Annotated in this window: 72 protein-coding genes, 1 tRNA gene and 2 pseudogenes (1 of these 75 running past the window's edge); 6 read left to right on the forward strand and 69 right to left on the reverse strand. The window is 48.1% G+C overall.

What is annotated here, in order from left to right:
* Positions 1–465: 465 nt before the first annotated feature.
* The 8 genes from MHZ92_RS21450 to MHZ92_RS14325 all read right to left on the reverse strand — a co-directional run bounded on the left by MHZ92_RS21450 (position 466) and on the right by MHZ92_RS14325 (position 6,077).
* Entirely contained in the window at positions 466–594 is a 129-nt protein-coding gene (locus MHZ92_RS21450; RefSeq protein WP_255723565.1) for a hypothetical protein, read from the reverse strand.
* A gap of 387 nt (positions 595–981) precedes the next feature.
* On the reverse strand, positions 982–1,551 hold the full coding sequence (locus MHZ92_RS14295; protein ID WP_239432390.1) for a hypothetical protein: 570 nt from the start codon (positions 1,549–1,551) through the stop codon (positions 982–984).
* 174 nt (positions 1,552–1,725) lie between these two features.
* Positions 1,726–2,085 (reverse strand): GNAT family N-acetyltransferase, encoded by a 360-nt coding sequence (locus tag MHZ92_RS14300; RefSeq protein WP_239432391.1) that lies wholly within the window; start codon positions 2,083–2,085, stop codon positions 1,726–1,728.
* 350 nt (positions 2,086–2,435) lie between these two features.
* Positions 2,436–3,494: a DUF4179 domain-containing protein gene (locus tag MHZ92_RS14305; protein ID WP_239432392.1), complete on the reverse strand. Its 1,059-nt coding sequence runs from the start codon at positions 3,492–3,494 to the stop codon at positions 2,436–2,438.
* A complete protein-coding gene (locus MHZ92_RS14310) occupies positions 3,469–4,011 on the reverse strand; it encodes a sigma-70 family RNA polymerase sigma factor (protein WP_239432393.1) in 543 nt (180 codons plus the stop codon). The genes MHZ92_RS14305 and MHZ92_RS14310 overlap by 26 nt, the downstream gene beginning before the upstream one ends.
* Before the next feature lie 713 nt (positions 4,012–4,724).
* A tRNA-Arg gene (locus MHZ92_RS14315) sits at positions 4,725–4,800 on the reverse strand.
* Positions 4,801–4,956: 156 nt separating this feature from the next.
* On the reverse strand, positions 4,957–5,220 hold the full coding sequence (locus tag MHZ92_RS14320; RefSeq protein WP_239432394.1) for a hypothetical protein: 264 nt from the start codon (positions 5,218–5,220) through the stop codon (positions 4,957–4,959).
* Positions 5,217–6,077 (reverse strand): ParM/StbA family protein, encoded by an 861-nt coding sequence (locus tag MHZ92_RS14325; protein ID WP_239432395.1) that lies wholly within the window; start codon positions 6,075–6,077, stop codon positions 5,217–5,219. The genes MHZ92_RS14320 and MHZ92_RS14325 overlap by 4 nt, the downstream gene beginning before the upstream one ends.
* 198 nt (positions 6,078–6,275) lie before the next feature.
* Between MHZ92_RS14325 and MHZ92_RS14330 the strand changes: the two genes are divergently transcribed.
* Complete coding sequence (locus MHZ92_RS14330; RefSeq protein WP_239432396.1) at positions 6,276–6,950, forward strand: hypothetical protein; 675 nt, start codon at positions 6,276–6,278, stop codon at positions 6,948–6,950.
* On the opposite strand, the gene MHZ92_RS14335 is transcribed toward MHZ92_RS14330, so the two are convergent.
* From MHZ92_RS14335 to terL, 28 genes are all read right to left on the reverse strand, one after another.
* Positions 6,942–7,301 (reverse strand): hypothetical protein, encoded by a 360-nt coding sequence (locus MHZ92_RS14335; RefSeq protein WP_239432397.1) that lies wholly within the window; start codon positions 7,299–7,301, stop codon positions 6,942–6,944. The two genes, MHZ92_RS14330 and MHZ92_RS14335, sit on opposite strands and share 9 nt — an antisense overlap.
* Before the next feature lie 71 nt (positions 7,302–7,372).
* Complete coding sequence (locus MHZ92_RS14340) at positions 7,373–8,650, reverse strand: N-acetylmuramoyl-L-alanine amidase (RefSeq protein WP_239432398.1); 1,278 nt, start codon at positions 8,648–8,650, stop codon at positions 7,373–7,375.
* On the reverse strand, positions 8,647–8,928 hold the full coding sequence (locus tag MHZ92_RS14345) for a phage holin (protein ID WP_239432399.1): 282 nt from the start codon (positions 8,926–8,928) through the stop codon (positions 8,647–8,649). Before MHZ92_RS14345 ends, MHZ92_RS14340 begins: the two co-directional genes overlap by 4 nt.
* A gap of 20 nt (positions 8,929–8,948) precedes the next feature.
* Positions 8,949–9,257 (reverse strand): hemolysin XhlA family protein, encoded by a 309-nt coding sequence (locus MHZ92_RS14350; protein WP_239432400.1) that lies wholly within the window; start codon positions 9,255–9,257, stop codon positions 8,949–8,951.
* Between the two features lie 147 nt (positions 9,258–9,404).
* Positions 9,405–9,620: a hypothetical protein gene (locus tag MHZ92_RS14355; protein ID WP_239432401.1), complete on the reverse strand. Its 216-nt coding sequence runs from the start codon at positions 9,618–9,620 to the stop codon at positions 9,405–9,407.
* Complete coding sequence (locus MHZ92_RS14360) at positions 9,610–11,640, reverse strand: phage tail protein (protein ID WP_370644749.1); 2,031 nt, start codon at positions 11,638–11,640, stop codon at positions 9,610–9,612. The genes MHZ92_RS14355 and MHZ92_RS14360 overlap by 11 nt, the downstream gene beginning before the upstream one ends.
* An 18-nt stretch (positions 11,641–11,658) precedes the next feature.
* Positions 11,659–11,817, reverse strand: coding sequence for a hypothetical protein (locus MHZ92_RS14365; RefSeq protein WP_239432402.1), 159 nt, complete (start codon positions 11,815–11,817; stop codon positions 11,659–11,661).
* Entirely contained in the window at positions 11,810–11,953 is a 144-nt protein-coding gene (locus MHZ92_RS14370; RefSeq protein WP_239432403.1) for a hypothetical protein, read from the reverse strand. Before MHZ92_RS14370 ends, MHZ92_RS14365 begins: the two co-directional genes overlap by 8 nt.
* Complete coding sequence (locus MHZ92_RS14375; protein ID WP_239432404.1) at positions 11,953–12,258, reverse strand: hypothetical protein; 306 nt, start codon at positions 12,256–12,258, stop codon at positions 11,953–11,955. Before MHZ92_RS14375 ends, MHZ92_RS14370 begins: the two co-directional genes overlap by 1 nt.
* A complete protein-coding gene (locus MHZ92_RS14380) occupies positions 12,255–13,967 on the reverse strand; it encodes a tail fiber protein (RefSeq protein WP_239432405.1) in 1,713 nt (570 codons plus the stop codon). Before MHZ92_RS14380 ends, MHZ92_RS14375 begins: the two co-directional genes overlap by 4 nt.
* 139 nt (positions 13,968–14,106) lie before the next feature.
* Positions 14,107–14,922, reverse strand: a complete 816-nt coding sequence (locus MHZ92_RS14385; protein ID WP_239432406.1) for a phage tail family protein — start codon at positions 14,920–14,922, stop codon at positions 14,107–14,109.
* Positions 14,919–18,596 (reverse strand): phage tail tape measure protein, encoded by a 3,678-nt coding sequence (locus MHZ92_RS14390; RefSeq protein ID WP_239432407.1) that lies wholly within the window; start codon positions 18,594–18,596, stop codon positions 14,919–14,921. Before MHZ92_RS14390 ends, MHZ92_RS14385 begins: the two co-directional genes overlap by 4 nt.
* Positions 18,597–18,600: 4 nt before the next feature.
* Positions 18,601–18,882 carry a hypothetical protein gene (locus MHZ92_RS14395; protein ID WP_239432408.1) on the reverse strand — a complete coding sequence of 94 codons (282 nt, stop codon included), beginning with the start codon at positions 18,880–18,882 and terminating at the stop codon, positions 18,601–18,603.
* 50 nt (positions 18,883–18,932) lie between these two features.
* Positions 18,933–19,298 carry a tail assembly chaperone gene (locus MHZ92_RS14400; protein WP_239432409.1) on the reverse strand — a complete coding sequence of 122 codons (366 nt, stop codon included), beginning with the start codon at positions 19,296–19,298 and terminating at the stop codon, positions 18,933–18,935.
* A gap of 126 nt (positions 19,299–19,424) precedes the next feature.
* Positions 19,425–19,862: a phage major tail protein, TP901-1 family gene (locus MHZ92_RS14405; RefSeq protein WP_239432410.1), complete on the reverse strand. Its 438-nt coding sequence runs from the start codon at positions 19,860–19,862 to the stop codon at positions 19,425–19,427.
* 19 nt (positions 19,863–19,881) lie between these two features.
* Positions 19,882–20,316 carry a hypothetical protein gene (locus tag MHZ92_RS14410; RefSeq protein WP_239432411.1) on the reverse strand — a complete coding sequence of 145 codons (435 nt, stop codon included), beginning with the start codon at positions 20,314–20,316 and terminating at the stop codon, positions 19,882–19,884.
* A 4-nt stretch (positions 20,317–20,320) separates the two neighbouring features.
* Positions 20,321–20,674 (reverse strand): HK97 gp10 family phage protein, encoded by a 354-nt coding sequence (locus tag MHZ92_RS14415; RefSeq protein ID WP_239432412.1) that lies wholly within the window; start codon positions 20,672–20,674, stop codon positions 20,321–20,323.
* Entirely contained in the window at positions 20,671–21,069 is a 399-nt protein-coding gene (locus MHZ92_RS14420; RefSeq protein ID WP_239432413.1) for a hypothetical protein, read from the reverse strand. The genes MHZ92_RS14415 and MHZ92_RS14420 overlap by 4 nt, the downstream gene beginning before the upstream one ends.
* 12 nt (positions 21,070–21,081) lie before the next feature.
* Positions 21,082–21,897, reverse strand: coding sequence for a hypothetical protein (locus MHZ92_RS14425; protein ID WP_239432414.1), 816 nt, complete (start codon positions 21,895–21,897; stop codon positions 21,082–21,084).
* Positions 21,894–22,289: a hypothetical protein gene (locus MHZ92_RS14430; protein ID WP_239432415.1), complete on the reverse strand. Its 396-nt coding sequence runs from the start codon at positions 22,287–22,289 to the stop codon at positions 21,894–21,896. Before MHZ92_RS14430 ends, MHZ92_RS14425 begins: the two co-directional genes overlap by 4 nt.
* 16 nt (positions 22,290–22,305) lie before the next feature.
* Complete coding sequence (locus tag MHZ92_RS14435) at positions 22,306–22,530, reverse strand: hypothetical protein (RefSeq protein WP_239432416.1); 225 nt, start codon at positions 22,528–22,530, stop codon at positions 22,306–22,308.
* On the reverse strand, positions 22,530–23,549 hold the full coding sequence (locus MHZ92_RS14440; RefSeq protein WP_239432417.1) for a major capsid protein: 1,020 nt from the start codon (positions 23,547–23,549) through the stop codon (positions 22,530–22,532). The genes MHZ92_RS14435 and MHZ92_RS14440 overlap by 1 nt, the downstream gene beginning before the upstream one ends.
* Positions 23,550–23,598: 49 nt before the next feature.
* Positions 23,599–23,967, reverse strand: a complete 369-nt coding sequence (locus MHZ92_RS14445) for a hypothetical protein (protein ID WP_239432418.1) — start codon at positions 23,965–23,967, stop codon at positions 23,599–23,601.
* Between the two features lie 26 nt (positions 23,968–23,993).
* Positions 23,994–24,521 carry a capsid assembly scaffolding protein Gp46 family protein gene (locus tag MHZ92_RS14450; RefSeq protein ID WP_239432419.1) on the reverse strand — a complete coding sequence of 176 codons (528 nt, stop codon included), beginning with the start codon at positions 24,519–24,521 and terminating at the stop codon, positions 23,994–23,996.
* A gap of 250 nt (positions 24,522–24,771) precedes the next feature.
* Positions 24,772–26,301, reverse strand: coding sequence for a phage portal protein (locus MHZ92_RS14455; protein ID WP_239432420.1), 1,530 nt, complete (start codon positions 26,299–26,301; stop codon positions 24,772–24,774).
* Between the two features lie 15 nt (positions 26,302–26,316).
* Complete coding sequence (locus tag MHZ92_RS14460) at positions 26,317–27,108, reverse strand: DNA-methyltransferase (protein ID WP_239432421.1); 792 nt, start codon at positions 27,106–27,108, stop codon at positions 26,317–26,319.
* On the reverse strand, positions 27,105–27,983 hold the full coding sequence (locus MHZ92_RS14465) for a DUF559 domain-containing protein (protein ID WP_239432422.1): 879 nt from the start codon (positions 27,981–27,983) through the stop codon (positions 27,105–27,107). Before MHZ92_RS14465 ends, MHZ92_RS14460 begins: the two co-directional genes overlap by 4 nt.
* 98 nt (positions 27,984–28,081) lie before the next feature.
* A complete protein-coding gene (gene terL, locus MHZ92_RS14470) occupies positions 28,082–29,998 on the reverse strand; it encodes a phage terminase large subunit (protein WP_239432423.1) in 1,917 nt (638 codons plus the stop codon).
* Between terL and MHZ92_RS14475 the strand changes: the two genes are divergently transcribed.
* Entirely contained in the window at positions 29,999–30,562 is a 564-nt protein-coding gene (locus tag MHZ92_RS14475; RefSeq protein ID WP_239432424.1) for a tyrosine-type recombinase/integrase, read from the forward strand.
* A gap of 691 nt (positions 30,563–31,253) precedes the next feature.
* Here MHZ92_RS14475 and MHZ92_RS14480 read toward each other — a convergent pair.
* The 6 genes from MHZ92_RS14480 to MHZ92_RS14505 all read right to left on the reverse strand — a co-directional run bounded on the left by MHZ92_RS14480 (position 31,254) and on the right by MHZ92_RS14505 (position 34,336).
* The gene (locus tag MHZ92_RS14480) at positions 31,254–31,640 is read right to left on the reverse strand and encodes a phBC6A51 family helix-turn-helix protein (RefSeq protein WP_239432425.1); all 387 of its coding nucleotides are present in this window, start codon (positions 31,638–31,640) and stop codon (positions 31,254–31,256) included.
* A 391-nt stretch (positions 31,641–32,031) separates the two neighbouring features.
* Positions 32,032–32,880 carry a hypothetical protein gene (locus MHZ92_RS14485; protein ID WP_239432426.1) on the reverse strand — a complete coding sequence of 283 codons (849 nt, stop codon included), beginning with the start codon at positions 32,878–32,880 and terminating at the stop codon, positions 32,032–32,034.
* Positions 32,873–33,205, reverse strand: a complete 333-nt coding sequence (locus tag MHZ92_RS14490; protein WP_239432427.1) for a hypothetical protein — start codon at positions 33,203–33,205, stop codon at positions 32,873–32,875. The genes MHZ92_RS14485 and MHZ92_RS14490 overlap by 8 nt, the downstream gene beginning before the upstream one ends.
* Positions 33,206–33,327: 122 nt before the next feature.
* Positions 33,328–33,570 (reverse strand): hypothetical protein, encoded by a 243-nt coding sequence (locus MHZ92_RS14495; protein ID WP_239432428.1) that lies wholly within the window; start codon positions 33,568–33,570, stop codon positions 33,328–33,330.
* A gap of 146 nt (positions 33,571–33,716) precedes the next feature.
* Positions 33,717–34,151 (reverse strand): hypothetical protein, encoded by a 435-nt coding sequence (locus MHZ92_RS14500; RefSeq protein ID WP_239432429.1) that lies wholly within the window; start codon positions 34,149–34,151, stop codon positions 33,717–33,719.
* Positions 34,148–34,336 carry a hypothetical protein gene (locus tag MHZ92_RS14505; RefSeq protein WP_239432430.1) on the reverse strand — a complete coding sequence of 63 codons (189 nt, stop codon included), beginning with the start codon at positions 34,334–34,336 and terminating at the stop codon, positions 34,148–34,150. The genes MHZ92_RS14500 and MHZ92_RS14505 overlap by 4 nt, the downstream gene beginning before the upstream one ends.
* Before the next feature lie 241 nt (positions 34,337–34,577).
* Between MHZ92_RS14505 and MHZ92_RS14510 the strand changes: the two genes are divergently transcribed.
* Positions 34,578–34,781: a hypothetical protein gene (locus MHZ92_RS14510; protein ID WP_239432431.1), complete on the forward strand. Its 204-nt coding sequence runs from the start codon at positions 34,578–34,580 to the stop codon at positions 34,779–34,781.
* Positions 34,782–34,805: 24 nt separating this feature from the next.
* Here the strand turns inward: MHZ92_RS14510 and MHZ92_RS14515 are convergent, their stop codons facing one another.
* Positions 34,806–35,567 carry an N-6 DNA methylase gene (locus tag MHZ92_RS14515; protein WP_239432432.1) on the reverse strand — a complete coding sequence of 254 codons (762 nt, stop codon included), beginning with the start codon at positions 35,565–35,567 and terminating at the stop codon, positions 34,806–34,808.
* A 174-nt stretch (positions 35,568–35,741) separates the two neighbouring features.
* Here MHZ92_RS14515 and MHZ92_RS14520 point away from each other — a divergent pair, with 174 nt between their 5' ends.
* On the forward strand, positions 35,742–36,179 hold the full coding sequence (locus tag MHZ92_RS14520) for a hypothetical protein (protein ID WP_239432433.1): 438 nt from the start codon (positions 35,742–35,744) through the stop codon (positions 36,177–36,179).
* Here MHZ92_RS14520 and MHZ92_RS14525 read toward each other — a convergent pair.
* The 25 genes and pseudogenes from MHZ92_RS14525 to MHZ92_RS14645 form a co-directional block, all read right to left on the reverse strand.
* Complete coding sequence (locus MHZ92_RS14525) at positions 36,166–36,450, reverse strand: hypothetical protein (RefSeq protein ID WP_239432434.1); 285 nt, start codon at positions 36,448–36,450, stop codon at positions 36,166–36,168. The genes MHZ92_RS14520 and MHZ92_RS14525 overlap by 14 nt on opposite strands.
* Entirely contained in the window at positions 36,434–37,009 is a 576-nt protein-coding gene (locus tag MHZ92_RS14530) for a DUF3310 domain-containing protein (RefSeq protein WP_239432435.1), read from the reverse strand. The genes MHZ92_RS14525 and MHZ92_RS14530 overlap by 17 nt, the downstream gene beginning before the upstream one ends.
* Positions 37,010–37,016: 7 nt before the next feature.
* Positions 37,017–37,505 carry an HNH endonuclease gene (locus MHZ92_RS14535; protein ID WP_239432436.1) on the reverse strand — a complete coding sequence of 163 codons (489 nt, stop codon included), beginning with the start codon at positions 37,503–37,505 and terminating at the stop codon, positions 37,017–37,019.
* The gene (locus tag MHZ92_RS14540) at positions 37,506–38,087 is read right to left on the reverse strand and encodes a 3D domain-containing protein (protein WP_239432437.1); all 582 of its coding nucleotides are present in this window, start codon (positions 38,085–38,087) and stop codon (positions 37,506–37,508) included.
* 45 nt (positions 38,088–38,132) lie between these two features.
* Positions 38,133–38,975 carry a thymidylate synthase gene (locus tag MHZ92_RS14545; RefSeq protein ID WP_239432438.1) on the reverse strand — a complete coding sequence of 281 codons (843 nt, stop codon included), beginning with the start codon at positions 38,973–38,975 and terminating at the stop codon, positions 38,133–38,135.
* Positions 38,972–39,133, reverse strand: a complete 162-nt coding sequence (locus MHZ92_RS14550; protein ID WP_239432439.1) for a hypothetical protein — start codon at positions 39,131–39,133, stop codon at positions 38,972–38,974. The genes MHZ92_RS14545 and MHZ92_RS14550 overlap by 4 nt, the downstream gene beginning before the upstream one ends.
* Positions 39,134–39,284: 151 nt before the next feature.
* A complete protein-coding gene (locus tag MHZ92_RS14555) occupies positions 39,285–39,803 on the reverse strand; it encodes a dUTP diphosphatase (RefSeq protein ID WP_239432440.1) in 519 nt (172 codons plus the stop codon).
* Positions 39,804–39,884: 81 nt separating this feature from the next.
* Entirely contained in the window at positions 39,885–40,106 is a 222-nt protein-coding gene (locus tag MHZ92_RS14560) for a hypothetical protein (RefSeq protein WP_239432441.1), read from the reverse strand.
* A gap of 2 nt (positions 40,107–40,108) precedes the next feature.
* Positions 40,109–40,438 (reverse strand): hypothetical protein, encoded by a 330-nt coding sequence (locus MHZ92_RS14565; protein WP_239432442.1) that lies wholly within the window; start codon positions 40,436–40,438, stop codon positions 40,109–40,111.
* 39 nt (positions 40,439–40,477) lie between these two features.
* The gene (locus MHZ92_RS14570) at positions 40,478–40,645 is read right to left on the reverse strand and encodes a hypothetical protein (protein WP_239432443.1); all 168 of its coding nucleotides are present in this window, start codon (positions 40,643–40,645) and stop codon (positions 40,478–40,480) included.
* 16 nt (positions 40,646–40,661) lie between these two features.
* Complete coding sequence (locus MHZ92_RS14575) at positions 40,662–41,312, reverse strand: PhoH family protein (protein WP_239432444.1); 651 nt, start codon at positions 41,310–41,312, stop codon at positions 40,662–40,664.
* A 117-nt stretch (positions 41,313–41,429) separates the two neighbouring features.
* A pseudogene (locus MHZ92_RS14580) lies at positions 41,430–42,758 on the reverse strand (ribonucleoside-triphosphate reductase, adenosylcobalamin-dependent); the annotation flags it as partial.
* 157 nt (positions 42,759–42,915) lie between these two features.
* Positions 42,916–43,605, reverse strand: a complete 690-nt coding sequence (locus MHZ92_RS14585; protein ID WP_239432445.1) for an NUMOD3 domain-containing DNA-binding protein — start codon at positions 43,603–43,605, stop codon at positions 42,916–42,918.
* Positions 43,606–43,736: 131 nt separating this feature from the next.
* Positions 43,737–44,600 (reverse strand): annotated as a pseudogene (locus MHZ92_RS14590) (ribonucleoside-triphosphate reductase, adenosylcobalamin-dependent); the annotation flags it as partial.
* Between the two features lie 53 nt (positions 44,601–44,653).
* Entirely contained in the window at positions 44,654–44,851 is a 198-nt protein-coding gene (locus MHZ92_RS14595; RefSeq protein WP_239432447.1) for a hypothetical protein, read from the reverse strand.
* A gap of 121 nt (positions 44,852–44,972) precedes the next feature.
* Positions 44,973–45,497 carry a crossover junction endodeoxyribonuclease RuvC gene (locus MHZ92_RS14600; protein WP_239432448.1) on the reverse strand — a complete coding sequence of 175 codons (525 nt, stop codon included), beginning with the start codon at positions 45,495–45,497 and terminating at the stop codon, positions 44,973–44,975.
* On the reverse strand, positions 45,494–46,408 hold the full coding sequence (locus tag MHZ92_RS14605) for a hypothetical protein (protein ID WP_239432449.1): 915 nt from the start codon (positions 46,406–46,408) through the stop codon (positions 45,494–45,496). The genes MHZ92_RS14600 and MHZ92_RS14605 overlap by 4 nt, the downstream gene beginning before the upstream one ends.
* Positions 46,408–47,430 (reverse strand): hypothetical protein, encoded by a 1,023-nt coding sequence (locus tag MHZ92_RS14610; protein WP_239432450.1) that lies wholly within the window; start codon positions 47,428–47,430, stop codon positions 46,408–46,410. The genes MHZ92_RS14605 and MHZ92_RS14610 overlap by 1 nt, the downstream gene beginning before the upstream one ends.
* A gap of 1 nt (position 47,431) precedes the next feature.
* Entirely contained in the window at positions 47,432–50,266 is a 2,835-nt protein-coding gene (locus MHZ92_RS14615; RefSeq protein WP_239432451.1) for a DNA polymerase, read from the reverse strand.
* Positions 50,267–50,450: 184 nt separating this feature from the next.
* Positions 50,451–52,001, reverse strand: coding sequence for a hypothetical protein (locus MHZ92_RS14620; RefSeq protein ID WP_239432452.1), 1,551 nt, complete (start codon positions 51,999–52,001; stop codon positions 50,451–50,453).
* Entirely contained in the window at positions 52,001–52,447 is a 447-nt protein-coding gene (locus MHZ92_RS14625; protein ID WP_441347713.1) for a group I intron-associated PD-(D/E)XK endonuclease, read from the reverse strand. Before MHZ92_RS14625 ends, MHZ92_RS14620 begins: the two co-directional genes overlap by 1 nt.
* Before the next feature lie 42 nt (positions 52,448–52,489).
* Positions 52,490–53,314, reverse strand: a complete 825-nt coding sequence (locus MHZ92_RS14630; protein ID WP_239432454.1) for a hypothetical protein — start codon at positions 53,312–53,314, stop codon at positions 52,490–52,492.
* Positions 53,315–53,493: 179 nt separating this feature from the next.
* Positions 53,494–54,090 carry a hypothetical protein gene (locus MHZ92_RS14635; protein WP_239432455.1) on the reverse strand — a complete coding sequence of 199 codons (597 nt, stop codon included), beginning with the start codon at positions 54,088–54,090 and terminating at the stop codon, positions 53,494–53,496.
* A complete protein-coding gene (locus tag MHZ92_RS14640) occupies positions 54,087–54,248 on the reverse strand; it encodes a hypothetical protein (RefSeq protein ID WP_239432456.1) in 162 nt (53 codons plus the stop codon). Before MHZ92_RS14640 ends, MHZ92_RS14635 begins: the two co-directional genes overlap by 4 nt.
* A gap of 72 nt (positions 54,249–54,320) precedes the next feature.
* Complete coding sequence (locus MHZ92_RS14645) at positions 54,321–54,947, reverse strand: hypothetical protein (RefSeq protein WP_239432457.1); 627 nt, start codon at positions 54,945–54,947, stop codon at positions 54,321–54,323.
* Between the two features lie 180 nt (positions 54,948–55,127).
* On the opposite strand from MHZ92_RS14645, the gene MHZ92_RS14650 reads away from it, so the two are divergent.
* Together MHZ92_RS14650 and MHZ92_RS21635 are read left to right on the forward strand one after the other, a co-directional pair.
* Complete coding sequence (locus MHZ92_RS14650; protein ID WP_239432458.1) at positions 55,128–55,337, forward strand: helix-turn-helix domain-containing protein; 210 nt, start codon at positions 55,128–55,130, stop codon at positions 55,335–55,337.
* 84 nt (positions 55,338–55,421) lie between these two features.
* Positions 55,422–55,619 carry a helix-turn-helix transcriptional regulator gene (locus tag MHZ92_RS21635; RefSeq protein ID WP_370644752.1) on the forward strand — a complete coding sequence of 66 codons (198 nt, stop codon included), beginning with the start codon at positions 55,422–55,424 and terminating at the stop codon, positions 55,617–55,619.
* 71 nt (positions 55,620–55,690) lie between these two features.
* Here the strand turns inward: MHZ92_RS21635 and MHZ92_RS14655 are convergent, their stop codons facing one another.
* Positions 55,691–56,329, reverse strand: the 3' portion of a protein-coding gene (locus MHZ92_RS14655) for a toprim domain-containing protein (protein WP_239432459.1). Its footprint extends 81 nt past the window's final position; only the last 639 of its 720 coding nucleotides appear in the window; its start codon lies beyond the right edge, outside the window; the stop codon is at positions 55,691–55,693.

Here is a 56,329-nt window from a genome sequence, read left to right on the forward strand (position 1 = left end):
ACATTATATCCCAAGTTATTCCCCCTAAAACAACTAAACAACGGAATTCTCAAAAAATTAACAAGATAGTGTAGCATCTGTTTCGGAACGGCAAATTTGGAGTAGGGATTCTTTTGAAGAATCACCCTAATTCTCTTACGGTATCCTTTGGAATTTCTTTATCTAAATGAATTTGAAAGTATTGATCATTTTAAACATAACCTAGAAGACTTAATGAATTACTTTTACAACAAACGGATAAAAGCAAATTTAAAAAGGCAAGAGTCCGGTACAATACAGAACTCTTGCCCAACAGTCTTCTTAATATTCATCTGTCCAACTTAAAGTCTGAGCGTTTATAATTAGCTATTTATGCTCCCTGTTCCTATTGAAGTATTACATAATTAGGGCTGTTCTTGCATTGTATTTAGAGTTATTCTCCCCGCCAACTAAATCCGTTAGAATGAACGTTCCCCTCTCATTATATCAGTATGCTAATTCCACTTTTAGATCCATCTCAATCTCACTCATAGCAAAGAAGTTGTTCAGTCTTCTTGTAATGGATTCAACCAATGCCTCCGCCAATTCATCAGGAATCGCCTTTTGGTAAATCATTGTAAATCCGATAAAGCAACAGGAGAGAAGCTTTCAAAAGCAGAATTTTATTATTTTTGTAAACATTTAATTATAATTACACTTCGGTAATTTGTAACATTCCAACTTGTATACTCAATGAATCGATATCCTTTTTTTGAGTAAAAGTTTCTAAGATGCGTAGCCCCCTCAGCTGTATCAAGGGCTAACTCCTTTACTTTTTCCTACTATTTCCCCTTTGTATGACTGCTTTTTGACAATATCAATTTTCTTAAAAGGAAGTTAAGCAAACGGGTTTAGTGTTAGGCATAAACCATCGATCTAAATGTTTTACTGGCCAATTGTTCACTTCTACTTTTCCATATTGGACTAGCTGCTCCATGCTAATACAACCCATCCACCAAGAAATTATATCTGAAATCGAAATCTCAAATCAACTTCATCCCTAGAAATGGGCGATTTTTCGATGCTCCAAGAATCTTCGCTAAATGTTAAATGGTAACTACCGTTTTGCTCCTGAATAAACGAATCCTGGACAAATATAGTAATCGTTACAGAGCTTTCTGGTCGATCTAAGGAATGAAAATTAGTTTGTTGCACAAATGACCTGATAGAGCTTATTCTGTACATGATCCCGGTACCAACAGTTCCTATTTTATGATAAACACTTAGAATCAATCGATTGCTATCGTTTCTAGGATCTTCAAATTGATGAATAAGTGATTCATCATGCGTTCGAACGTATACACGATCTACTTGAAACTGCTGTGAATGAATCCACGTACACATATCGATGAAAGTGCTTGGCTTCGTCCATACCCATTCAAGAATATTCATTTCATGATGAAGAAAATGACTATCTTTTACTGGTTGTAGTGTATAAGCAAGTGTACCAACTAACTCATTTCCCTCATAAACTCCGGCATAATACGAAACTTTTTTCTTAATAAAGTTTCGTTCTATCATGCCATGTTGCATAGATACTTATTTATTGTAGGTGGCAACAATCTCTTCCTCATTGGCCTCAGACAACATGACTACTTTTTTTCTATCACCACTGCTTGGAAAACTTGCAGGCTTCAGTTTATATTGATATCGTGTTGGTCCATAACCATATCCCATCTTTTGATAGAAAGATGTATTAAAAGCGTATTACGATACAACCCCAACATTTTCTTGTCTAGCAAGCTCGTGAAAATGTTGTAGTAACTGTTTCGCTACACCTTCTTTTTTATGAAAAAAGTGAACTACTACTGTACCAATTCCCCAAATACGAACAATCTTTCCGTTTACATTCCCTTTAAGGTCATGGAGTTTATATAAACCTAACAACTCATTTTGTTCGGTAAACAGCCCGTAAAGCGTTAAATTATTTTCAGATTCAATTTCAAAACTGAGTCGCTCATTAAATGCATTTTGAGCTTCCTCTGTCGATATTTGCATCCCTGGATAAGCCATTGCTACTAGAGAAGCAGCTTGTTTTAAATCGTTTTTAGTTAATAAACGAATCACGTAAATCCTCCTTCTGTAATTACATTGGAATAACAAGTTTGTGAAAGTTACTCCATTGATCTCTCAGTTGAAATTGGTTGATTAAAACCTAAGATAAATGAAAGGGTAAAACCATTACATGCTTGATTGTTTAACAGCACATTTTGTACATCTTGCTCTAACGAGTTAAATTTATTTGTAACTTACATACATATTTTCCCTCTTTATACATATTTCGACAAAAGGAGAAGGAAACCCTTCTATTGCCTTACGGTTTCCTTTTTTTGCATTGAACTATATATATCCGACAATCTGCTACCCTTCCTATTCAATCATCGCGCCCGTTTGCTTAAATTTATGAAACCCTTTTCTTAATCCGAGAGTTTCACTCTAATAATTTTGAAAGGATACATTTTCTCCCTATAAGCCGAGTAATTAATCGGAAATTCTTCACCGCCGATCACTTCAATAGCGGTTCCATCCTCAGGAATATAAACGATCGGATTAATGGTCAATTGAGTGGCATCGTCCTTTATTGGATCAAATAAAAAATTCCCTTTTAAGTATCGACTGCCAGTTGCACTGCCATTATTCTGTTTGTATTCATTTCCGTTCTCGTCAAAAACTTCAAAACGAATGAAGCTCGCTATGTGCTGATCATACGGACTTTCGATTTTGTAATTAAGAAGCATCCCACCCGGCCCGGACTCAATTGACGTCACAATCAATTTAAGATTAAGATCTTCAAGCTGCTGTACTTCATTGATTGTAATCAACCTTTGATCTGCCTGTTTGACCACCGGGATCTGGAAGTCCCATTTTTCACCGTCTTCTCCTTCAAACCAGAGTCCTAATTCAAATTTTCCCTTTAGCGGTACCGTCTCTTCTTGATAGTAAGTCAATTCGTAAATTCCAGTCCTTTCCGACGGACTGATGACTACCTCATCATATCTTCCCATGCCGGAAGCATACTGTTGCCCGTCGATCGTCCAAGAAGGCGTTAAGTAATTATCAGTAATCGGGACATCCGAAGCCAATGAATAACTAAAAGTGAACCGAGTTCCGTCATAGAACAGCTCATCAATCGTCAATGATTTTCCGTTGACCGTTTTCGTCTCTCCGATTATTTGAGCTAAGCCCGTTTCGCTTACTTGTACCAACCCTTTGTCTTTGGACTGGCTGAAAATGGAACCGATAATCGGAATTTGTGTTACGAATTTCGCCATAGCAGGCGAAACAGCTGCTGAACCGAGCAAAATGCCCAAAGACAAGACAGCGCCACTTGTTCCGATCGCCATTCTCTGCCAAACCATCCTTTTCCGTTTCGGCATCTCCCCATCCAAAACGTTATCTATAATAGTATCCAACTTTTCAACCGGCACTTGGATTTTATCGATTTCCCTTTTAAATGATGGAATTTTGTCGTTCAATGACATACACTCCCTTCAATTTTGACTTCAACTGTCCAAGACCCCTGCGGATATTCGTCTTAACTGTTCCTTCAGGGCATTCCAAAAATACCGAAATCTGCTTCACCGAATAATCCTCGTAGTAACGCAATAACAGAACCGTTTTATACTTTTCCTCTATTTCATTGAGCGCATTCATTAAGTCTATCTGTACTTCGACACCGCCATGTTCCTCTTGGCCGCCCTCTTCAATCATTCCTTGATCGATCGGCACTATATTCTTCTTATTCTTCAGTATCCGAAGCGCTGTGTTAATTAGAATCCGTGTAATCCAAGTGGAAAAATAGCGGTCTTCCTTCAATAAATGAATGGAAGTGAACGCATTCAGAACCGTCTCCTGAAACACTTCCAATGCATCATTCTCGTTTTTCATATATATGAAAGCCATCTTATACAACTTCTCTTTCTCGTCATGCATTAATGCCTCAAACGCCTGCTTGTCTCCTTTCTTCGCACGTGCAACTAATTTTCTTTTCAAGACCAATCGGCACCCCCCTTTCCTTGCTCTATCTATTAGAGCATCATATCACTGAAAACGATTCAACTTTTCAAGAATTGAAAAGATTTAATCCGAACACGAAAAACCAACTTGCTATTCCATGCAAGTTGGTTCTTTTTAAATGCACGTCTTCACACTCCGTGTTGCCTGGCCCGATAAGTTAAAAAACAAACTTCTAAATTAACAAAGTTAACCATTACGTGTTTCTCCTGTTATCAGAGACCATTGAGTTTTTCTTCATCTGATTACGAAAAATTAGATAATTTGGGTTGTCAGAGCAATGCAAATCAAAGTAATTAGTAGTCGAAAAATACGATCATCCACAGACACGTTAGTCGGAAAACTCATTAATAGCCAGAATACAGAAGATAAGGTGTTTACCCCGAATAACGTATCCCCAACGATATCTTTCCAAACACGTTATTGAAATACGTTTTTTGATTACCTTCTGTTCATCTGATCTTTAAAAGTCCATAGGCTCCAGGATGCTTTCCAATACCTCTTGCTGCATGGATTTTACTTTATTCAGCGTTCTTTTAGTCAACAAAAAAACCTCCTAATATAATTATTAGAAGGTTTTCTCCATTCTAAGTTTGTAGAAAAATGAAGGGATATTCACCAAAGTTCGTATCCTGTTCATTTACCTTACCCACTTAAAACATTGATATGACGCGGTTTACACCGCATTTATTTACGTCCCAGGCAGGAATCGAACCTGCGACCCACAGCTTAGGAGGCTGTTCGTTTTACACCTCGGAACACTGACGCTAAGTCAAACGTTGACGTGACGCTGTTTAATGCGCCTTCATGCGTTCTTTTGTGACACGTTTCGACCCGCAAGTCATACGGCTTCGGTTGCGGAATCTGTGTTATTAACGATTATAGCGATATAACTTTCGCGCGTCAAAGGAACGAATTACCTCGTCACAGAAACGCCTTCGCTACCGTCTTGCCTACGTTACTTTTAGCGGGCGCTTGCGCAACCATTGCGTCAGGCACTACAGGCATCGGCATCACTTGCGCAGGTGTAGCGGACAAGCTCGCACGGTCGCGATCAATAAGACGCTTAATATACGGACCGAACTTACCGCGCGCAGGGTCAGTCGCAAACGCGTAAAGCTCGCTTTCGTATTCGTCGTCGTGCGAAAATGACACCGCCTTGATTGTGCGATTCTCTTTCGCGTTCATGCATACGTCAGCCTTGCGATTTCGTAGAAGCCGACTGCGTTAGCAAACGTAGGTAAGTGTATTTGTAGACCGTTGTGCGCGTTCAATTGCGGAATTAACGGCTTAATTTGCGTATAATGCTCCGCAAGTAATGGCATGATGTCACTAGCGATTCCACCGCATACGAGGACGTTATCGGTCTTGCGCCATTTAAGTTGCGTTGTTGAACGTATGACAGCGCGCGCAATAGCATCCGCGTTCTCGCGACCACCCGACGTTTCTACACCGTAGTTAAACGTAGCCGACGCCGTATTGATATGCCGGTAATCGCTGATTGATGCGCAATTAACCGTCCCACTACCGACGTCGATAATGCGGTAAACACCTTCGCGCGGTGACGCCATAGATGCGCCCGAGCCTTCGGCAGCTACGCCGACGCGATCAATCGTAAATGTGAACGGCTTTCCATTAACCGTTATATTGTGAGTACCGCGCAATAAGAGTTCGAGCTTTTGCTTCTCCGACTTCTTATGCGAAATAATCGGCTGACCAACTACGAGGTCGAAGCGTTCAAAGCCCGGACAGTATTTCGTAGTATAGCGATAGATTGCGAGCAACACGCGAATCAACGTATCATCGTGCGCCTTACTGTCGCCATACATCGCACCGCCACCGAATTGATCCTCGTAGGATGCGAGAGTCCCTGCGTAACCTTTGCGTCCTTCATACGCGAACTCCATATCATCTTCGCCGAAATCTTCCTCGATGTTTCGCTCGAACCAATCGCAAATCGCCGTCCGGTAACTGTCAACTCCGTAAGGGCCTGCGGTCTTACCTCGATAATTCCCCGGATCGACACCGAGTATCAACTTTGACATATAAACTCCCCCTTTTCGTTATACGAGCGTATAACAAACGGCTACTTTTACGCTTCGTCTGTTTTACGTCAGTATATCGCTCGTAAAACATACTACGCTGAACTTGCGTCGAATATTCGTCAGACTTTCGCATAGACTAAAAATAAGTCCGCCACATGCCACAAATAGCGGGCTAATACAGCGAAATGAGGGCGATAATTGTTTTTTAAAAAGAAAAATAAAAACGGAGAGGAACGCAAGGAGAGGTCGGATAAAAAAGTACACGTCGGCCCGACTATTTCTAGTAGACTAATATACGAGGTCGAGAGGTTCGCTTATATCACGGATCAACCAATCGGAAGAATCGGAGTATTACTATGTTACGAAGGAGTCCGCCATCGAGAAGTTATTGAGCGATTTGCGCCGTACTTCCAGCGGGGCATCTTACGCGTAGAGAATACGCTATTTTACGGCTATCCCGATAATCCTACTATTAACGAACCGATAGAGTCCGAGGCTGCTGACCGCATTAGCATCCGTTTTACACAGCGAGATTACGAGGATATTAGTCTGCTTGCGAACTTACTTGACATATCCCCTACGCGCGCAACAGCTATATTAATAGACGCAGCAATACGCCACCCCGAAATCATCGAATACATACTCCAACATCACAATAACCGCATGGCCGCCTTCGACGACGTTACTACCGCAGAATTAAAGAAGTTCATGCGCTATGTCAATCGCGATAATCCGTATAAGGCTACGTGGAATGAAACGCTTGTCTTTCTCGTAGAAGGCGCAAAGCAGAAGTTCCGAGGCATCACCCGCAAGATTACGCCGAAAGCCGTTGACCGCGAAACCTACCGGTGGAACTTCGACGACTCAGATTGAACCGCGCATTAAGTAGATTTCGAGAAGTTCCTCCGTCCGATTGCGCAATCTAACGTTTAAATAACGCCGTTCCTCCGTATAGCCGCCGTAGTAAAATATGTATGTCGTAAATGTATCGCCTACTGCCCCGCGTTCTAGGCGCAGTTTATTCGCGCGCAAGTAATCCGCAGTCTCTTTTATATCGCGCTGTACTGCCTCGATTGCGGCGTCAATCAGACGTAAATAAGGCGCCTTTAGTTTGAATGAACCGCGCTCAATGGTCGCACGATCCCGCGATAGTATCGTAAGAACTAGCGGTAAATACAGTTGATTCTCGAAATACGGCAAAGATTCCTCGGGAATTAACGCCATGACATACGCCTCCTTTACGCCATTATAACAAAAAAAAAGACGCCCCATCCACGACGGATAGGGCGTTACTCTTATTTATTTGCGCGAATCAACGCGCCGACTGCAAGCGCTGCTACATCGCCATCCGCGATGTTTCCATCCGCTAGTTTCTTAATCCAAGATTCGGAGTAGCCCGCATCTACCGCAGCCCTAACCGCAATCTCGCGTTGCGCCTTGCTTCCGAGAAACGTTTCCCATTCCTTCCGCAATGTACCGCTTGTAAACTGCATATCGTCCGCCTCCTTTGCAGGCGTGTGCGAAGACGCTACCGGTTTCTTCCGCAATTTAAAGTAAGTCGCCAAGCCGTCCGCGATTGCGTAGCCTTGCGCCTTTAGCTTCGCAGGATTGCGCATAGCCTTGATATCAACCGTCGAATCCATAAAGCCGCCTTCGGTTAATATCGCAGGCATCCGGCTTTCACGCGTCATGTGTAAGTTCTTCGTCTTTACGCCACGGTTACGTAAGCCCATCGCCGCTACAATCCGCGGGTGTACGATAGCAGCGATATCCCTTGACGCCTTGCTTGCGTTAGGCGCTACGTAAGTCTCTACGCCGCCATGCGTCGCCCACACGCCTTTATCCGCGTTGTGATGAATCGATACGAGGACGTCTGCGCCCCACGCGTTAGCCTTGTCGGTACGTTTGCGCAAAGGAACATCAGTCCGTCCGGTCGGATCGTCAAGTCGCAATATAGATACGTCTTGATACGTATTCAAACGCTCAACGCACGCAAGCAAGACCGCATTATTGAACGTCCATTCGAATTCACCATCGGGCGTGCGCTTGCCGGGCGTGTTGATTCCGTGACCTGCGTCCAACGCAATTTTAACCACCTTATCGCCATCCTTATCGTATTTAGTTAATTCGTATCGTCCGATACAATCGTTTAGCTTCGCTGGATACCTTACATCTGTCGCATAGCCCGCCGCAAACACTGCAGCCGTAACCTCGCGGTAATCCGTCTGATTGAGGACTGCGGCGTACCGATTGTGCGACTCCCATCCGGTACCGTGCGTATACTTGCGGACTAGATCGATAACGCAACCTTCATATGACGGATACTTGCGAAAGTCTGCGTCTATATGATAAACGGTGCCGTCCGGCTTTTGCTCCGCCGTGCGCTTCGTGTAAACTTCGCCTTTCCAGCCGGCTCCGGCTTTAATTCCGAATAGGTTGCGCGCATTGACGGCGAGTTCCGATGCGCCGGACGCCGATTCTACGATTCCCTGCGCAATAATTAACGAAGGCAAGACGCCGTTCGTGCGTCCGTGTTTAATCGCAAACGGCGCCAGTTGCTCTACGAAACTCAATTTGAATTATCTTTCGGCCGCTCGTAACGGAGAGCATCCGTACTGTCCGATATGCCACGCACGACCGGGTCATTTACCGCGTTAAATACGCTGACTCCGATCATGAACAAGACATACGGATTAGATAGCGCGTCCGTAATAATATCGAATAGAACGCCCCATGTCGTAATGTCGCTGCCTGTGATTCCGAAGTATGCGCCAATCGGAACTGCGACGGCTAATACTATTTGCGTCCAAAACATCGGGTTTCTAAATCGTACCTTCCAGTTAATGCGCATGTAATTCGTCCTCCATTCGTTTATTGTCCGAAGATTGATACGATAGCTATTCCGAGCAGCCCTCCGCAGATTGCCGTGATTACTGCGGTGATGATTGCGCCCGTAATCTTTCTGCGGATGAAATTCGTATCCTCTTTAATTTCGCTGAGTGTCGCCTTTAACGTCGAAATCTCCTGATCCTGCAATTTATCCGACATTTGTAAGTCGCGTATATCGTCCTTGATTCCGATTTGATTCGCGTTCAAGCGATTAATATCGTTCTTTATGTCCGTGATGTCTTGGTTAACGCGTTCCCGCCATAAGTCCATATCGACAGACCCTCCATTCATAACGTGCCCCCTTAAGTTGCGATATATCTGCGTATCGCCTATAATGTAAATACACCGTCTTCGTTACCCTTCGATTGACGGCGAGGCATGGGCGCAATCCATGCCGTTTTTTATTTTGCGAAGAAAAAAGAACGCCCGTGGGGACGTTCAAAGTTTCTTTAATTCTTCATGAATCACCCGCAATTCCCTTGCCAACTTTTGACGTTGCTGTAACGCCTGTTTCCGATTGTTTTCGGGAATCTCGTATTCAAGTTGCCTATACTTTTTCCGCTGTGTATCGTAGAGTTGCTTTTCTTCCCAACTCGACACGTAGAATTCTTCAACCTCACCCGCATCATTTTTACGGAGCATCTTAATACGCAACGGACTCGCCCTCGCTTTCGTAAGTCACTTCCAGACGGACATCTTCATAACCTTTACGCTTGGCTTTGATTTCGTAGGCGAATGGAATGTCATCACCTTTTACTGTAAAGCTGTCAGGTGTCATGCCGTCAGGATCTACATAAATCTGGCCTTTGCCGTAAGGAGTTAAGAAGACTTCGTATTGAATGTCAGTGTTGACGGTTTCAGCGAACAATGAATCTATGTGGATGACGCATTCACCGTCCGTTACTTCCCCTCGTCCGATATCTCCGAAGTAGTATTCAGCAGTCTCATAAGCTGACACGTTGACCATTCCTTGAGAGGTCGATACTGATGCGTTTTTCGAACCTTGCACATTAAAGTCACCCACGACACCCACACCGCCGTTAATCGCCCAGATTTCGAGCTGGCCAACATTGTTAGAAATGACAGACCTGCTATCATACAGTTGAATAGATAAGGAGTTGTTATTAGTGACGATGCCGAATTTGGCATGGTCTGTCCACTCTGCAGGATTCATTGTTATTCTGTTACTTCCGTTTGCAGCTTGGAAGCTCGACTTGTTTAATACGATGCGGGGATTCTGTGGCAAATAATCGGTCTGAATTGTAAAACCCGTCAGATGTCCTGCAATTAATTTTTCAACGTCTATACTATTTGTGGTAATTTTCCCACCGTCAATTGTCGTACTTCCTTCATTGTTAATGGCGTGAATCATGCCTGTCACATTGATGTTATTTGCTGATAGCTGACCGATAGCCCCAGCCGACAAAACGAACCCGTCAGCAGTTATTGCTTCAGTAAATGATGCTCCGCCATTTTTGCTGATGCCGATACCTTTGCTATTAATAAGCACCATCCGGTTTGGGTTTGTCGGATCAATGGCGAGAAATCCATTTTCGAACTTGATTTGAGTTTGTGCGGATTGCAATGCTTGCGTCGCCCGTTGCACCGCATCATCAAGGACGTTAAACGGTAGCTTCTCTTTACCTTCAAATATGCCGTCAATCCGGTCTTTCGTCCGTTGAAAGTCCGCAATGCTATCGACTACACTCCCTCGGACATTTGCAATGGTGAATCGATTGGGAGTTGGCTCTTCGGGAAACCTAATTCTCTCGACAATACGAGCATTAATATCGATATTCAATGGTTCATAAATGGTGAAAATGTCATCGCCTAACTCGATTTTCTCGGTATCGATACCTGCCTTTTCGAGTTCAACCGCTTCAAGGGTTATGCTTACTTCGGGTATGTCTTGTAAATCATTCTGTAAACGTTGCAACAAACCGGCATACGTCGTGTAACGTTCATCCCTTACAGGTTTGGCATGACGAATACCATAAATAGATGCGAGTGGTGAAGTGTACTCGGCAGAAGCAGCATAAGAACCATCCTCATTCTGCTTCCCGTACCCTCTGATATAGGTTGAAAGATTACTACTGTCCACATTCAAATCAAGTGTTTTGATATTGTACCCGTACCTGAATTGAATATCTGTTTTCCTTCCGATTTGACGACGGAAACGGAGGTGTTTCTTATTGATTTCGATCTCGGCACCGAATCGATTCAAGGCAGTCTGAATTAAAGCGAGCGCATTATCATCACCGTAGTTTTCAAAAGTAACGGATGAAAACGAATCGATGACTTCAAACGTGTACCCTGTTCCAGTTAATGCATGAGCGAGACACACAGATAATTGTTTTGCGCCTGAAATCGTGTCGTATTGGTACACGTCCACAAGATCAAAGAAAGTGTGGTCAGCCTGAATTTGTTTTACAGGCGTTTTACCTATTACTTTCTCAGCCAGTTTTTTGATTCGATACTGTTGCCCGTCGTATTCGATTATGCTTTCTTCCACAGCTAGTGAAAATGAATGCTCGTTTCGCTCAGTTTTAAACAACAAAAAAGAGAGAGAATACTCGCCATTCACTCTCTCCTTTATTTGCAATGATTTGTAGTCGGTTAAAAATTCGCTACGACCGTCTATGTGCGTGACAATCAAGGTATCACCTGCTTTCAACCATAAAAAATACGCCTATCAGGCGTTCGGCGCTTCGATATCATAACCGGATTGAATTAATTTTTTTCCAACCTCATCCCTAAGATTCGAAACATCAGGAACCATGGAATAAGGATAAACTCCTGACATAACTGCGCTATACCATGTGCGTACAACGATACTGTTTTCATTAAACATTTGCTTCATCTCCTTCCACAATTTGAGTAACGATATCAATAAGATTAGAGAGATTAGGTACTTCTTCAAGTTTCTTCTCCCCTTTTTTGACTGCGTCCGCCCATGTCTTTGCAACAACACTATCAACTGTAAACATTACTTACTACCTCCTAAAGCTACCATCATGGATAGTTCCATAATTGCCTGGTTCAAATCATTTCGCATGTTTTCAATTTCTTTTTGAGTTACAGTTGATTCACTGATGTTTGCTGAAATATAAGCTATAACCTCGTCTTCTGAAGCAGAGATGGGCAGCGTTGATTTGTCGATATCAATTCGTCGTTCTTCTCCATCCACTTCAAAGAGGACAGAGCGCTTTACAAAGTGTTCGGGTATACGTCGGGTAACGCCACCGTCATTCGCTTTATACTGAAGCTTACTGCTAGTTATTACAATGTTCATGTGACTTCCTCCTCTAAATATTCATCATCTGCGATAATCTCATCATCCTCAAAAACATAGGTTTCTCCTGTCCAAGATTCACCTACTTCCCTCTCGACACCTTTAATGTTCCATGACTGAACCGAATCATGACCGTCATTACGTGTGCCGATGACAAGGGTTTTGTATCTTCCAGCAAGTTCACAAGTGACGTACAGGGTGCCACCTTCAACCTTACCGAATGCCCTTCCGAAATGTCCTTCACCGTTTACCCATACGTCCACGTCTTTGTTAAGGTATTGGAAGTAATCAGGTAGTTGTAGCGTGACTGTTTCACCGTCTGTTTGGGCTTCGACTGTATACCTATATAAATTATCCCCTGCTGTTGGTGATTCCACAGCGCTATGACGCAATACATGAGTGTCTTTTTTGTCAGGGTGAGGATGTGGCATTTCAAACTGCTTTGTTCCACCGACTGAGAAAGAGCCCGGAACACGCCATTTATTTGTTCTATCGGCAGTACCCAAGATACCATCGCCAATATTTATTGCCTTTGCAAGTCTTCCTAGAGCGACAGCATTTTCCGCAGTAGCTTCAGCAACATATCCAAAAGCTAGTCCTGCGAATCCAGAAGCGATAGCATTAGATGAAATAGCTACACTTGTTTGATTAGTTGCCGATGCAGATAATCCGATGGCTACGCTACTTCCTCCTGATGCGGTTGAGGCTTGCCCTATTGCGATATCGGCGGCGAAGCTTCCAGTAGTTTTTGCAAACGCTCCTATTGCGATTGAGTTAGAGCTTGATACATTCGAAGAATTACCTATAGCGATTGTGTTAGTTCCCGACGTTGCCGAATTGGAACCTATAGCAACTATATTATTAACCAACTTATCGTTCACTTGTTTAACCGCATTAGCTGTAGCCGCTTGAGTTGTGCTCGTGCTTGTTATCGTATCGTTCAGCGTTACAGGTGCAGGAATTGTCGGCTTATTGGTTAAATCATTATAACTGCCAGTAGTAGCGACAGTTTTTAATGCCGGTTTATTGGATAGGTCGTTATAATTTCCACTAAAGGTAGGTACTGCAATATTCCCATTTACATCAGGCGCAACATTATTTACTGTTCTAACTTTCCCCTCAACCTCATTACCGGAAGCATCAATGACCTTTCCAGAAGCGTTCAATCTCGCCACTCCACCAGCTACACCTTTTTCCGATGTAGGTACAGCCCCAACATCACTCGCCGTTAGTGTTACGGCGCCAGACTTCCCGTTAACGCTCGTAACTCCGGCTTGATTGGCTATGTCATCCGCCATTCGTTTGGCATAGTCACCTTGCTCTTTCGCATAGGTACCCTGCGTCTGTGCATTCCCCGCCGCAGTATTTGCAGACTGTGTGGCATCCACAACAGCGACTTTCAGTGATTCGAGTCCTGTGGCTTCCTGGTTTGCACGTCCTGCGGCCGCATCGGCTTCAATAGCCTTTTCGTTGGCGTAATCGCCTTTTAAAGTTGCATAGTCGCCCTGTCCTTTTGCGTAGTCACCCTGCGCCTTAGCATAGTCACCTTGCGTTTTGGCATGTCCGGCTTGCGTGGTAGCGCTTGCCGCCGCTGTATTGGCGTTCGCCTTGGCATCTTCAATACTTTGGAGCAAGGTTTCCAAGTTCTGTTTGACAAGAACGTTATCCCGTTCTTTCGATTCACGCTCTACACGTTCTAACTCTGCCATGAGTTGATCTTGTAAATCGCTGTCCTCTATTGCTTTAATGTCCTGCTCAATTTGAGCAAAGTTCGCATTCAAATCATTGCGATATTGCCGATTCAAGTCCACATTTATCGTTCTATACCGTGCCATTTTCTCACCGCCTTTATATCGTGTGGAATCGGAAGTCGAACGAAATCAAAAAGGAACCACTCGCACCGATTAAAGTGAAGTCGTTCCAACCTCTAGCAAGAGTGATTAATTTTCGATTTGTCTGCCCGAATATCGTCAATCCGTTTTTCAATGAGCGGACGCCGTCCAGCAGAATCGTATCGTTTATTCCGCTAGCTCCCGTATACGCCCATTCGTCGCCAGTTGTATTGTTTCGAATCCGGAGGTTTGTGGATGCCCCTTGATACTTAATCAGCAACGGAATTTCCCTCGGATTTATCGGTATGTCCGAACCGTTGTATATACGGAAGTTTTGCGTATTATGTGCGTATATTAAGTCTTCCGCGATAACGCCCTGCCCGACTTGCCATTTTTCAGCCGTAAACGTAAACGGATCGAGTGTCGTTCCGTATGATTCAGCGTATGGAGAAGGGGAAACGAAGGATATTTCCATCGTCCCCGCTTCCGCCCTATGATTAATAGGCGTATACATATCCGCAGTCTTCACCTTCCATCGCTTGCGAGGCTCGTCAATGTCAATGAGATAGAAAAACGTCCTCGCGTCGAATAGGCGAAATACTTCGTCCCTCAATAGTAGGTAATCGTATTTATCCGTTCCTTTAATGTAAAACGTCGAACGCATCGTACGTCCTTCGAAGGTCGTTCCGAGGTCTATATGCCCGTCCCTCCCCTCCACGATCTCCGCAGTGTGCCGAGGTGTCGGAGAGTCTAGCGTAAATATCAGCGGTACTAAACCGAATTCCTTTAAATCGTAAACAGTTCCGTCTAACTTTTCAATAATAAGACTCAACCCTTCACCCCGTTCCACCGTAGCCGCGAATTTACTCGACTACCTAATTCGCGTTCAATAATATCGACCATTTCCATCGCGTCATCGTTACTTCCGGAACCTGAGTAATTCAACGTTACGCTAATTCCCGGACCCGTCGCGACAGAAGAATTAACCGACGACCCTACCGAACGACTAACGCCCGCACCGCTTCTCGGAGTCTGATAGCCGGCGATTTGCGGTACTTCCGGAACCGCCATTTTGCCCATACGTCCAGCAACTCGCTTGATATCGTTAAGCATGTTTTCCATTCCGACCATTAAGCCCTCGCCGACAAACCCGCCAATTCGCATCATAACGCGTGATGGCGACTTGACTTGTAACGCTTTCGATATTTCGCTCGAAATTGAATTCGCAATAGAACGCGCTGTACGGACTAGCGCCGGCTCCATCGATTCGAGTCCGACCTTTAAGCCTTCCGCCGCTTGACGTCCGATTTTCTTTAACGTCATAAGTTCGTCGTCGGACGCTTTCGTTATGCCTTGAACCTTCGCGACCCAATCCTTACGTAACGCTTCGAGTTCCGTATTAGCAGTTGCACGCAATTCGTCGATACGCTTCTTCGTGTCCGCCTTCATGCCGACGAGTTCTTTTTCCGCCTGCTGACGCGCTAGTTCGGATTTCTTTTTATACAGCGCCGAGTATTCGGATAGCTGCGAATCAGTCATCGAATTTAGCGCGATCAATTCCGGTAATGCTTTCGGACCCATTGCGCGTAATTCGTCGAGTAGACCGCCGTCAATCGCCTTATTCGCTAATAACGTGATTTCCTGCTGCCAACGGACGAATCCGTTAACCTGCGATTTCAAGTTATCGAGCAAATCTCCGCCCGTCTTCTCGATTTTAACTTCGAAGAAATCGAATACTCCGATGAAGTTTTGCAACGACTTCGCACGGTCGTCGAGAGACTTCTCGTATTCATCCGTTAGTTTCTTCTCTTCCTCGCGCAACTTATCGTTAATGACCGTCATCTTGCCCGCATATTCTTCGTTAGTCTTCGTGACTTCATCGTTGATCGCTTTAAGCGCCGCTTGATAACCTCGCTGTATTTCGACGCGTTCCTTCGTGCCTTCCGCAAATAGAGCGAGTGACTTACGCCATACTTCCGATTCAGCTACGAGGGATAACTCGTCTAGCGACTTCTTATCGGCTACGTACGTCTTGACAGCTTCGAGGCGTTCCTTCGCGATTGCCGCTTCTTTCTTCTGCATAGCCGCCCATGCTTTATCGTTAGCTGCGATAAGTTTCTTCTGTTCATCGTCGTTTAGCTTGGCGAGTTTAGCCGCAGCGTCCGCTTGAATCTTGTGGACTTTCTGCGTGCCTGTCGTAACAATTTCGCCTTTTTTATTCTTGTGCGTTTTTAGCGCGGACTGAATCGATTGAGCGGTTTTTCGTTCGAGTTCCTCACGCTTCTTCGCGAAGTCCTCTTTAATAGCGACGCGATTCTTTTCGTTTTCTTCGTCTATCTTCTCGATTTCTTGCGCGCTATTTCGAGCAACTGCCGATAGTACTTTCGCAACTCCGGTGATGGCGCGTTCGTTGGCCGCTTTGGTGGCGTCGACTCCAATCGCGAGACCTTCGCCGATATCCTCACCTATTCCCTTCATAACACGCGAAGGTGAATGAATGTCAAAGAAGTCGGTAATTGCGTTCTTAATTTTAGACGCAATATTCTTAACCGTATTTGTCACCGAGTCAACCATCGACGTAAATCCGTTAACGAGCCCTTGAAGAATGTCTTTACCGACTTGTAATAGGTCGACGTCTTTAAAGAATTTAACGATACCAGTTACTATTTTTACTGCGGTTGTTTTAATCGTATCCCAAGCGCCTTCCCAATCTCCCTGCAACAGCTTCATAACGGTTTGTATAATGCCGAGTACGAGATCGATTGAGGTACTAACGATAGTCTTTATTAAGTTCCACGCAATCTTTACGACACCGGAAATAATTGGCCATACGGTTTCGAAAATACCTTTAATGATGCCCATTACGCCTTTAATGAGTTCCCATATAGTCGTAAAATAGATTTTAACCAACGTCATAATTGCCTTGCCGTTTTCGTCCCAAAACGCTTTGAATTTATCTAATTGCGCTTTCCCGAAAGAAACGATGTCCTTAAATACGTCGATAAGGAACTGTTTCACTACTTCGAATGCTTGGCGCGTAAATTCGGATATCTTCTTCCAAGCCCCGTCAACCATATCGCGGAACCAATCGACCTTGTTGTACGCAAGTACTAGTGCCGCTCCAATCCCGACAATCGCCGCAACTGCAATCGCTATCGGTCCCGCTAATGCCGCTATAGCACCGCTAAGTCCTGTTGCTGCTCCCGCAGTTGCCGTCGCTCCCGCTGCTGCTGGCGCGAAGACTGTCGCAATTGCGCCAAAGCCCGCAATAATATTCGGTATAAACCCGATTAATAAGAGAATTGGACCGGTGATTAACATTAACGCCGCCGCGACTGCCGTTCCAATTACGGCGAACTGCTGAACTACCGGATTTGCCGAGTTAAATTTGTCGACTAATTCTCCAACGAATTCTGCGAATTGCTGGACGTATGGTACTAACTGATCGCCGATTAAGATAGCCGCCGATTCAAACGCGCCCATCATTTCTTCCCATGCACCGCCGATTCCCGCCATCATCTTGTCCGCCGCTTCTTGCGATGCTCCGGCGCTATTTTCGAGTGCTGCTGTGTTCGCGTTGATTGCGTCCGGTCCCGCTTTCATGAGCGCAAGGAATCCGGAAACCGCTTCGGTTCCGACGAGTTTACCTATCGTTGCTACCTTCTCGGCTTCCGTCATTCCTTCGGTCGCTGACGTCATATCGCGGATCATGTCTGAAAGAGATTTCGCATTCCCTTCGGTATCCTGCATCGAGAATCCGATTTGCTTCATTATCTTCGCTTGCGCCTTCGCCGGATTATTGAGCGCTAATAACGATGCCCTTAGCGATGTTCCAGCGTTACTTCCATCAAGGCCTGCATCGGTCATAAGTCCAGCCGCAGCTGCTAGTTCCTCTAACGATATTCCTAACGCCGCTGCCGGCGCTCCTGCGTATTTTAAGACGTAGCCTAAATCGTCAATGCCCGCCGCTGATACGTTCGCAGACATCGCAAGTACGTCGGCCACTCGACTAGCTTCGCTCGCTTCTAAGCCCCACACGTTTAGTGCGGAAGCCACGGTATCAGCCGTTAGTGCAAGCGATTCTCCCGACGCTTCCGATGCGGCGATAACTCCGGGCATTGCGTCGATTACCTGCATAGCGCTAAAACCTTTCGCAGCCATTTCCGTCATCGATTCCGCAACTTCACCGGCTGACTTGGAAGTATCCGCCCCTAACTGGATCGCCGCCGATTTCATAGCGTCGAATTCCTCGGTCGTGGCTCCGGCAATAGCGCCAGCTTTACGCATAATAGTATCGAAACCTGCCGCCGACTTTACCGCTGCGCCGAGGCCGGTAGCAATTGCGACACCACCCGCTGTGATTCCCGCGCCTACTTGCTTAAACGAATCAAACGTTTCTTTATTCGCTTGTTGGAACTTATCGAGGTCGCCAGTCGCCGCTTTCATCTTGCGACTAAAATCGGTGATGTCCGCGCCAACCTTAACTAGAATGTTATTCGAATCCACCGCGTCACTCCTTCCTGCGCTCGCTCGTCAAGCCCGCAAGCCATTCGTTAGCTTCGCGCGTTTTTTCTTTCAACGTTTTTAACTTCGTTTTATCCGCAACCTTATCGGACGGACGCTTAAACAAGTCGCTAAATTTCAGCTTCTTCGCGTGATAAGCCTGACGGTTCATCATTGCTGCGTGCGCCATACGCTCATATTCGTCCTCATTACGTCCGGCTTGCGCGCGTATCATTATCGTAAACTCGCGCGGTGTGTACGATAATACCGCCGTCGCATCCTTCCGCAAGTATCGCCATCCGTCGTAGATAGCTCGCTCGACTTCGCAAAGATCGGCGTTTATTTCAGAAGTTCGTCCAGCGCCGCTTTCGCTTTCTTGTCCTTGCTCATTAACTTCGTCACCGTCGCCTTGTAGAAAAAACTTTGCGTGATTACCTCGTTAGACAGACGTAGGATATCGTTCATATCCAAGCGCTCACCTTCGATTGCTTCGTCGATAGCTCGCTCAATTTGCGCAAACGTGTAGTTCTCGCCCGTGTGTAATAGAGCCGCTTGTATGATGTGCGGGAACGTATCAAGGTCGCCCATCATCGCTTTACCGATAAGCTCGAATGATCCGCCTTCGTGAATTGCGTTCAGTTTCTTAACGCCTGCATACGTAAGTTTCAGTTCGTGTTCTTTTTCTCCGATTGTAAAAGTCGCCATAATTAGTAGCCTCCCGTTTTTAACGCCGTCGCGTATTTGTCCGTGGATTATCCGCCACGTTCGGTAATTGTGCTATCGCAATCTTGCGCAATTAAAAAGACGGAGCGATTAAGCCCCGTCGTTAAATCAGTCGATAGTCGTTGCGCCTTCCGGTACGTCGGTTAACGTTTCTGTTCTCGTATTACCGATCAATTTCGCTTCGAACGAATACGTCGCGGATTCGTCATCCGGATAATCCACGTCGAAAGACGACATCATGTACGTACCGACTTTCGCTTCTAGTGTGTTGATGTTGATTTCGAGGATTTCCGCGAATGTAGCGTCGTCGATATGCTTTTCCAATTGCGCTAGAGCTGGATCGTCCGTAGACATAAGTCCTTCGAACGTAATAGTTTCCGTCTTTTTACCGTAGTCAGTCCCGTCGATATCCTTCGTTGCGATGTCGATTTCATCGCGTGATTTCGAACGTCCACCACTCGTCTGATAAAGTACGCGCAATGTCTGTTCCGTGCCTTCCGTAAATCGGACTGCGAATACGACTTCTTGTCCTTTTAAAATTGCCATCCGTTATAGCCCCCTTGTTTTATGCGTAATAAATTACGTCAATCTCCACGTCAAAATAGACGCGATGATACGTATTCCTCGCGTCCGTACTATCGGCACCAATCGGCACCTCGCCGGTTAATTCCGTATGAAAAAAGCCGCTGACAACTGCCGGCGACTGTCCTAAATCTATTAGCGGTATCTTATCGAAAAGTAAGTGCCGTTTGACTTTCGCCTGTAGCGTCGCACGCTCGGAAGCTGATTTCGCAAATAAGCCGATTTGGAATCGGTGTATAGTTTCGACAGCTTCGCGTCCTTTCGAAAGTACCGCATTGTTATTCTGCATCTGTTCAATCGTCATGAACGGTTTAGCCGTTTCGTCCGGTAACTTAACGCCGTCGAATATCCATACGACTTGAACGCCCATGACCGACGCTAAATACGTACGCAACGAATGCTGTAGATTCAGTTGCACCGCGTCACTTCCCTTCGATTATCCGACGCTTTAATGCCGCCCGATACGCTTCCCGATTCGTCCAAATAGATCGGCGCACGAAACCTTTATGCGACCGATGTTCGTATTCTTGGCGTAAGGCATACGGTAAGTCCGAGCCGAACGTCCACGTCATCTTCGCTTCCTGTTGCGGAGAACTGGCGAGCGAGTTCTTTAGAAATCCGTCCTTAACCGGCGCATTCGTCGCAGCGTCGTTCGCCATCTTGCGCGCATACGTTTCAACCGTCTTGCCTACCGCTTCTTCCGTCGATGCGTTGTAGAAGTTTTTAAAGCGTTTCATTACTTCGTCGATGCCGACCGCTTTTAATTCGAAATTCACGTAATCACCCGCCCTATCACTTCGACGCGATTAATTTCGCCGATGCCTTTTTTATCGGACGCCATGACTGCGTACCATACTCCGTCGTACCGTATCTTATCGATTTTATCCGCGATATCCGCAATCAAATCGAAGTCGATCGATAGCCATACGTCACCCGTTTCGACTGCAATTCCGTTAATTAGAATCCGTTCGTGATTTGCGCCCGCAGCCGACGATATCTCGGTGACTACGGACATAACGTCGCGTGTGACCGTTTCGCCTCCGGTTACTTCGCCTGTGATTTCGTCAACCGTTCCTGCGCCCTCATATGCGATTGTTATTAGCGTCTGCCGGTTCTTGACGATTTCCTTGCGCGTTGCCTTCATGAATTTGATATCTGCTTCGTTTAACATCGTAGTCACCTCCTATAAATATCGCTTGTCTAAGACGGCTGTAATAAAGCTCGAACAGTTCGGATGTGGCATATAGATTTCGCTATCCGTCGGCTTGAATACGCCAGCACCTTCGCCGTATCGATCCTCGCGCGCCAATACGTAACAACGGTGGCTTTCGTGGTTCTTATGTCGCGAGCCGTTATCGTTCAGCTTCACCCACGAAACAACCTCGCTACGTTGCGCTGATAATGCGCTCGCCGTCCGATACGCCGTATTGCCTTCCGTCACAACTAGCCGCTTGATTTTCCACGTTTCGTTATCGTAGGCTTTCCGCACATTTGCGACCATCTTTCCGACTGATTCTCCGCGTATAATGTCGGAGCGTAAGGATGCGCCGATTGCGTCGCGTATGTCGCCGGACGTTCCCCATATACGGTCGGACAGCACGAGGCCATCTTCGCCGAATCGTCGCGTAACGTAGTTAACAACTTCGCGATTCAAACGCTCGAAACTGCCGGTAATCAACGGCACGCCCGCAACTGTCGCAAAGCCTGCGCTAACTGCCGACGTTGTAAATGACGCCGACTTTTCGATTATCTCGTCTATTGCTGCCGTTCCGTATTTCCGGAGGTCACGCTCAACGCCGTCAAGTTCGCGCAATAGCCGTGAAAGTCGTTGCCGTTTGATCGTACCGTCGTCCGCCGCAAACTCCGTTAGTAATTCGGCTACTTCGGCGCGAACACGTCCGACCTCTCGGATTGCATACGCGACTTGTTTGGCGTTTAGCGCGTGATATTCGTCTGCTATGCGCTTATAAATGCGGTCGAGTTCCGCTTGTTTACTCACGGCTTACCGCCACGCAAACGGTCACGCCTCGGCATAACTGCGAATGCTGAACGTGTGCCTACCGCTTGTACGTCTAGCTCCGCTTGATATTCCGCACGGAAGACAGCCGCAATCTCGCGATACTCCTTCGCAATCATCGACTTGTCGACCGATTCTTCACCGTCCGTATATTTAAAGTAGGATGCCGCGTTAATCGCTACAAGCGTCGCCAAGTCTGCGGAAGCGTACGCGAGTAGCTTATTAACGTCAGCCGGTGGTACGTCGGCGTCCGCTACGTAACCGAACGTATCAAACGTATCCGTCATCGTAAGTAGCGCTGCGTCCGCCGGCAACGCGCTTACCGCTTCAAATCGTCTTGCCAGTCGTTGAGTTAACGTCTGTAACGTCGCCATTCTGCGTACCTCCCGTTTATTTATCGTCCTTCGTTTTCTTACGCGCTGCCGTCGTCTTTGGCGCAGGCTTATCGGCTTTCGGCGCTGACTCCGTTGTTTTAGCCGCTTTCGCTTGCGCTAAGATTTCGACATAGCCGAGGGCTGCGTAATGCTCCGCTTCGGCTTGCGTTAGTTCAATCGTTGAGCCGATAGGCTGACCGTTAAAGATCGCGCCTACCGTCTTAACTTTTACGTTTGTCATTACGCAGGCACTACGTCAGCGTGTAATAGTAGCGATGGGTTATCGACTACTGCGAATCCAGTTTGAGCCACTTCGAAGATAGAACGCTTAGGTGTACGCAAATCAAACGCTTCTAAAGTACGAACAGGCGCGAAGTTTGCATCGTCAGGGTTCGGGCCAGTTAAGAACTCGCCTACACCTTCGGAAATAAATACTACGCGGTTTTTCGGGAAGAATTCGATTGTCTCTTCGTTACCTGTTTCGATGTCTTTCACCGTTGCTTCTGTATCTTCGATAATTACGATCTCCGGCAATCCGAATCCAGCCAATACCGTACGCACTTCCGCTTCACTTGCGCGAGTAGAGCCGGCTGGACGTCCTGCTTCTGCGATGATTAAAACGTTTTTCGTCAACTTCGAAAGCATTTCGCGAGTCATCCAAATGGCGTCCGCTTTCTTTTTATTAGTATCGCGATAAGTCTTATCCCACGTTAATAGGTCGCCGATTACATCGCGATTAACATCGTTCCAGTCATTTCCGCTAGTAAGGACAATTTTATGGTTTGCCGGAATTTGATAGTCAAGTTCGACTTTTACGCCGTTTTTGTTATAGACGTTTTTACCAAGTCCGACCGCTTTCATTTTCTCTACTTGAATACGCAAGTCTAGCGCGTCCAATAGATCAGCAGCACGGTTTAACAATTTATCGACCATTGCAGCTTGTTCACCGCTATTACGCGCTTGATTGATTGCGTAAAGTTCTTCGATAGTAATTACGTCTTGCAAACCGAAGTGAGCTAGTTCGCCCATAACTTTGGCCGTAGCATGACGGTCAACTACTGGCTTTTCTGCGCCTAAACCAATCATGGCCGCAATGTGGTTAGAACGTTTAATAATGTCGTACGCAAAGTTAGTGTCATAAGTAACATCGTTCTTCATGTAACGGTCAACTACCGTAGGTACGCGTGCCTCCAATGACTCGTCAACAAACCCTCTTAGTGTTTCTTTAGAAAATTCCTGTAAGTGTGTAATTCCTGCCATTTTTTATATTCCTCCTGTAATTTCAAATAGTTTTGTGTGATTTGTATATTTAAATATGTTGAACAAAATGGATGTTCGGGTTAGCTGCTTTGAATTCTGCCGTAGGTGCTTCCGGTAATTTTGCAGTGTATACAGAGCCTTCGATAAGCACAGCTCCCACGATTACATCGTTCACACCATCGTTAATATAATCTTCATTCAACACGTAAAAATTATCGTATCCCGCAACAGCGCTGAAAGGTTCGTATTTTCCGCTAGTTGTATTTCTAGCGATCAATGTCCCGACTTCAACCAACCCTACTGGAAATTTAGTCGCGTCTAGTGTTGCGCCACCATGTACGTATTGTAAAATTTGAGATGCTAAAATATTTTTACCGCCTACGAATTCAGTTCGTGAAAATTTAGGTGTGTATGCCATTTTTTATATTCCTCCTGTTTTTGTTATTACTTTTTCCGATTTTTGAATAATTCTCTGCCGAGGTCTTTCGGGTCCTTCTGTTCCGGCTGCTGTCGTCCGCCTCCGCCTGTTGCCGGATCAACATACGCCGGTGTCGGTGGCGCTACGGCTTTAAACCGCTCAACTGACGCCTTTACTTCGTCCTCGTCCGCGCCCATAATAAACGGCAGTACGTCCGCTAACTTGTCCGCAGAATAGCCGGCTTCGAGTAATAGCGATTGTTTTTTCGCAGCAAGTTCCGCCGCTTTCGCTTGCGCCTCAATTTCCGCAATCCGTGCCTGCGATTGTTCATAGAGCGTTTTAAACTCCGATTCTTCTTCGAGTCGCTTGCGTTCTGCTTCCGCCTTCGCTTCTTCGACGGCTTTATCCGCCTTCGCTTTCTCGCGCGCTAGTCGTTCGCCTACAATGCGGTCAATGTCCGCCTGTGTGTACGTTGGTGCCGGTGGTTCAGCCGGTGGTTCCTCCGCGAAGAATTGCAAGTTAAGGCGTAGTAAATCCGTTTCTTTCGTTTTCATATCGTTGTCCTCCCGTTTAAGCGCCGTCGCGCGTATATTCCGCATAGTTTAGCGACTTCGCGTGCGGTCATGTTAGGTTTTATTTTTCAGTCGGTTTAGTTATTTGATTAGGGGGTTGTCTACTGACATACTTCCTCCGAATAACATCATTGCTAATACCAATACAAGAAAGATGTATCCTAGAAAATAAATAAAGCTGTCCCAAGCATCTTTCATTTATTTATTCCCCCCTCTCCTCGGCAGTTTTTGTCTACTCTTGTCCGCTATACGGATCGCTCTGAACCTGCGCCCGCTTGCGTTCATTCTCGATTTCCTGTCGCTTGACTGCCGTATTCTCTACGCCTGCCCGCGCCAATGCGCCTGACTGCGATTCGAGTCCCGCGTCCATTTCGAGCGTCAGTAACTCTACGAGGTCTTTGCGATTGTCCGGTAAAGGTAGCGCAAACTTGATTTCGTGTTCGTAGTTATCGCCGATAAGAGATAGCGCCTGCTTGTCGTATGCGAATACCTTCGAGCTTGCGCGCGCCTGTAAATAACGGACGGACTTTTCGTGGAGTTCGTGCAAGCGCGGTTCCCATGCGAGCCAGTGTTCCTCGGTTTCGCTGATAATATCGTGAAAGACGATATGTAGAGCGTCCGTGTTCATTCCGCCGAAGTTGAGGTCGTTAATCGCCATCTGCGGTATTGCCGTGATTTCGTGGAGTGCGCCTTTTACGCGCTCGTATTGCGCCTTAAACGCTTCGTTCCAACGGAATCCGCCTTCGACCTTCTTTATATCCGGCATTAGTTCGGGCGTGCCGGTAATGCCGACGACTGCGCCCGGTGATATTTCCATCTTCTCCGCTGTTCCGGATGGCGCGTTAATAACAGCCGTGATACCGAACATTTCGAATTTGAGCGAATCGATTGCGTCCTCGTTCATCTGATTGAGTACGTCCGTTTGCGAGCGCATATCGTCGATTTCCGTGTTGATTGCCGGCTCGCCTGCGAGGTCTTCAATCGGTATGAGTACGACGGGTATAAAGTCGAGTCCCATCGGCGCTTTCGGCGTTATCGTGCGGACGATTTTAAGTTCCGCGTTATAGACGCCTTCCGATAGCCAGCAGATACCGTCGATCATTTCGAACGTCTGCTTCTGATACAGCGTTTCGCCCGTTTCTTCGTCGCGCAGTTCCTTAACGAAATGACACGCGATTAAATCCTCGAAATCATCTTCGGAGTAAATCGGGAATGTCTCGGTATCCGGATGCCACGCCCATTTGAGCTTGCCCGTCCGCTGATTGAACAGTATTTTCACCGCTACACGTCCGGCAATCAGACGATCTCTAGCGCCTTGTAGTAAACGTTCGCGCATACGATTCTCGCGCCATAGTTGGTAAATCAGCGTTTCTAGCGCTTCGGCTCGGTCGTATTCCGCTTGTTGCGCAGGCGACGGCGTGTAGTCCGGCTTGGTAGAGAGTTCCGGCGGGTCGATTTGACGCGCGTTTACGTCAATGCCGTGCTTACCGCCCATTTGCCAGCGTGCTTTGCGCTTGATGAACGCCTTGAAATAGTTCGTCGCATAGCGCGTCGGGTCGTAGTCGAGTCCGGGTGGGCGTTGTAAGTCGTCCGCCTTTACGAGTTCGTCCGCAGGGCCTCGATGCTGATAGCCGGCGTAGTATAAGTAGTTCGCGTGTTGCTTCTGTAGTCGCCTATGTTCCGCCTCGCCGATTGACTGCTGAAACGGCGTATAGATAAGATCGTTAAGATTCTCCGGCGTTAGTAAGTTAAAATCCGCCAAGTTAGCGCCTCCTTCCTATTTCGTTTGTATTGCATCGACTATGCGCTGATTTGCGATAGCGACGTATTCTTCGCTAATGTCGATGTGAATAAAATTACGATTATTTAGTAGTGCCAATTTTGCGGTAGTGCCGGAACCTCCGAAGCAGTCGAGAACAACGTCGCCTTCGTTTGACCACGTCAGAATATGATCCTGCGCTAGAGGTTCGGGAAATACTGCCGGATGCCCTGTTTTATTTGCTTTATCTCCTGGCATCTCCCATATGTTTAGTCGAGCGCCGTACTCCGCAACTTTGCGCCCAACTTTCATGCCGGTCGGTTTTTTCAGACTTCCATCTATCTGCCGTAGCGTTCCATGTACAGCCGTGCCACCCCATTTATTTTTGCGGTCTTTTATAAGATTAGCGGTTTTAGGCTTTCCTTTTGAAAGGATGAACATGTATTCAAAACTAGCAATATATCGATTTTTATGTTGGAAGGGAGAAATCTTTTGCCATATCATCGTATCGTGTAGTTTAAATCCGCATTCCATAAAGTGAAGGACTTGTCTAAACGATGTTCCCGTTTCGCTTCCGTTTATGGTTGCGTCGTTTACAATCCAAACAACAACTCCGCCGTCTTTCGTCACGCGATATAATTCCTGCGCAATTCCTTCGAAGTCCCACGTAAAACCGTTATACGTTCGTAAATTATCGTAAGGAGGCGATGTCACCGTTAAGTCGATTGAGTTATCGGCTAATTCGCGTAAGACTTCTAGCGAATCTCCTTGCGTAATCTTGTTAAGGTGTGTTGCGTTAGTTTGCGTCATGCTATCGCCTCCTTTGCGTTTATCTCGGCGAGAACAATATCGACGCAAGCCTCTACGTCCGTGTTGATTTCGTGTTCCCAAAAACGAAAATACGAATAATTACGAGATTTATAGTATGCGTTTTTACGGTTGTCCTTCTTTATAACGCTAGGCAAGTTGTGCCAGTAGTCGCCGTCACATTCGACTATTATTCTATACTCAGGTAAATAGAAATCCGGGACGAATATATTGTCTAAGTTAAATTGTTCGATGAATTTAATACCCCGACGTTCCAGTTCTTCCGCCATTTTAATTTCGATTGAAGTACGCCTTCCATCCCTAAAAAGAGCAGCGGATTTCACTCCATTCTTCACACGCAACTGCTTTCCTTCGGGAGTTGAAAAGAATGCCTTATGCCCTTCGTGTAGCTTTTTCATACTCTCATCATGAGTGCCGTTTTCTTTGCGAGCTTGTATTGCCCTCAACGCATTCTCACGTCTTTCTTCTGCTGTAAGTATTGTGCTAGGGTCTGGACCGTACCACTCGCCCTCAAAATTCGGGTTTCTTTCCCCTCGCATTCTTAAAGAGTGTGCTTTATCTGCGCATTCTCTTGTACAATACATTTCAGCATTATTTACCCGATCCGTTCGTTCTATTTCTTCTATACTCTTATTTGTTGGGGTACCGCAATTACTACATTTCACAACTTTGAATGTATTGCGCTTAGTCTTCCTGAATTTATCTCCCATACGACCTTTTTCATGTAGTTTGAATTTCTTTAGGTAATAAGTTATTGTAGTTTCGCTTACGCCTTCATTACGGGCTATAGTTGTCGCGGAAAGCCCTTTATCTTTATATTCGGTACGTAACCAATTTTCGTTTTTATAGTTCTGCATATTCGTCACTCTCCACATGACTTATTTTCCGGCATTAGAAAAAGGCGAAAACGCACCGGAGTGTACGTTTGTCGGGAGCTACCCTATTCGCCTCTGAATTACCTACGTCTATTCATTTGATTACTTCCGCTAGTGCTCCAACGATCGTTTCGTCTCACAGTCGTTACTGCTACGGCGTTATCAGCAAGTGCGGAAATCGCCATCTCGAGCGCGTCAATACAGTCGTCATTTTCGCCGGTACCGTAGCGTTCGAATTGTTCGAGTAATAGCGAATGCTTTCGGCTGAACTGAATTGTGCCGTTCTCGATCATCGGCAGTAACGCCTCAATCCGCAGTTCCTTCCGCGTCCTGTTGTATATCTTCTTGACGCGCGTTTCCGACGGATATCCGACTTTCGTGAGCGCCTTTTTCAACTCGTCAACGAAGAATTCCTGCGCCGCAACCGCTTCCGCCGCAATGACGGTCGGCTGATTCCGCAAGACGTTCGCCACATTCTCGCGTATGAATTCGTCAGGCTTAACGCGCTGTCCGTACATATCCGCAACATAGATAACGCCTGTCGACTTGTCCTTCGCCGTCGTAGCAATCGCAGAATAGTCACCGCGCTGCTTACCGAGGGCTAGGTCGACGCCGTTTGCGACTTCGTATCGGTCGTTAAGCACGTCAATGTCGCCCTCGTAATACGTAAATGTTTCCGGATTGAATACTTGCGATTCCTCGTCTATCGGATTATTCATGTACTCCGTGTTGAAGGCCTTGCTACCGTTATTCCACTTCCACGTCATGAGCGTCCAAATCGACTGTACTTCCGGCCATAGGACGCGAACGCCTTCTAGCATGGCGTCTTTGTTCGCATCAAAAAACGACCTCGCCGTAGTTGCGCGGTTAGGGTCGTTTCGGTCTACGTATAAAAGACGGCATGTTTCCCATAAGTCCATCCGTTTTGGCTCGTCGATAATGGCGCGATAAATACGCGTATTGAAGTCGGCGCGTTCGTGGAGTATCTGCATAAGTAGCGACGACATATGAACGGTTGTTCCGACGACTACGAATGCTGTCCGCTTGCCCTTCGGATCACCTAGCGACATAACCGTTTGCGCGAACCAATCACGTAGTTTAGCGCGTTGTTCCGGTGTCGACGCGTTACCGCCCGGCCTAGCGTCCTCCAAGTCGTCACATATGATTAAGTCCGGTCGAGCACCGTTCCAGTTACGTCCCCGCAAGGCTTGTCCGGTTGAAGCCGCTTGCATTAGCGCGAGTTGCTTCTTACCGCCGTTACCGTCGTCATGCCACGCGATAAATTCTTCGCTATTGTCCGTGATGTTCGACTGATCCTTCGGCGAAAGTAATGGTCCGAAGTCTTCGCGCAACTTGCGATTGAATTTCAATTGATTCCGTATCCATTCCATATTCGCTTTTGCTACCGTTGGCGTTTCGGAGATAATGATAATATACTTACGCTTGCGATAGACGACCTCGCTTATCGGGAAGTCTTTCGTAAACCACGTTGACTTCGCGTGGGACCGAGGCGCAGCTATACCGACCTTTGCGTTTGTGTTAACCGTAGATACGTCGTCGATTACTTCCGTCATTTCACGGTGGAAGTCCGGCGCATCAGCCTTCGTCGGAATGTCGAAACCTTCCCAGTTTCCGTCGTTGCCCGGATTTCTTGCGTCCGAGAAGTATTCGAGTGCAAATTCGTAGCTGTCGCCTTCACAGCGCTCAATCCGTTCGAGGCGTTCTAGTTCCGTCCGTTTCTCGAAATAATCTTCGAGCATTCCGGCGTCCGCCAAGTCGTCCACTGACGGATATTGCGCGTCAAGTACGGCGATGTATTCCGTATAGACTTCGATCAGTTCGCGCCGCTTGTCCTGCGCAAGCCACTCGTTATTCACCCACGCCAAATACATCACCACCTTTTCGTTATTATTGCGCTTGACTTCCGTTATATCTTCGCGTAAACTGAGTGTAACATAACGCTGACGCGTATCATTCAAGAATGGACGGTGTTTCATATGAACGAAGTACAGGCGATTAAAGACCGCAGGCACATCGAGCGAATTAAACAATCGTTACATGGGCGCGACCTACTGCTGTTTACCCTCGGCATTAACGTTGGCCTCCGCATTAGCGACTTGCTGGCGCTGACCGTCGGTGACTTGCGCGATAAGGATGCTGTTACCATTACGGAAGGTAAGACGCGCAAGACACGTACGTTTACGTTAAACGGCGCAGCGAAAGACGCTATAAGTACGTTGATCCCTGCGGATGCTTCCGACTCTGACTACGTATTTCCCTCGCGCAAGAGCTGCGCAGCTAAGGGCAATAAGCCGATCAGTCGCGTGCAAGCATATCGCATACTAAACGACGCAATCGCTAGGGCCGGACTTGATGGCGTTTATACTTCGTTCGGTGCGCATAGCTTACGTAAGACATTCGGTTATTTCGCTTATGAGTCCGGCGTTGATATTGCGTTGCTTATGCGCGTATTGAATCACTCGTCACAGCGCGAGACATTGCGCTATATCGGAATTGAAGCTGCCGAGGTTGCCAACGTTTATCATGCGGTGAATTTGTAAAACGAATAGTGAACGCTAGAGCCTCCGTTATGATGACGGGGGCTTTCGTTTGTGTTACGATGGAATTCCGCAAGTCCAAAGTGAAATTTTAATTTCGCGATTTTAAAACGGGTCAAAGTGATTTTTTAGTTTCCGCGAGTTAGGGGCGCCTGTAATTGTGTCAATTTTTCAAACAACGCCCCCCCCATTAAAACAATTCGGAATTGTGCGTATATCCGATACAATTACCGTTAATTATCACCGTTGTCAGAATTCGATACACAACGAGAATTGTATACGACTTGCATATCGAATGTAACAGAATCATGCGGAGTTACATTCGCAATCACCCGCTAACCGCATACCTACGCCATTTCGCATACTATACGTCCTCTTATCGCTATACACCGTTTATACATCCGCATACCTACGCGGTTTATGCAGTCGGCGCATATGATCGGATTGCATATGCTATACAATTCGGAGTTGTTGCGATAGTTGCGATTGTTTGCGTAATAGGTGCAACGACTAGCAACGGATCGTGCCGTTAGCAAAGCGTCGGAGGGGTCGCACGCAACCGAGGCTCGCCTGATGTTATGCGCAATACACGTTACTCATTGACGTACGCTGACGCCTACTATCCGCTACACTCTACGCAATCCCTACTATATAGTGCGCCTGCATAACGCTACTTACGTCACACACTGCGTATTTACTCCGTCTTATTACCGTCCCTAAAGCGCTCTATCTGCGCCTTCATAGCGTCTACATCTACGCCATTCCCCTTCGTATCTATCTCGACTTTATCCGTTAGCATTCCGTGTGCCTGCAGTAGAGTACGGAATAGTGCCGCATTACCATCCGCAATAATATGATCCGGTATAGAGTCCATAATCTCCGGTAGCCTATCGAGTGTAGTCCGTATGATTTCGTTCTTTAACTCCGCATTGAAATCGTCCTGTTTGCGCCATCGTTGCAGTGTATCGCGATGTACGCCGACCTTATCCGCTACTTCCTCGAAGGTAAGGCCTCCGCGTTTAGGTTGCGATAGAATGGCGATTGCTGCGTATTGTAGATCGTTCAATTTCCGTTTAGTCATCGAATCACCTCCGTTTTATAATACGTATATGTGCGCAGTAATAGCGCTGACAGTACGTGGCTTGCGCGTTGACATAAAAGATTAAAACCGTTGTCGTCGGGCAAGCCCTCCGACTATCATTATTATTACTATTGCGCGTTTATAAGAAAATAATAGACCCGCCGAAATTCCCGGTTTTGGAATTGAGGCGTAAGCTTTCGCTCTTTATCCCTTATAGTTTATTGCGCCGTCTTTTCCCGTTATAGCGGATAACATAGATAAGATAAAACTTCGCCCTCAAAAACGCCGTAACGCACGTGGCTCTAAGGCTCAACCGCATTTTAGGCGTTCCGAGTAGCGTCACACTTTTGGACGTTTTTTCCGAGTAGCGTCACACTTTCGGTCTGACACGTCAATCTAGCCCGAATATCGACCGTTCCGTCACGTCGTATTCACGTTCATTCCGGCGGAATATCTGCGGGTTCAGCATGTAAAACGTACCGTCCGTCGCCGTCGTGATCTTCGCAAATACGGACTTGCCTCGGAATACCATACGGCTAGTCGCGCGACTGATTAGCGCAGGACTCACGCCGACAGCATCCGCCAGTTGCTTCCGGTTAAACTTGCGTACGTGCTTCGCCGACTGTTCCTCGGGATTGGCACAAAGTATATTCGAATCGCGGTGTATATACGGGATCAGCCGGTACAGCAGGCCGATGTCATGCGCGCTGACCTCCGAGTACATTTCGCGCAACTTCGTAATCATCGTCATTACGACGCGGTCACCGTCCGTCTTGCCGCGGAAATGGAATAACGGCGTAACATAAAAACGCCCGTCGTCGCTCTCGGTAATAATACCGTGCGCCGTACAAGCGTCTAAAAAGTCGTAGAAGGTCGATTGCGAAGCCCGTAAAGCGCGCTGCATATCCGCCGGTGACATCGGTGTTTTATTGTTCTCTGACCGGATAATTAGCCCGTCAAAGTCGATGTATGACGACAATATCAGCAGGTATCCGCATTGTGCCGTAGTTAGCGCCTCAATAACGTAATCAAGGCGCGCCATCCGATTAAAGAAGAATGTTTCCTTACGTCCCTGTCCGCCTTGCGCGTTGTAACGGCGCTGCGCTTCCGCCTGTTCGGCGGACTTGACCTCGTATAGCTTGCCGGATGAATCCGTTGCGTAGCCGTGGCCGTGATACGTCATACTGCCGCGAGGTGCGCCGCTTAGTAGTTCCGCTACTTGTTCGCGTGTTTTACTCAATGTCACGCCTCCCGTAACGCTGTCTCGGCATGGTTAACATCGACCCGTAGCGATCTAGGAACGTAAGCACCGCGCTCATATCTGCCTTATTGCGACTCGCCACGCAGTCCGTCGCGATTGCTTCGGGCATTTTATAAACGTCGGTTAAGCGCTTTTTAGCGTCTTCTATCGCAACTAAATCTCCGCGTTCCGCCGCTTCAACCTCGCGCAATGCCTGTGCAGCCTTCTTAGCCTCGCGCTGTACCGCCTTTAAGCCCGTAAGCGCCTCCGCTACATCTACGTCAATCTTTACCGTCAATCCGCGCGCGTCCTTGTCTGCCGCCATTTGCACCAACCCCATTCGTAAGTATGTCGCTTATAGTCCGCCGACTTGACGCAATATAAAAAGACGCCCAACTTGCGGACACCCTTCGTCTTACGGCCGAACTGATGCTTACTTGAATTCTTTTAATACTTCGTGAACTTCATTTGACTTAAAGCCTTTGCGTGCTTTCTACGTAACTTATCGACCCTCTGCTCAATCTGCGCCTGCCTCTCTTCAACCGACACCTCTGAGTTTGAGCGTTCGGGTAAGCGCGTTTGAGTCCGAGCATTTTCGATTAATTTATTCCGGAATGTAGACATAAGCAGATACCGCCTTTTCTTCATTAATTCTACGTCGAGCAATTCCGCGTCTATTCCCGTAATCATTAAAGACGAATGTAGTTAGTCGCCTTTTCTCACATAATCCTTGCATCTGGTTAGACAGCGAGCCTTGCCGCTCTAGGACGGAGTTTGCTCGCTTGTAAAGTTCTTCCTACTATATAGGACAGACGTTTCGCGTAATAATTAAGTAGTTAGCGCTCTTTTGCCTTATATTTACGGTCCATGTACGCATTTTCCGCCGGCGTGCGTTGCCTTCTCGTCGGTATGCGGTAATCCGTGCCGTCCACGCCGACTGATTCCGGTACATTGCGCGTAGTTAGCCCCTTATAATAATCGAGTTCCTGCCGCTCGCTTTCGATCGGGTACTCGGTATTGCGAGTCTTATAGGGCGTATCGTCTGTCAGTTCATCGCGCAATATCAACGAAGCCAGTCGGTCCAGCTGCGCGCTATCCGGTATAACGCCGCGACACTCAAAGTATGCGTCAGTCATGCGCTGTACTGCGGCTATGCGCCCTTGTACGTCCGTCTTGCCGTCGCCTGCTTTCGCGATTCCAAATAGCAGCGATACGTATTCCGCAAATTGGACCGTTGAATGTCCGTAGTTAAATTCGGTTGTAATCGTCATTGGGTAAGTGCCTCCGTTCCGTCTAAGTAATCCCACGCTTCTAGTACCGCGGCCAGCTTCACAACCGACGCAGACAGTCGGTATGTTAACGCAGGCTCTGACACGCCTAGCGCGCCCGCTACACGGTTCTGCGCCTGCCCGCGAATGAACACGGCATCGAACGCCTCGCGCTGTTTCCGCGTCATTCCTGCGCGCTTAATTGCGTAGTGCAGGTCGATCAGTATATCGGTTGCGCCGAAGTCGCCGACGTCTTGGCGCGCCTTTAAATCGTGATACTGCGCGAGTAATCTGCGCACTTTATCGGTGTAATTGCTCAATAAAACCGCCTGCTTTCTTTACGTTAAATTTTCGTCAACTTTGCGCTTGACTTACGCAAACACCTGCGGTATACTTAAGTTAATCAAAAAGACGGGGGAGCGGATTAAAATGAAACCAGTAAAACACGATCTAAACGCATTCACACCGGAGGAACTACGTAGCACGTACATCGAAAAGTACGCAGAAACATTCGAAAGCACGAAGGAACACGCGCTTGAAATGTTCTTATCGGAATACAACGCAGACCACGACTTCCATACGCTAGCTAACGTAGAGTACGCTATCGAAGAAATGATAAGAATTTGCGCATGAGGACGCCCTAACCGGCGTCTTTTTCTATTCCTCCGCAATCCCTTCCGCGCATACTTCGCAAATATCGCCGTAATCCGGACTATAATCGAACGCAATTCCGTCCGGAAATACTGCGCTACACTTGTCGCAAGTAACGATTTTCTCCGCCACTTCATGCCTCACCGCTTCCAAGAACGCATTACCGCCTAAATGCGCAGGGAAGTCGCCTACTGGATCGAAAGGCTCGTATCTATTTGCTTCAAAGGCCGTCCACTCTACGTTAAAATACTCCGCCGATGCATCATCGTATGGAAATAAGTGTATCGCGCTGTATTGTAGATGATCGTCGTTGGTATTCTGTACGAGCCACGCGCCTTTAGCGCCTTTGCGCGATAGAACGTCAACCTGTACGACAGACGCGTTCATGCCGCGGATTGCGAGGTTAAATAGTAGGAACGGCACAGCGCGGTCACTTAATTCCTCGGCTTGATAGAGGAACATAGACGGTACATATTCGAAGAACGGCGTAGCTCGTCTGTCTGCGTCCCATTGACGGATGGTGATTCCGCCTGTACCCGCGCAAGGCTCGTAATAAGTATCGCCCACCTCGCGCTCACCGCTGACGAGTGCTGACAGTAGCGTAGCGACGCTGTTCGGGGTAAAGTCCTGCTTCTTCTGCGCGCGATCGGCGTGTTCGTCTTGAAAATAACGATGAAACCAATCGTAGTCAACGTTGTAATCGTGTAATTCGAGTGCTTTGCGGAATAACGCTTCGCGCCGTTCTTTATCGCGCAGAATCGCCCACAACGCATCGGGCGCCTTATAGCTATCAACGACGCCAAGTAGCGCGTTCCACTCGTCTATGCCGAGATAAATCGGTTCTTTCGTCATTATTTCGCCCCATTCCGTATAATTTCTTGTTAATCCGTCAATGATGCGTTATAATAACGCTAAATAACGCAAATGACCGGAGGTTTTTATATGACCGCATCAAAAAACGCACTAGCTAACGTACTAACACCCGCAGCAATCGACGAAGCCCTCGCCGGATTTACGTTTGTCGCGTCTGACGGCGCGCCTTTTATAACGCTAGACACGCAACGCCGCTTCTACTTTAATACGTCCTTGCGCAAGATGTTCGGCTTAAAGGCGTACAGCAAAATTGCGATCGGTTACAACGCTGATACGAAGTCTATTGCGGTACTAACGAAGAACATGGACGCCGTGCCTGCGAATTTTACCTACGTACTGGACAAGCGCCATTACGCGTCTGCGCGCAAGTTTGTCGCGGAATTCCGCATCGACATTAACAAGGCGCCGCTTACCTACGTATTTGATCGTGGCACGTCCGTCGACGGCGTTTATATCTTCCGTTTAGCGAAGGACGCGCCGATTGATGCGCAGCTTATCGAGGAATAGGCGGTTTCTTATAGCCGCCAATTCTCCGCTCCCCTTTCGCAATGCCCTCGCGCAACCAGCCGAGGCTTTCCTGCCCGGTATCCGCCAAATAAACGTCAATGAGGACACGCATATCCGCTAATCTTTCGTCATCTATGCGTCCGCCGCCGTCGATAATCGAGATAGCTTCGATGATGAACGCCTTGTCTGCGCCCATGTACGGATTTGCCGCTGACTCGCGGAAGCCGGCAACGGGACTAGGCGCGCGGAACGGCTTAAACATCGCTGTCACCTACGGCTTGTCCTTCGATATGATCCGCTGCCCGCGTCAGATACCACGCCGCCTTACGCAAGTCCTCCGCAGGGCTTCCGTGCTTGTACGGTGCGCGGTCGATATACTTCGTTGTGTTGCCGACGCAATAAGCGACGAACGGATCGGCGTAGCCTTGCGTCATATGCTCGATGACTTCAATAGTTTCGAATTTACCGCGGGTGTAGTGTTGCGGATGGTTTACTGCGTCGCTTTCCAATTCGTGTACACGACGTCCGAGATTCGCGATAAGGTCGGTGACGTCCGGTTGTGGCTCTGTTACTAGCTCGAATTCATCGAAATCTCCGCTACCGATAGTCCGCAATTCACCGACGTCATCCGCAAACGAGAAGGTTTCTCGGTGATAATAATAATCGACTATACCACTTCGATGTATATCGGTTACGACGTACTCCGTTCCCTCGGTAATATCCTTCCATTCATCGTTTAATACTCGCACCTTGTCGCCAACCTTCGGCATCTCTTTTAACGCCATATTTACCGCCCCTTTCGTATTATCCGTACTTCCACCGACTGCCACTACATCGTCACTCTAAATTAGTATTTATATAAGCATCCACACCGTATAAATCTAACGCCCAAAAATTGTACATACGAGCGGCGTCATGCTTGTCTGTGAAATAGCCTAAGTGGAATTGCTTACCGTCCTTCGCGATACTTGCCGAGTATTTCTTAGCGAACTTGTTGTAACTCACGCCCTTTAGACCTGTTGATCCATATGCCGGCTTATTTTGCTCATTGTGAGAATTATTTGTTACCCGTAAATTTGATAACCTATTGTCGAACGTGTTTCTATTTATATGATCTACTACCTTATCGTCAGGTGCGTTAGTGATGTGTCTATGCAAGTAAGTTCGTATAGGTTTTCCGTCCACCCAAGTACTTTTAACCGCGTATCCTTCTGTCCTACCGCGCCTAGTTCTATAACTTATAAACCAAGTGAACATAGATAATTCTTCAACTAAGTCATCATCGACAATAATTATCTCCCCGTTATTGGTCACTATCTCTCCCACCTAATTACCTCCTCTTCGTATCATCCGTATTTCCACCGACTGCCTGCCGAACTCTAGCGCCTCTGCATTCGTTTCATGCGCCACGTCGATAATGGCGCCGTTGATCCGCCCGCCCGTGTCGGAAGCTATCGCCTCAAACGACGTGCCATCCGAAAGGGTAACGCGCACAATCGAGCCGAGTGGTATCCTTCGCGGATCAGTCGCAATTACGCGATAACCGTCGCTGTAAATTGATTTGCGCAGGTCGTGACCCGTCCGTGTAATGCCCGTACAGCCTTCGCAATAAGCGGTAAACGCGGTTGCCTCGAATGTCTGCGCCTGTCCAACGTAATTACTGTTGCGCGATACCGTTGCGGGCTTCGGCTTGGCTTGCGCCTTACTTGCGACTGCCTTCGCTATCCGGGCCTGCCTAATGCTTTCTTTCGACCTTGCCCGCGCTAACTTCGTTTCATTCGCCTGTCTACGCTCGTCTAACGTTGCTATTTCGTGCGTGTCATCGTAGACAGGCGGAATGGGCTTCGCTTCTTCGTCTTCCTCGACTTCCTTCGGATTACCGCCGAAGATTGCGCCGAGGAATAGCATGACCGCGAGTAGGATTACGCCTGCTGTGCGCTTAATATCCCGCAGTTAGACCGCCACCTTTCCGCTTAACTTCGGATGCGGATCGTAACCGCTTAATACGAAGTCTTCGAATGTTAGCGCGTCGATGTCGTCTGTCTCGCGCGTGATTTCTAGCGTAGGTAATGCGCGTGGCTTACGCTGTAATTGCGTCTTAACCTGCTCGATATGATTCGTGTAGATATGCGCATCGCCGATTGTATGAACGAACTCGCCGACGCCTAGCCCGGTTACATGCGCGATCATGTGCGTTAATAGCGCGTAGCTGGCGATGTTGAACGGCACTCCGAGGAATACGTCGCCCGACCGCTGATACAGTTGACACGATAGCTTTCCGTTAGCTACGTAGAATTGAAACGCGAAGTGGCACGGAGGTAGCGCCATTCCTCCCAAGTCTCCGACATTCCACGCGTTGACGAGCAGGCGCCGGCTGTCCGGGTTCGTGCGGATTTGTTCGATGACTTGCGCGATTTGGTCGATAGTATCTTCCGTGAGCATGTCGGAACCATCGTCAAAATAATAGTCGTACACCATTTCGGCGGGTTGCCATGAACGCCATTGTTCGCCGTAAACCGGGCCAAGTGAGCCGTCTTTACGCGTCCATTCGTCCCATATCGTTACTCCGTTATCGCGCAGGTATTTAACGTTCGTATCTCCGCGCAGGAACCACAGCAATTCGTAAGCAACCGACTTCCATGCGACGCGCTTCGTAGTTAATAGCGGAAAGCCTTTCGCCAAATCGAAGCGCATCTGATAGCCGAACGTACTAAGCGTGCCAGTTCCGGTACGATCCGTCTTAGCGACGCCATTATCGAGTATGTGCCGACATAAGTCGAGGTATTGTTGCGTCATTCAATCGTCCCCTTTTCGATAAGTTCGTTATATTCCGTAATCCACTCCGGAGGCACCTGACGCCTATCTGCGATATACCTTTCGATAGCACGCGCCAAGTCGTCCTCCCGCTTCTCGTCCCATATCATGCGTGGCATTACGCCTATTGGCGGTCTCATTTAATCGTCCTCCAAAGCGGTACTTAGCGCTTTAGCGAATCTAGTGTAGACCCTCTTCCAATTACGTTTTGCTATCGGATTGTTATAAGGTCCGACGCCTATACACGTAAGTGACGGCGATATAATAAGTCCCATGCGATGTAAAAACCGATTAGGCTTGCGCATTTACTGTCACCCCGCTTGAACCGAAGCCGTGCGACCCTCTCGCCGTATCCTCTACGTCAAACACTTCGACATCTTCGACGGAGGGCAGGCGCGTAATTACTAGCTGCGCGATGCGGTCGCCTTTGCGGATTAAGTACGACCCTAGTAAATATTCGGGATCATCGCTTATGCTTCCGTCTAGGTATCCGACATAGTAGCCGTACGTTGCGTCGTGTTCTTTTTGCGCAATATTGTCGCAAATAACACCGATTTCCCCGCCGTAGCCCTGATCGATAGTGCCGAGGGCGACGCGTAGATTTGTACGGCTAGTAACGCCCGACCGTGGACGCACTTGTGCTTCGAAGCCTACCGGTAGCTGTACGGCAATGCCCGTAGGTACGACCACAGTTGCGCCCGGCTCTACGATAACGTCCGCGCTTGCTACGAGGTCAAAGCCGGAGTCGCTTGCGTGTGCTTTCGACGGCAGTACGGCGTCCTCCGTTAAGCGTTTAAATCCGACGCGCACCGGAGGGATAACGTTACCCTGCGCACGTACCTCCGCACTCTGCGGCTTAAAGAAGTCCTCTCGTTCGCGTAAATACGCCATTTATTCGTCCTCCCCTTCGTCTTCTTCGTAATATTCCTCGCCACCGTCCGCTAGAAAGCCGATAGCTTGCGTATAAACGGCCGTATTGCCGAGCGGATTGATCGCAAGCTGTACGTCGATAGTGCCGTCGCCTAATTCGTCGATGAATGTGCGTACTTTTGCGCCCAAGCCGGCGAGTTCGTCCGCCGTGTTTACGTTTATGTCTATCGTGTAATTACGCATGTCTATCGTCCTCCCGATTTCGTCAGCACAGTTAGCGCGCCTTCTTGACGTACGATTTCGTAGCCTTGCGCGAATACTTCGTTGTAGTCCGTGACAAGTACGGTGTATTCTACGGTCGGTCCCTTACTAACTACGTCGACAATAGCGCTAGTCCCTAATACTAGCGCTACTACTGCCAGTCCTACAACTATCGCCGACCCTACGTGACGTTCGCAGATAAGCAATATTCCGTAAACTAAAGCGGCAATTAAGCTAAACGCGATAGCGGCGGACATTATTACGATTGTTATCACGTATTCTCCGCGCAATGCTGTTTCCGCGAGAATCTCCATAGTATCGCCCCCTATAGTAGTTATATCGTTTCAAAACGCTTACTGCGGACTATTCCGGCCTTTTTCGAGTTCTTTAATCGCTTCTAGCGCATTAAATGCCGCAAGCTGTATAAATGCTACGATAATTATTGCGATGTGCGGATCGTAGCCTCGGAAGATTGCGCCCAATAGTACGCACCAAAATAGCGCCATTATTACGTGGAACATTACGCGTCGCCCCTTTCTACCACGACAATTTATCGGCGTGCTGCGAAATCACACCTCTAAAATTCACGGTTAAATCGCATACCTGCGCGTAAGGTTGGTCGCGATAATGCTCCAAGTAATCCGCGAAACCGCTCTTTGACGGGTCGGCGATGTCGTTCTGACCGACGTGTCCGATCATAATGACGGTTACTGAATCGTGGCATCGCGTTAACACCTTCTTTAAGTCACCGCGCGTCATGTTTTGCGATTCATCGATAATCAGCGTACAGTTTTTCAGATTCGTACCGCGCATAAATACGTGGGACTTCGCCGTTACCCACGCGCCGGCGTTCATAAAGTCCGGGTTACTGTCGCGGTGAATCGCAAGACGAGGGTCTTCGCGTATTTCCGTCAGCGCGTCGATAAGAGGGACGATATACTTCGATTCCTTTTCCTCGACGTCGCCCGGCGTAAAGCCTAGCGCATCTTCCTCGACGGGCGCGAACGTATAATACATCGGCTTACCGAGTAGGCGCGCAACTGCGACGGCCAGCGTAGTCTTACCGGTGCCAGCCTTCGCGTTGACGATCGTTACCTTGTTATCGAAGATACTGTCGACGTAAATGCGCTGTTCCTCGGTAAGTTTCGGTGCATATCCGAATAGTAGGTTATCGCTTGGTAACGGCATTTGATCGCTCCCCTTTGCGTAATTGTGTCGCCTCCTGCGCGCGGAGTTCGCCGAGAGTCATTAAGACCGTAGGCTTGTCCGCGGCTAGGCGTTTTACAGCGAGTAATATGCGGTAGCTCATCGTATCGGACAAACTCCGCCTTCGCATCCGTCCATTCCGTCTAAGTCGCTATCCTCGCCCGTTTCATATTGCGCGAGTATCGCAGGTTCGAACGGCTTGAAGTTCGCAACCATTTCGTCGTATTGCGCTTCTGAAATCGCCTCGTATGGCGCAAGCTCGTACGTACCGCCGTCTGCTGCGAGGAATGATACGCCTACGAACTCGTCCCAACCGTCGTATACGATTTGCTCAACTTCGCCCCATTCGTCCGGCTTGACCGTAATCGTATTCGACGAATTATGCTCGGTGTAATAGCGCTGGAAGTTGAAGTACGTTCCGAATTGCTCCGCCGCGCTGACGTCATCCTTCGTTACTGTTGCGCCACTTTTGACGGGGAAGTCGATGACTAACGTTCGCGCATTTGCTAGGCGTATGTCAGGCGTTTCTCCCGGCGTGCCTACTTCGGCATGTACCGTCCAACCGTTGTCCATTACGGCTTTAGCGAGCGGATCGTTCGCGTTAATACGAATTCTGCGGATATAGTACGGCGAGTGCGAATAGTGCAGTCCGCTACTTACGCCACCCGCAACCTGCGATATCGTGCCTTCCGGCTTGACCGTCGTAACAAGCAATGGCGCAGATACGCGCATTTCCTTCGCATAGTCGTCCGCTTCACGACGCGCAACCTCGCCCAAGTGAGCGATTAACATAGCTTCGTCCGACGCGTTATAGCCGAGTAATGCCATCGCATCCTTAACGCCAGTCAGCGAAGTGCCGAGCAGGCGATCGCGTTGCTGTACGGCGTTCCAATGCGGTATTTCTAGCGTTACGAGCGTCATGCGTAAGCCTGCTCGCGCTGACATTCGCTGTGCTTCCGTGAGTGCGTCTGTATCGAGCGTATAAGCGTCACCTTCGCGCTTAACGAATTGCATGAGGTTGACCGTCGTTAAGTTACATACTCCGTAGCTGTCGAGCAGTATTTCGGCACATGGATTTAAGCCTTCCGCGTTCGGTCGTCTGCGCTTCGCTTCTTCGAGGTTAATAAAGCCCGGCTCGCCCTCCGCCTGCATGATTTCGAAGATCATCGTTAATTGTTCGCGCGTCGGCTTGCTTTCGAAAGCTACCGAGTTATTCGACATTCTGCGATGGTGTAGTGGTCTTGCTTCCGCGTCCATTGTCGGAATTGATTCGAGGAATTCCGCCTGCTCGACTAAACCGGCAGTCCGCGCAGCCTCGATAACTTTTACGTGTTGCTCGACGTTCCAAATTCCGTTGATTCCGTACTTAGCGAACATTGATTCGTAATCGTCCGCATCGAACAGGAATATTTCTGCGGTTCTTCTTACCATTATGTTCAGCGAGGTTCGCTACGCCTCACCCGCGCCGTTACGCGCAGCTATACGTTTCCGCATAGATCAGACTATATCTTCGGCATTTAGCCGCCCTCTGTTTCCGCCGCCAATCGCTTGCGACGTACTGGCTTTCGCCATAGTCGTTACAGGTTCAAACCTTACGTAGAACCGTCCCTTCGTATACGCTATTTTTGGACTTGTTTTTATAGTGAAGCACTCCACCGGTTTCGCGGATTCTAACGAATGCTATACCGAATTTCTTTTCGCAGGCCTTCGAAGTAAGCCTTTCGGAATTTCCGTCTGTGTATTCGACTTCGAAAATTACGGCGTTATGATGCTTCTCTCCGGATCGTCCATACATCGGATTATCCTTTCCGAATCGTTGCACGCCGTACATCGGGTTATCTTTTCCGAATTGGCCGCCCTTCCCTTTCCTACTCTCCGAAATTCTGCGTTTTGTATCCTCGGTATGCTGACGCCCGTAAAATCCGTTTTTCTCTCCAAAGAATTTCTTTTTAGAGAAAAGTGATACCTCGCCATTTCTCAACCTTCGATGGATCGGGTTTAGTTTCCCGGTGGAAAAACCTGTGCCGCCGTTTGTAAAGTTGCAATATGCTTGTCCTATAGCTTTCATTTCAGCGATTCTTTCGATTTCCTTTTCGCAGGCTTCTTCGTTCGTCAGACCGTCATGAACAATACGCACATTGCAATCGTATTTCTTTAATACTGCGTTGAAGTATTTGTTTCGATTGTGCGTTTCGAACATCCTCTGCCCTGTTCCCTTACCCACGTAGAAAACCTCGTCAGAATCTACTTTGTAATACTCGTATACGTAGAACATTCGATCATCCCCCTCTTGATTTGCGAAGGGACGGTGTAAGATTTGCTTCCCTCGGTATCGTCCTCGCCTTATTGCGTTAGGAGTTTCACCGATGAAAAAGGGTTTTTATTTACGTCGGAGGCATAAGGTTTACCACCGACAACAACATTATTGCCTATTAAGTTACCAATGTCTAAAATGTGTACAGGACGCACCTTAACGCGATCATTGTCGTACTGTTCCAGCGGAGCTAACGATGGGTCGATTTCATTCCGCAATACTCTCGAGATACCTTCGAACATATCGCGCAAAGGTTCATAGCCGGAAGCCGTACCGCCGAACGTATTCAGACGCGCGCCTTTTGGACGAATATAGTCGTAGAAAATGCCGATTTGTGTAACGTCTGCGTACTCATGCTCGGTTAGCAGTCGGAAATAAGTCCGCAAAGCGTCGACCCATCCTTCTTTACTGTCGCCGACGTGGATAACGCCCTTGCGTCCGCCTTTTGGCGGATCAATAACGAATAGTTGCGTATCCGGCTGCTTTACGATAGGATAACGCTGTGTAAACGGTTCGTGGATGACTTCGACGTTATTGCGGATCGGGCGCATATTAGCCGCGTATTCCTTCGTCGATTTAAAGCCGACGCCAGTTCCGACGAGTAATAAGTAGAACAAGTCGCCGAGGTCGTCCCAACTTTTAACGCTCACATACGAGCAGTTGAAGTTTGCGAGCGGATACTTGTCGGCAACTCCACCGTCAGCACCGCCAACCCATAGCGTACGCCCCGAAAGGAACTGGCGCAGATTGAACATGTTATCGAAGAATTCCTCCGCCTCTTTGCGGAACTTATCGTAATCGACCGCGTATCCGATCTTTTGCGTATGCTTAACGCCGAGTCCGACGTTGTATTCCGTCGAGCGTCTTACCGTTTCCTTCCACGTTTCGCGCCGTCCCTTTTCCGGTAAGAAGCGCGAGTATGTCCGATAGTAAACGAACTGCCCTAGCGCGTTCATATTCTCCGGGAAATCCGGGTATTGCTCGATAAATACGTCAGTTAGTAAAGTCGTCACTCAATCGTCCCCTTTGCGTCATTTTGTAAATCTTGCATTGCGTCCTCAATTTCGATCAATTCGCGTTCTAGCCGTTGTAGTACGATTTTCGCGTGGCTCCTGTCGTACATTACTTCGCCTTTCCGCTGTTCGAGCAGTCGTAACATTTCGATTCTGCGCGCCTCCGTCATTCCTTGCGGGTTTACAGCGGCCATAAGCGTAATCCCCATCGGATTAGCGCGAGGTGCGCGAAGAATCCACCGACCACTAGCGCAAGGAGGAACAACGCAACAATCGAATAACCGATAAACTCGCCAATCTTCGTCGCTTTCGACTTCATACGATCAATCCTTTCGATTTTAGGTACGCAATGCCGACCGCTACTGCGTCACTCTCGTCGTCCGTCGTAAACACGAAGTCCTCCGGCAATTTGAGTAGCGTCCGTACGCCCTTCTCGACGTCTTCCTTATCCGCGCTGCCGTTGCGCGACGCTGCCTTTTTGACAGCGCTAGGCGTAAATTCGTTGTCTTCCGATATCGCGTAGTTGTAACGGCCAAGCGCGCTGTCCACCGCTGCCCATGCGCCGAATACGAGCTGGGTTGCGCGTTTCGACCGCCCTTTCGTAAAGTGTTCGCGACATACTACGTCGAATGGCCCGTATTCATGGACGACTTGTACCGTCTTCGCTTCGATATATGCGTAGCGCTGACTGTCCGGTGTGTTACTATCCGTCTTAACGTGATCGACGTGCAGTAGTTTAACGCGCGGTCCGGCTTTCAGCGTCTTAACTTCGAGGACTGCGAATCCGGGCGACGTACTTATGTCGAGCGCGAGTATGCGAAGATTCTTTTGCGCCGTCAATATTGCGCCTCGGTGTCGTCGATTATTACTAAATGACCTAGACCGTCGCCCAAATACGCGCGCATGCCTATCTCACCGCCTATATCATCGCGTGCTACAGACAAGCAGTATTCTCGCTCATTTACGCCATCTACTCGATAATTAACCTTGCGATGCCATCCGTCATATGTCGGAAACGTAATGATCTGTCCGTCGACAGCCTCCGTCGGCTGCGGCGCTTTAAAGAATTCCGCCGGCACATCTACGCCGAGCGCACGTCCTAGCGCGATTGCCTTGCCGATGTCTGCGTTGAATACGTCGCCGGGCGCACACTTTGCGATGCCCTTTCCGTACACTTCCGGATGTTTCTGCATATTTCCGAGTCGTGCTAACGCTACTACCGTGCGCTTATCGTTATTAACTACGAATTCCACGCGCAATCTTCCGCATCTCCTGTACAACGGAATTACCGTCCGGCTCCACCCAAGTTGACCGTCAATCTCCGTTAGCAAGTACTCAACATAAGCGCGCGCCTGCTTGATTACGTCGGATCTGCGTTGATTCGGCGTCTTTACTGTCGCGCCGACTTTCGCTAATATTTGCATAGCCTTCGTCATTGAGTCCGCCGCATCTGCCAACGTCATTGCTAGCGTAGGCTTGTCCGCTTTGCCCGCTAGTTGCGCCTTAAGCGCCTTAACTTCCGCTTCGAGTTCGGTTACGCGCGCTGTGAGGTCGGGAGTGTCAGCGATGTGTCGTGTAAGGTTCTCCTCGTTCGCGTAGCCGTGAAGGAATCCTCTCCGAATTCCGTAGCGATTTAAACCGCGGGCATTAACGTTAGTTACCTCGCAGATATCTCCTACTTTGAATCCGCTCATAGCGTGGGTCGCAATCGAAACTACGCGCACCTTATCGCCTACTTTGAAATTCGCCATTATATCGCTTCCTTTCCGTTTCTAATTTCCGCAATATAGTCGACTGCTTCCGTGAACTTTCGCTTCTTCCAGTCCGGCAACGACGAGTTCTGCATCCGGATCGCCTGTGTCCGCAATTCCTCGAATTCTTCCTCCGTAATCGTGCGTGCAATCTGCGTCTTATAATCGTTAAATTGCCACGTATCGAGGTCGACTTTCGGCGCATTCCCTTCGCGCGCTGCTTTCGTTACTCGCGCAAACTTCGCTTTAACTTCGTTCCGAGCGTCCTCTCCGATTTCATAGCCGAACACGCGGAAGTCAGGCGATTTAACGCGTTCCTCGTCCGTCATATTCCACGCCTTCTTCGACGAATTCAGATATACAACGAAGAAGTAATCGAGTCCGTACATTTCGGAATAACAGACGGTTTGCAAATAATGATCCGGATTAACGTCTTTCATGCGGAATGGACCGGTTTCAGCGTACGATGTTTGACGCGACTTGATTTCGAGTCCAATGCGAATGATTTCGCCGTCCTCCGTTACGTGTTCGAGAATTCCATCGCCGAGTCCGAAGATAGCGAAGTCCTCGCCGTCGTACGTAACTTCGTGCATCTTCTTCGTAAAGTGTTCGTACATTGGAGCGCCTTCCGATGTTCGTGCGAATCGGTAGCGAGCAGGCTTTCCGGTAAACTTCGGATAGTGGCGCTCGGCAAGTAGTATTTCGCGCTGTAGCATACCGCCGATCGCTTCTCCAAGCGCCGTCCACCGTCGTTGATGTGGCGCAGGTGGTCGAGTGTCGCGCGGTGCCTTCCGTGCCTTTTCGTACAGTTCCCGCTCACTTCGCGCAGCCGAGGAAGGTCCGAAGTGTGGGCGTTTCTTTGACCAATCGAAGTAACCCCATTTCGACTGCATCCGTAAGACAGCCGCTGACTGTTCATATACCTCCGCGTCCATTGCGTCGTCGTACGGCTGTTGGTACGAATGAAACTCGTTTAGATAGTCCGTGAAATCCTGCGCTAGTTGCTGCATGTTTATCGTCAAGTTATCGACTTCCTTTCGGTTGTTGTCGTTCGTAATCCCATTCTTCCGGTGAATACTCGTCCATCCAACGCGGTTCAATTACCGTATCAGTTACGAGTGGTACGGAAAGCTCGACAGTTTGCGTCATGACTTCCTTTATTAGCGTAATTGTTTCGGGCGTTAAGTCCGCTTTCGGTACGCTAACCTTGACCTCGTCATGTATGCTGGCGTTGAACTCCCAACCGCGTTCCATGCAGATACGCGCCAACCTGTTTCCGTTCATTTTCAGAATATCCGCGCCCGTTCCTTGAATGACTGCGTTAAATGCTGCTCGCTCCCAATACGCTACTAGTCCGCGATTATCCGCCAACGGCTTAATTAATTCTTCGAGCTGATCGAGCCTAGCGTTGTCTTTCGCCGTCTTTGACTTCTTGCCGCGTGACTGCTTGCGTTCGATGTAATAGCCCATTAACTTTCGCTCGTTGCGCTTCACTTCCGCAGCTAGTTTTTTATATTCGGGGAATCTCCGTTTGCGTCCGTACAGCGTTTCGACGAAGCCGTTGCGTTTCATGCCTTCGCGAATGTCCGTTACCATTTGCGTAAACGACGGGAATTGTTCGTCGAAGTTACGGAAGAATAATTCGGCTACTTCGATACTTACGTTCATGTTCCGCGCGAATGCTTGCGGTGTCTGTCCGTATGATTTCGCCAGTACGCCCGTTTTCATAAGTCCGCGTGGGCTGAATTTACCAGTCGGATCGAGCGCTTTGTCTACGCAATATTCCTCGGCCAGTCCGAACACGCGCATAGCCATCGTTGTATAAAGGTCTACGCCGTCAATAAAGATTTGACGCATGGAATTATCGCCGTATTTCGTGTACATGATATGCGCTTGAATCCGAGGCTCAATCTGCCCGAGGTCACTTCCGATGAATATGAAGCCATCTCGCGGTACGAATGCGTTACGGACGCGCTTACCGTTTTTACTGCGTGTCGGTATATTCTGTAGATTAACGCCCTTTCCTACGCGGCTATCATCTTTAATCAGCGACTTAACCGCGTCGATATAGTTGGCGTCATTTACTGCCCCTACATAAGCGTCCTTTGAGCGACCATTGTACGAACTGGACGAATAACGCCCCGTTGACGTGCCGCCCGCTTTAAAGTTCGAATGCAACCGTCCGTCTACCTCGATCGAGCTTTCTTCGCCATGCGTGCCGAGGTATGGGCGAATGTATGTCGTTAGTAGTTTCGTATATTCCGCAACGGACGCCAACGGTTCGAGCGCAGGTTCTTCTTCGTAATACATTTCGAGTACGCCCGCCGCTGTTGAACGTTTCTTACTGCGGTCAACTAGATACGTTCGGTCTTTTATGCGTAAATGATCGTAGATTAAATACGCGAGGTGATTGCCGTTCGTAATCGAAAACTCCGTAATTTCCTGCGGTGCGTTCTCGACTGTTGCCGCCGGCATTTCCGCAAGCTCGCGTTTATAGCGCGCAAGCATATCGACCTCGTTTGCGTACATCTTCGTATGTGTTTTGTCCGTCGCTTCTAGTTCGGCAACGCGCGCCTGCTTCCGTTCTAGTTTGTCTTGCGTCGAGGATATTCGTCTTGCTTGCGTTTCCTGCCAGCGCTTGATTTTGTTAGCGTTGATCGTCCGGTCCATCTTGCGTATGAAATCCTCGTCAATTCCGTACGTTTCAAACACTCGGCGAGTAGCTTCCTCGACCTTCGGCTCAAACTCCGCTTCTAGTTCGCGCAATAAGTCGAAGTCTAATAAGAAGCCGCTACGTTCTAAAAATACGTCCGTTTCCGGCAAGTCCTTGTCAACGAGCGAATAGCATTCGAGTAATCGGTCGGTCTTGCGCATAAGTTCGAATTGCCACTCGAAAAGCGCCCATCCGTACTTAACGTCATTAATCGCATAAATGCCGACGATTTCCGTATTGAACGGCGCAGGGCTTCGATTACCGAAAAGATCATCGAACGAATAAACATCGCCTTTAATGCCGAAATGCCTGCCGTACTTTTGAATTAACGGCTTTAATCCGTAATATTCTTCGTGTTCGTTCATTAAGTGCATTGCGTCTAAGGTGTCCCATATTACGCCGCGCATCGTATAGCCGTCGTTCTCTGCGATGTGTAAGTCGTAACGCGCAGCGCCCATATGGAACGTCTTTCCTTGCTTCGGTTGCGTTAGATATGGCGTAATTGCAGCGAGGACTTTCGAACGCGACAACTGCTTGTCCCCCGCCTTGAATGCATAAGGAACGTCGAAGCCGTCAACGTGACCATAAGGCAGGTAGTAGCCTTCGTTTAGTAACGGCAGCCATATCGAAAAGCCGATCGATAGGTCGATGTATGAATCGATGCCCGTACCCTCGAAGTCGCCCGCCGTCATAGACTCAACGCCAAGCATTTCGAAACGTCCCACCCATTCCGCACGCTGACGCCTGACTTCCTCGCGCAACCGCTCAACGAACGCAGGTAACTCGCTGGCATCCGTCAGAATGTAGTAACCGTCGGGCTTATTGTCTAGCGTCTGCTTAATGCGTTCTTCGCGCAGGGCGTCCTCGCGCTTGGCCGCAACTTGACGTCCCATTTCGAGGACTTCACCCTTCGTCAGATTGCCAGTCGATAGCCTGCCGATCTTTCCTGCACTATGTGCTTCGCGCGCCAGTTCGTAGAGTTCGCGTTCTCTCTCGTTGTATTTTAGCGTGCCGATACGCGCCCAAGCCTCGTCGATAGTCTCCGTATGCGCCCGCTTAGATGCCGCAGCCTTTGCGACCTGTTCACTTACGTTCACGCCCTCCGTTGGGCTACGCAAATTCAACGTTAGTTTTACGTCTTTCAAATACGCTCACCCTCCGTTTAGTTAACGTTCATCTTCTCATAATACGCAACTACTTCGTCAAAATGCGCGTCCGCCCAATCGCGGAAGCAACCGACGTCGCAGTAGTAGCGTTGCGTGTTGTCGTCGTAGGTCGCTTCGGTGTGCGGATCAGTGGCGTCTAGCTGTGCGTTGCAGTGGGCGCAGTTCATTTCGTATCGACTCGCGATTCTACTGGCGCGATTAGCGTTAAGAATTTTCCTAGCGTTATATCGTCGCCTTTAAGATAGTAGTTTCCTCCGTCTGTAGCTCCGACAGGCCCTCGCTCTATTTCGAAAATACCTCCGCTGTACTCGGTTTCTATTGTCCAAGCCGCCCGCACAATATCGCCTTTGCGGAACTCGTTCGGCTTGCGTCCAATCTTCGTGAATACTGCGTCCGCTTTCTCCTTTGCATCCGCTTCTGCTACCGCCTTTTCATACTGCGCAACTTCCGTAGGTGTGGCGAGGCGCATTTCGGAATAGCGCGTCCAGTTGCCTACGTCCGAACGTCCCTCGACTTTTACGCGAACACTATGCGCGTTAAAATGTACGTCACCGACTTTACCGATGTCTCCGACTTCGTTCACCGAGTCATTCGTATTCGCCGTAATAACTACGATGTCGCCCGTCTTTGGCTTCGGCATTGCTTCCGCGACTTCTGCGTCGGTTGCTTTGACGAAGTGCTTCGCAAGTACAGCGAATTTTTTGCCTATCTGACGCGATTCTTCATGCGCGATAATCTCGACTTTAATAGCGCCCGTAATCGGTAATTCTACGACTTTGCCGAGTTTCATTCGTCTGTCCGTAACGGAATACTCGTCGTCCGCGCTCGGCAACGGTTTAACGTAATCTCCGACTTTTAGCGGAAGCTCTTTCGGCGCGTAAACGAGTACGTTCGCTTCCGTGCGGTCAAAGCCTTTGTGATATACGCAATAACCGCCTTCCTCGGTAACTATGTCGTCCGAATAGCGCGAGACATCGACCGGACCATACGGCTTGCCGATATCGACGCAACTGCTCGTATTCTCCGTAAACACGACGACATCGCCCGGCTGTGCTTTGCGTTCAACTAGCGTGTAAGTTGCGCCTTTGAAGTCGATCGTTTCCGCAGGCTTTGCGTCCTCTACTTTCGACAATTGTTCGCGGCGGTAGTAGCGTTGTTTTCCTACGTCAAGTATAACGGAATGGTCGCCGTCCGCGTCAACGCGTTCAAGCGTGCCTAGTTCACCGTCGTGGTCATTCCCGAATAAACTAAGCCCTGATACGCGCACTCTATCGCCTACCGTTAGCTTTTCCGACGGCTGTGCGTCTTCTAACGCCGTCACGCGCTTCTCTACTGCTTCAACCTGCGCTCCTACGTCGCGGATTTGCGCCGTAATCATTTCCGCGAATGGCTGGCTGACTTGCGGTGTTTCTACGGCGACTTTGCGGAATACTACGAACTTACTATAATGAAGTCCGTTAGGTTCGTCTAGTTCGTCTGAAACAACTCCGAGCCACTTGTCGTCGTATTTCGGTTTTGTACGCATTTTATAGAACGATTTAACTAGGAGGTCATCGCCTAGATAATCGTTACTGACTAATCCGATATCACCCGCTTGAATTTCGCCGGCTTGCGTTATCCCTTCAACGCGCACATACTCCGCGCCCTTATGCGAAATTTTCGTAATTTCGCCGTTCACCATATCAACCGTTTTAATGCCCGTTAACTTCGCCATTATATAACCGCCTCCATTTGCGTAGTTATGACTCCTTCTGCCGTATATGCCGCGCGATCAAGCGCAATAGACAGCTCAACCCACCGCTTGCTTGCGCGCGCTTCCGACGCCCAATACTCGCGGATTTCACGATTCTCGAACATAAAGACGCGTGGGAACTCGCCTTCACCGACCAGTACGCCGATTAGATAATCCGCATCTGACTTGGTGTATGGCGTGCCGTCGCTCTTGCGCGCATGGACTACATACTCGCCTCCGCGATCCGTCCGAATTTGAATCGTTTTGACCTGTATTTTGACGGTTTCACCGCTCAACGGGTCAGTCGCTAACAAGTCGTGCGGTTCCGCAGTTGACGGCTTGCTGACGACGTAACCGTTCGCAAGCAACGCCATTTCTGCGACAAGTTCCGAATATACTCCGACTACTTCTGTAATGTGCGCGATAATGTCCGCCTACCTTTCGTATTTGTTTGGACGTGACGCTCTCCGTTAGAATGGGAGAACGTCGTCCGTTACTTCGATTGAATCGTCTAGCGGTGTATCTCCGCCTGTTTGCGCAACTGTTGGCTTCTCTAATCCGATTAGCGAAATATCGAATCCGGCTTGAATTAAATTCGAAATCTGCATCGCTTCGTCCGCTTCAAATAGAAGTCCGTCAAATAGCGTTTGGTCAAACGTTTCACCGGCGGACTTCTCGAAGTTGGCGTTTTCTTCCTCCGTAAGCCCTTTTTGCAGATTGATAATCGGCGTTAGCGAGAATGACGTCGATGTACTTGCGCCAGTCTTACTTAGCTTAAACGCCATGTTTAGGAAATCGTGTTCGGCACCTGCGATCGGATTACCGTTTTCGTCTAACTCCGCATACTCGAGAATCGTTTGATACACGTTTAACGCTTGCTTCTTCGTCATGTCCACTACGATGTCTTCGCCCTTCGATAGTTCGAAGAATCCCATCAGATATTTTTCGGTAGCTTTATATTTACGCGCTTCTTCTCCGTATTTGTCCGCAGCAGCTTTGTTCTTGTTGCGGATTTCAGCGAACTGCAATTCTCGATAATGCCTTTCCGCCAAATCCCACGCAGTAAAGTCGCTTACGACGTAGCCTTTCGCATCCCTAGTCGATGGTTTATCCGGAACAAACGATTTAACTGAACCGAATATTCCGTAGTTGAAATACTGCGCCAAGTCTTCTGCGCTTTTAACGCGTACTTTGATTGATTCGCCACTTTCCAGCTTCGTAAAGTCTGTCGTTTTTTCCACCGCCGGTTGAGCTGTTAATGATCCGATTGCCATTGCGCCTTTATTAAGTGTCAATTTAACGTCCCCTTTGCGTATTATTGTCGGTAAAGAAGCGCGTCCGCTTCTCGCCAAGTGTGCGTCCATCACCTTGCGCCCGCTAATCCGTTAAACGCCGACCGCATGGTCTGGTGTAGTCGCGTGTAATTAACGCGCTGATGGCTCTTTTAACGGATTAGCCGACGCAAGTGCCGGCTTTAAATCGCTACTGTTTCGCTTACTTCCTCGCCCAAAAACGCCTTCGCTTCGCCCTCTACCGCGCGATATTCCTGCTCTTGCGTCTGCATGGCGTTCTTAATTGCGCGCGCCTCGTCTTCCAGTACGTCAATCTGCGCTTGAATAATCGCCTGCGTCCCCGGATGTTTGCAGCGGACTTTATTGCGAAAGAGTTCCGCAATCTCGACGTTTAAATCCGCAAGGCGAAGGTTATACTGCCTGTAAGAACGGCGGAAGGTTGCGTGTGCTTTGCGTAATTCACGTCTAATTGTCGTCATAATTGCGTCGGATAGAATGCCGGTTGTTGCGATTTCTTGCGCATGCGCACCGCCTTTGACGGAATCCATCGAGTACACCGTTACGATTGTATCGCTGTTTTTCGCAACGATAAGGCGCGTCCTACTTGCGTAATGGTCGAATACGCGGCAAGTTTTGTGTTTTCCGGTACCGCCTGTCACTCCGTTAAACACCGCAGTCTGCATAAGCTGAATCAAATGATTCTTCGCGTTGTGCGCCGGTTGGCCAAATCGCTCGATTGCGCGATCAATTGCGTGTGGCTCGACTTCGTAACGTTTCATGCGAGGCGCACTCCTTTCAGCGGAATATTATAATCGGCAGGGTCGTCATCCTCCGGTATATCTCCGTTGTATTGCGCATATGTTAATTTAGCTTCGTTGAGGTTGCGTTTGTGTTGCGTAAATGAATCTTTTACAATTGGTAATTCGTACATAAACATGTGTAAACCTCCTAATTTAATGTATTGTAAAATGGGAACAACATATGGTATAATCAGTGAGGAAATATTAGATTAGCCGACAAAAGCTGTGGGCACGGTTAAATAATCGTAATGATTGCCAAATTTTTTACAATCGTAAAAATTGGCGAGCTTACGGATTCGTGACTTTATTGTTTTGTCGGTAGTGCCGATTTGCTTGGCCGCTTTTCGGTAAGAATTTGTTTCAATGAAGGCAGATGCAGATGTCAGAGTTTGTTCATCGGCCTTCGATATTAGGAACGCGACTAGTTGGCGCTGGTCGTGTTTTTTTTGTATTTCTTCGATGATGTTTGATTCGTCTGTTGTTGGCGCAACAGTTAGAATCTCGTAGACTTCGTTTAAGCTTCCGTCATCATCTTCGTACATTACTTCTGCTTCGTGCTTGTCCCTCCGTTTTTTCTTTCGTAGTAAATCGACGCAGCCTAACCTAATTGCGTAATGTACTGCGTTTCTGAACTCACCCCGCATGTCAAACTTTGTGGCGATGTCTATTAGCTTTCCGTTTATCATTGATTCAACGTCATGCTCGTTCAGCTTATATTTTCTTGCGTACTTTACAACGATCCACCTGCCCCCTTCGTAGATGTATTCATAGATTTCACCGAATGCGACCTCGCAACCTGTCGCTTGATATTTAGAAACTGCGTCGTTAATTGTCATGTTCTTCCTCCTATACTAGTAATATCGTTTTATAATTCATAGCGCGGAGTTATTTAGCAAAAAACTTTTAAAAAGATTATTTGATTGCTAACCGACTATGAATTATACTAGAATCATATATCATCAGTTTGATAATGTCAAACCATTTACCGGAAAATTATTACATAGGAGTGGGTAATTTTGTTCACATTTCAGCCATTAAGAGATTATTTAGACCTAAAAGGACTATCTGTTAAAAGACTTATGAAGGAACTAGGCTTTTCTACTAACGTAGCTGTAGCGCTGAATAACGATCGTGAAGTCCGCCTAGAACATATCGCGAAAATCTGTAATCACCTCGACCTACCTATCGAATCTGTCGTAGAAATACTTCCGAAAACTGACGCCTAAATTGGCGTCTTTTTCTTTGGCTTCCGCTATCGACCTCCGTTATGGTAAAATTATCCGCGGAGGTGGTCGGCTATCAACGTCCGTTTGCGTTGTAAGTTACGCGACCGACGCCTCTCGCAAGGCCTTTCTCTACGGCAGCTTGCAACATTAGCAAGCGTTGACCGCGGGCAATTATCTCGTTACGAAAATAATATAGTCGTGATGGGCGTGGACACTGCCGCAAAGTTTGCGCTTTTACTCAACTGCACCATAGACGATCTCTACGAATATGAACAGGAGTAGTCGGTCGCAGACGGTCTCAGCACGGCCGTCTGCGCGTTGGTTGCACGATAATACAACCGAACGCTTGTTACCTACTTTACAGGAATATTACGGAAGTGTAAACTAATATCTCGCAATTTTGACACGGAAAAGTTTGACAAATTTCGTAATGCCTCTGCGCCATATCGTCGTAGGTAGTCGTTTGCGTCGTTACAGTCTCCGTAGTTCACCGTACATATATCCACGTAACCCGCTAAGTTGTCGCGCGTCCTTTCGTTCAATCGCCGCCCCGCCGCGTCATTATCTCCGCCGAGCAGTAGTGTCCGTATGCTCGATCGTTTGATTGCGTCTGCCTGCGCAGGACTTAGCGATGCCCCTCCGACTGCAATCGCCGGTATTCCCGCAGTCCACCACGATAACGCGTCGATTTCTCCTTCGCATAATACCGCTAGTTCCTCGCGCCTTTCGTTAATTACGTCTAATCCGTAAACTAAGTCCGCGATAGGCGTTGCGCCTTTGACGTAGAAGAAGTCCTTACCGCGCGTGCTGCGATATTTAACGTTGGCGAGCTTGCCGTCCGGCGTATACCACGGAATCGCCGTAAAGCCGGGCTTGTCCTCGCCATAGCCGACCGCGAACATACGCTGTACTTCGTCCGATATTCCGCGCTTAGTGAGATACGGACTAATCGCTTGCGTAATAGGTTCGGGCGTCTTTACCGTTTCGCGCGT

The organism is Sporosarcina sp. ACRSL (genome assembly GCF_022346605.1).
GTDB lineage: Bacteria > Bacillota > Bacilli > Bacillales_A > Planococcaceae > Sporosarcina.

Coding starts and splice junctions, on each gene's coding strand:
- MHZ92_RS14440 (WP_239432417.1), bottom strand. CDS start 23,549: ATGGCAGGAATTACACACTTACAGGAATTTTCTAAAGAAACACTAAGA.
- MHZ92_RS14635 (WP_239432455.1), bottom strand. CDS start 54,090: ATGAAACGTTACGAAGTCGAGCCACACGCAATTGATCGCGCAATCGAG.
- MHZ92_RS14575 (WP_239432444.1), bottom strand. CDS start 41,312: ATGCCGTTACCAAGCGATAACCTACTATTCGGATATGCACCGAAACTT.
- MHZ92_RS14325 (WP_239432395.1), bottom strand. CDS start 6,077: ATGTCAAAGTTGATACTCGGTGTCGATCCGGGGAATTATCGAGGTAAG.
- MHZ92_RS14350 (WP_239432400.1), bottom strand. CDS start 9,257: ATGAATGGAGGGTCTGTCGATATGGACTTATGGCGGGAACGCGTTAAC.
- MHZ92_RS14545 (WP_239432438.1), bottom strand. CDS start 38,975: ATGACGCAACAATACCTCGACTTATGTCGGCACATACTCGATAATGGC.
- MHZ92_RS14450 (WP_239432419.1), bottom strand. CDS start 24,521: ATGAAAACGAAAGAAACGGATTTACTACGCCTTAACTTGCAATTCTTC.
- MHZ92_RS14565 (WP_239432442.1), bottom strand. CDS start 40,438: ATGGAGATTCTCGCGGAAACAGCATTGCGCGGAGAATACGTGATAACA.
- MHZ92_RS14540 (WP_239432437.1), bottom strand. CDS start 38,087: ATGCTATTCCTCGGCGCAATCTTCGGCGGTAATCCGAAGGAAGTCGAG.
- MHZ92_RS14490 (WP_239432427.1), bottom strand. CDS start 33,205: ATGGCGGCAGACAAGGACGCGCGCGGATTGACGGTAAAGATTGACGTA.
- MHZ92_RS14420 (WP_239432413.1), bottom strand. CDS start 21,069: ATGTTAAACGAAGCAGATATCAAATTCATGAAGGCAACGCGCAAGGAA.
- MHZ92_RS21450 (WP_255723565.1), bottom strand. CDS start 594: ATGATTTACCAAAAGGCGATTCCTGATGAATTGGCGGAGGCATTGGTT.
- MHZ92_RS14640 (WP_239432456.1), bottom strand. CDS start 54,248: ATGTTTATGTACGAATTACCAATTGTAAAAGATTCATTTACGCAACAC.
- MHZ92_RS14495 (WP_239432428.1), bottom strand. CDS start 33,570: ATGATTACGGGAATAGACGCGGAATTGCTCGACGTAGAATTAATGAAG.
- MHZ92_RS14445 (WP_239432418.1), bottom strand. CDS start 23,967: ATGGCATACACACCTAAATTTTCACGAACTGAATTCGTAGGCGGTAAA.
- MHZ92_RS14375 (WP_239432404.1), bottom strand. CDS start 12,258: ATGAACATTGTAATAACTAGCAGTAAGCTTCAGTATAAAGCGAATGAC.
- MHZ92_RS14405 (WP_239432410.1), bottom strand. CDS start 19,862: ATGGCAATTTTAAAAGGACAAGAAGTCGTATTCGCAGTCCGATTTACG.
- MHZ92_RS14460 (WP_239432421.1), bottom strand. CDS start 27,108: ATGACGCAAACTAACGCAACACACCTTAACAAGATTACGCAAGGAGAT.
- MHZ92_RS14345 (WP_239432399.1), bottom strand. CDS start 8,928: ATGCGCATTAACTGGAAGGTACGATTTAGAAACCCGATGTTTTGGACG.
- MHZ92_RS14500 (WP_239432429.1), bottom strand. CDS start 34,151: ATGACGATTACAACCGAATTTAACTACGGACATTCAACGGTCCAATTT.
- MHZ92_RS14465 (WP_239432422.1), bottom strand. CDS start 27,983: ATGCAGAACTATAAAAACGAAAATTGGTTACGTACCGAATATAAAGAT.
- MHZ92_RS14605 (WP_239432449.1), bottom strand. CDS start 46,408: ATGGCGAATTTCAAAGTAGGCGATAAGGTGCGCGTAGTTTCGATTGCG.
- MHZ92_RS14645 (WP_239432457.1), bottom strand. CDS start 54,947: ATGACAATTAACGACGCAGTTTCTAAATATCAAGCGACAGGTTGCGAG.
- MHZ92_RS14435 (WP_239432416.1), bottom strand. CDS start 22,530: ATGACAAACGTAAAAGTTAAGACGGTAGGCGCGATCTTTAACGGTCAG.
- MHZ92_RS14365 (WP_239432402.1), bottom strand. CDS start 11,817: ATGTTTAATGAAAACAGTATCGTTGTACGCACATGGTATAGCGCAGTT.
- MHZ92_RS14295 (WP_239432390.1), bottom strand. CDS start 1,551: ATGCAACATGGCATGATAGAACGAAACTTTATTAAGAAAAAAGTTTCG.
- MHZ92_RS14620 (WP_239432452.1), bottom strand. CDS start 52,001: ATGGCGAAGTTAACGGGCATTAAAACGGTTGATATGGTGAACGGCGAA.
- MHZ92_RS14520 (WP_239432433.1), top strand. CDS start 35,742: ATGACCGCATCAAAAAACGCACTAGCTAACGTACTAACACCCGCAGCA.
- MHZ92_RS14550 (WP_239432439.1), bottom strand. CDS start 39,133: ATGAGACCGCCAATAGGCGTAATGCCACGCATGATATGGGACGAGAAG.
- MHZ92_RS14320 (WP_239432394.1), bottom strand. CDS start 5,220: ATGAACGCGAAAGAGAATCGCACAATCAAGGCGGTGTCATTTTCGCAC.
- MHZ92_RS14380 (WP_239432405.1), bottom strand. CDS start 13,967: ATGGCAGAGTTAGAACGTGTAGAGCGTGAATCGAAAGAACGGGATAAC.
- MHZ92_RS14505 (WP_239432430.1), bottom strand. CDS start 34,336: ATGACGCGGAAACAGCGCGAGGCGTTCGATGCCGTGTTCATTCGCGGG.
- MHZ92_RS14510 (WP_239432431.1), top strand. CDS start 34,578: ATGAAACCAGTAAAACACGATCTAAACGCATTCACACCGGAGGAACTA.
- MHZ92_RS14370 (WP_239432403.1), bottom strand. CDS start 11,953: ATGTTTACAGTTGATAGTGTTGTTGCAAAGACATGGGCGGACGCAGTC.
- MHZ92_RS14480 (WP_239432425.1), bottom strand. CDS start 31,640: ATGACTAAACGGAAATTGAACGATCTACAATACGCAGCAATCGCCATT.
- MHZ92_RS14570 (WP_239432443.1), bottom strand. CDS start 40,645: ATGTTCCACGTAATAATGGCGCTATTTTGGTGCGTACTATTGGGCGCA.
- MHZ92_RS14430 (WP_239432415.1), bottom strand. CDS start 22,289: ATGGCGACGTTACAGACGTTAACTCAACGACTGGCAAGACGATTTGAA.
- MHZ92_RS14560 (WP_239432441.1), bottom strand. CDS start 40,106: ATGCGTAATTACACGATAGACATAAACGTAAACACGGCGGACGAACTC.
- MHZ92_RS14400 (WP_239432409.1), bottom strand. CDS start 19,298: ATGGCGACTTTTACAATCGGAGAAAAAGAACACGAACTGAAACTTACG.
- terL (WP_239432423.1), bottom strand. CDS start 29,998: ATGAAACACCGTCCATTCTTGAATGATACGCGTCAGCGTTATGTTACA.
- MHZ92_RS14335 (WP_239432397.1), bottom strand. CDS start 7,301: ATGGCGTTAATTCCCGAGGAATCTTTGCCGTATTTCGAGAATCAACTG.
- MHZ92_RS14585 (WP_239432445.1), bottom strand. CDS start 43,605: ATGTTCTACGTATACGAGTATTACAAAGTAGATTCTGACGAGGTTTTC.
- MHZ92_RS14595 (WP_239432447.1), bottom strand. CDS start 44,851: ATGGCCGCTGTAAACCCGCAAGGAATGACGGAGGCGCGCAGAATCGAA.
- MHZ92_RS14475 (WP_239432424.1), top strand. CDS start 29,999: ATGAACGAAGTACAGGCGATTAAAGACCGCAGGCACATCGAGCGAATT.